This is a genomic window from Streptomyces sp. NPDC001544, from assembly GCF_042894285.1.
GTDB lineage: Bacteria > Actinomycetota > Actinomycetes > Streptomycetales > Streptomycetaceae > Streptomyces.
In genome coordinates this window covers 302129-356819 of the sequence record NZ_JBIAVN010000005.1, presented here as the reverse complement: position 1 = coordinate 356819, position 54691 = coordinate 302129, and the positions used below count along the sequence as shown (strand labels likewise).

The following is a 54691-nucleotide window of genomic DNA, read 5'->3' as shown; positions in this document are numbered from 1 at the left end:
CGCGTCGGTGTCGACGGAGAACAGCACACCCGCCTCGACGGCCTGCCGCAGCAGCCGCCGCGGCGGGTCCAGCCGCTCCGGACGGGAATTGATCTCCAGGGCGGTGCCGGTCTCGGCGCAGGCGGCGAACACCTCCTCCGCGTCGAACTCCGACTCCGGCCGTCCCCGCCCGCTCACCAGCCGGCCGGTGCAGTGACCGAGGATGTCGGAGCGGGGGTCGCGGACGGCGGCCACCATGCGGCGGGTCATCGACCGGGCGTCCATGCGCAGCTTGGAGTGCACCGACACCACCACCACGTCGAGCCGGTCGAGCAGCTCCGGCTCCTGGTCGAGCGAGCCGTCCTCGAGGATGTCGCACTCGATGCCGGTCAGCAGCCGGAACGGGGCCCATGTCTCGTTCAGCTCCGCCACCACCCGCAGCTGCCGGCGCAGCCGCTCGGGTGACAGGCCGCGCGCGACCGTCAGCCGGGGCGAGTGGTCGGTGAGGACCGCCCACTCGTGGCCGAGCCCGGCCGCCGTGCGGCCCATCTCGTCGATCGGGCTGCCGCCGTCGGACCAGTCGGAGTGCAGATGGCAGTCGCCGCGCAAGCGTGCCCGGAGCCGCTCGCCGCCGTGCGCGAGCGGACCGCCCGTCTCGCCCTGTAGCCGCTGCAGATAGCTCGGCACCTGCCCGGTCAGTGCCTCGCGCACGACCTGCGCGGTCTTCGGGCCGACGCCCTTGAGGGACTCCAGGGTGCCCGCGGACGCCCGCTGCGCGACCTCCTGCGCGGGCAGCGCGGCGAGCACCCGGGCGGCCGTGCGGAAGGCGCGTACCCGGTAGGTCGGCGCCATCGACCGCTCCAGCAGGAAGGCGATCCGCTCCAGTGCCTCTACGGGGTCCATGCCACCTCCGATCGCCCCGGTCACAGCACCGGGGTGCCCCTTCAGGGTTCCCCGGCGGCGCGGCCGTCGCACGACGTCCTGCCGGTTTGCCCGGTGCGCTCCCGGGTACTGCGGTGCTCCGTCCGCCCCTGGAGGAGGAGGTCTGTCATGTCCGCTCCCGCTGCATCGCGTTCCCCGGTGGCCGTGATCACCGGCGCCGACTCCGGTATCGGCCGGGCCACCGCCGTCCGCCTGGCCCGGCAGGGCGTGGACATCGGGATCACCTGGCACAGCGACCTCAAGGGCGCCGAGGAGACCGCCGAGGAGGTGCGCGCCGTGGGGCGGCGGGCCGTCGTGACACAGATGGACCTCACCCGGCTGCCCGCCGCCGCGGGCGCGGTCGACGAGCTGTGCGACCGGCTCGGCCGGCTCGACATCCTGGTCAACAACGCCGGTACGGGCACCTCGACGCCCTTCGTCGACCTGGAACCGGACAAGGTGCGCGAGGTCATCGACGTCGACCTGCTCGGCCCCTTCCTGTGCGGCCAGCACGCGGCCCGGCACATGATCCGGCAGGGCGACGGCGGCCGGATCGTCAACGTGACCTCCGTCCACGAACACCAGCCCCGGGTGGGCGCGGCCCCGTACTGCGCGGCCAAGGGCGGGCTCGGCCTGCTCACCCAGGTCATGGCGCTGGAACTCGCCGAGTACGGCATCACCGTCAACGCCGTAGCCCCCGGCGAGATCGCCACGCCCATGACCGGGCAGGAGGACACCGACCCGCACACCGAGAGCCGTCCCGGTGTGCCGCTCGGACGGCCGGGCGACGCCCGGGAGGTCGCCAACGTCATCGCCTTCCTGGCGGGCGAGGAGGCCTCCTACGTCACCGGCGCCTCCTGGGCCGTCGACGGCGGCATGCTCCGGATGGGCCCGATGGCCGGATCCCACCTCAAGAGCGACGACTGGCGGCGTCCCTGAGACCGTGAGGCCGCGCACCAGCTCCTGCGACCGGCCCGGTTTCAGCCGGGTCCGCCGCGGCCGGGGCTTCGGCCGGCGGGACGAGAAGGGCTGGCCCCTCACCGATCCCGCGCAGGTCGCCCGGATCCGGGCCCCGTCCGTCCCGCCGGGCTGGCGGGACGTGTGAATCTGCTCGTGGCCGTCGCGGTGGCCGTCACCCCCGCTGCCTGGGCAACACGCCCGCCCGTGTGCCGGACCTCCCGCATCGACCCCCGGGTGGCGCCCGCGAACGGCCGCGGGGGCGGGTCCCGTCCTAGGCTGGATCACATGACCGAACAAGCAGCTCCCTACATGTCCCACCCGCGGATCCTGGTGCACGCGGTGATGCCGGGGAAGCCGGGCAGCCCGCCCTTCCGCATCGTGGAGATCGACGGTCAAGTGGTCGGTGAGGCGAAGGCCGTCACCGACGTCCTCGAAGCCGCCGCCGCGTACGGCATCACGATCCACGACCTGGACGACCCCGACCAGGTGCGCTGGGTGGGCGGCGACAAGTTCACCTGGGCGACCCACTAGGGGGTGTCTTGTGGATCACGCCGGGGTCGCGGGGTCTGGCACGCACATCTGCGGCGTTGTCGTCGGTCCTCGACGCTCCGCGTCGACTCCCTCCTCCGCCTTGCAGCTGCACGCACCAGACCCCGCTCGGGTCGGCTGGAAGGCGCCGTCGGTCTCAACCGGCCTGATCCACAAGACACCCCCTAGGGCCCCGGGAACCCGACCCGGACAGCCGGTCGGCGCCGCCCACCCCGGCGGTCACTGCTTCCGCACGCGGGCGTGCACGCGGCCGAGCCGGCGCCCCAGCAGCAGGTAACCCACGAGGGCCCCCGTGGTGTTGAGGATGACGTCGTCCACGTCGAAGGCACGCCCGGTCACCAGCAGGCCCTGAGCGGTCTCCACCAGCAGCATCACGATCGCGGTGACCAGCAACACCCTGAAGATGCCGCGCACCCGGGGCACGAGGATCGGCAGCAGCACCCCGAACGGGACGCCCAGCACCAGGTTCCCGCCGATCTGCTTGACGGCGTCACGCAGTTCGGGCTGGTCCAGATACGCTTTCAGAGAGCTGCCCGGGTGCAGATTGGTGTGCGTGAGGGACACCGACGCCGGGGACGGCTCGAGGGTGAGCCGGGCCAGGACGACCGCGAACGCCACCATGAAGGCGAACGCCACCAGCATCGCCAGCAGTCGCACGGGGAGCGGGAGTACATGGTGCCCGGCCCTGTCCGGCGGCGCCTTCCGGTCGGCGCGGCCGTCCCTGGTGGTGTGGCCGGTTCTTGCGGTGTGGCCGCCCCTGAGGCTGCGCAGGCGTGCGGCTGTCATACCCATCCGGTCCTCCAGTCTTCAACCTCCCTGCGTGGTAGCGCGGTTACCCGGGATGCGCCGCAGGATGCCGACCGAGATGGCCAGGACCAGGGACCACCCTCGGTTTCCGGACGCCCTCCCGGGGCACTGGGGGCACAGGCCCGCGCGCCGCCGCTCGCTCCGGCCCGGGCGGTGCTTGGATGCCCGGAGCGGCGAAACCGGCCAAACGGACACAACGCCGTGAAACCGGCTGCCTCAGGCCCGAGGAGGTGTGTGTGAACCGGCGTACGGCCCTCCTCGCCGTCGGCGAGTGGCTTCTGTGGTGGGCCGCGCTCACCCTGCTGTGGCTGGTGCTGATCAGCACCGTGGACACCCTGGAGTGGGCGGTCGGCGCGGCTGCGGCGGCCGTCACGGCGCTCGCCGCCAGGGCCGCGCGACGGGCGGTGAACTGGCGGTGAACGGCTGGATCCTGGCCGCGGCCGTCCTGCTCGCCGGGGGCGCGGGCACGGCCCTGTGGGGTGTGGCCACCGGCCCGCTGCGGCGCCGTGTCATGGCCCAGAACCTGATCACCTCGGCGGTCTGCCCCGCCCTGCTGCTCCTCTCCCAGGGCTATGGCCGCCCCTCGTACGTCGACCTGGCCCTGCTGCTGGCGCTGCTCGGCCCGGTCGGCACCCTCGTCTTCGCCCGGCTGCTCAGCGGCGAACTGGAGGACGACCGGCCGCGGGCCTGGGGACCGACCTGGGCCGCCGCGGGCCTCGGCGCGGCCGTCGTGCTCGTCCTGTGCGCGGTCACCGGACCGAGCCGCGCGACGGTCAAGCTCCTCGTCATCGGCGCCCTGCTGGTCGGCGGCAACCTGGTGGCCTCCCGGGCGCTGTCCGGCGGAGTTCGGGGAGTGCCCGGTGGCTGACGCGGTGATCGTCGTCGCCCTGCTGCTGGTGGCCGCGGCGGCGCCCGCGGCCGTGGTCAACCGTGACCCGGCCCGCCAGGCCCTGGTGCTGTCCGTCCTCGGCGTGCTGCTCGCCGTGCTGTTCACCGTGCTGCAGGCCCCCGACGTCGGCCTGTCCCAGCTGGCCGTCGGCTCCGCGCTGACCCCGCTGCTGGTGATGCTGTCGGTGCGCAAGGTCAGGCGCCGGCCACGGGCCAAGGACGGCGACCGGTGACCCCGCGCGCCCGGCTGTGGCTGCTCGCCCTGGGCGGCGCGGGCCTCGCCGTCCTCCTCGTCGCCGCCTGCCTCGACCTGCCGTCCTTCGGCGGCCGGCGGCACCCCTACGGGGCGCGGGCCGTGCACGCCGCCCTCGCCCGGCACACCGCCAACATGGTCGCCTCCGTCAACTTCGACCAGCGCGCCTACGACACCCTCGGCGAGATGACCATCCTGTTCGCCGCCGTGCTCGGCTGCGTGGTCCTGTTGCGGCAGACCCGCGACGAGCACCGGGCCCGGCCGGAACCCGCCGAGGTGGCGCTGCCGGTACGCCGCTACGCCCTGGTCGTGCTGCCCGTCGCCCTGCTCACCGGCCTCTACGTGATCGCGCACGGCCAGCTCAGCCCCGGCGGCGGCTTCCAGGGCGGCGTGGTCGCCGCCACCGCCCTGCACCTGCTGTACCTCGGCGCCGACTACCGCGCCCTGGAACGCGTCCGCCCGGTCGCCCTGTTCGAGGTCGGCGATTCCCTCGCGGCCTCCGCCTACCTGGTGCTCGGCCTCGCCGGCCTGCTCGCCGGGACCGCGTTCCTGGCCAACACGCTGCTGCCGTACGGCACGTTCAACACCCTCTCGTCCGGCGGCATCGTCCCCCTGCTGAACGCGGCCATCGGCATGGAGGTCGCCTGCGCGGTGGTCGTGCTGCTCGCCAATTTCCTGGACCAGGCCGTCGAGATCGAAGGGGAGAACGGGAGTTGAGACCACTGTGACCACCGTCCTGCACGTCCTTCCGTACCTGGTCGCCGCATGGGTCTTCCTGACCGGCTGCTACGGCCTGGCCACCAGCCGCAACCTGATCCACGCCGTCGGCTGTCTGTCGGTGTGCCAGGCCGCCACCTACGTCCTGCTGCTGGCCGTCGGCTACCGCAGCGGTGGCACGGCCCCGGTGTTCTCCGACATCGAGCCCGGGTCGCGACCCGTCGTCGACCCCCTGGTGCAGGCTCTCGCCCTCACCGACGTCGTCGTCGGCGCCACCGTCACCGCGCTGCTGCTCGCGCTCGTCATCCAGATCGGCAAGCGGCACGGCACCGTCGACCCCGACGAACTCAGGGAGCTGCGCGGCTGATGCACCACCTGCTGCCGCTGCTGGTCGCCGTACCGCTGCTCGGTGCCGCGCTGCTCATCGCGACCGGCCGCCGTCTGCCCCGCGTCGTGGCCGAGGCCGTCGGCTGCGCGGTCTCCGGCAGCACCGCCGCGCTCGCGGTCGTCCTGCTGCTGAACTCCTCACCACCGCTGGTCGAGTGGGCGGGCGGCTGGGTGCCCGTGGGCGGCGAGAGCGTCGGTATCGTGCTCACCGGGGACGGACCGGGGCTGGGCATGGCCGCGCTGGCCTCCCTGCTGACGCTGGCGGCGCTGGTGTACTCCTGGCACTACTTCGACGAACCCCCGCGCCGGCACGCCGGTTCCTTCCCCGCCCTGATGCTGCTCTTCCAGGGCGGCATGTGCGGTTTCGCGATCGCGGGTGACCTGTTCAACGCGTTCGTGTTCTTCGAGCTGATGAGTGTCGTCGCCTACGCGCTGACCGGCTACCGGATCGACGACCCGAAGGCCGTGCAGGGCGCGGTCACCTTCGGTGTCGTCAACTCCCTGGGCGCGTACGCCATGCTGATGGGCATCGGCCTGCTGTACGCCCGCACCGGCGAGCTGGGCATGACGAAGATCGGGCGCGGACTCGACGCCGCCGCCACGCACGGGCGGCCTGACGCGCTGGTCCTCGCCGCCTTCGTGCTGGTCATGACCGGGCTGCTGGTCAAGGCCGCCACCGTGCCCTTCCACTTCTGGCTCCCGGACGCGCACGCCGTGGCGCCCACCCCCGTGTGCATGCTGCTGTCCGGTGTCATGGTCGAGCTCGGCGTCTTCGGCGCGTGGCGGGTCTACGGCACGGTGTTCTCCGGGCCGGGCGGGATTCCGCCCGCCGACGTGGAACGGGCGCTGGTGGTGCTCGGCGCGGTGACGGCGGCCGTCGGCGCCGCGATGTGCTGGTACCAGCGGCACATCAAGCGGATGCTGGCGTTCTCCACCATCGCCCACACCGGGCTGTTCCTCGTCGGCGTCGGCACGCTCACCCCCGAGGCCGACGACGGGGTCGCGCTGTACGTCCTCGGGCACGCGGGGGTGAAGGCGGCGCTGTTCGCCTGTGCGGGCATCCTCCTCGACCGGTACGGCAGCGTCGACGAACACGCCCTGCACGGCAGGGCCCGGCGGCTGCGCGGGGTCGGGGTGATGTTCACCGTCGGCGCGCTGGGCCTGGCCGGGCTGCCGCCGTTCGGCACGGCGCTCGGCAAGTCGGTCGCCGAGGAGGCCGTGGGCGGCCCGCTCACCGTGCTGTACGTCGCCGCCTCCGCGGTGACCGCCGGCGCGGTGCTGCGGGTCGCCGCCCGGGTCTTCCTGGGCCTCGGACCCCGTCCCGAGGACGCCGCCGAGGGCGAGACCACCGGCTCCGAGGAACGGCCGGAGACCCGGGGCAGGCTGCGCCGGGTCCCGGACACGATGACCGCGGTCCCGGCGGTGCTGCTCGCCGCGGCCGTCGCCGTCGGCCTGGTCCCCGGTTTCGCCGGCGCCGTCGCCCGGGCCGTCAACGAGGCCGGGTCGGGCGGTGCCGCGGCCGCCGTGGGGTGGACCCCGGTCGGCATCCTGCTGGGCCTCCTCTCCACACTGCTGGCCGTGGGTCTCGCCGCGCGGGCCGTCACCCGTCCGGGCCGGTCCACCGCCCCGGACTGGGTACGGCCGCTGCGCCGGCTGCAGTCGGGCCACGTCGGCGACTACGTGGCCTGGCTGCTGCTGGGCACCACCCTGCTCGGAGCGCTCGCCCTGCCGGGTGTGCTGGGCGGCTGAGGCGCGGGCAGGCCCGGTGGGCCCTGTCAGGACCCGTAGCTCACGTGCACCTCCTTGAAGCCGAGGGAGCCGAGCAGGCCCTGCAGCATGTCCGTGGTGTTGGTCTCGGCGCGCGTGGTCAGCCCGCTGTCCCTGGCCGCGGTGCCGATGTGCTTCACGGCGAGCTCCTGCACGGCGTGTTCGCTGTTGGGGTTGTCCGAGAAGAGGTCGCCGAGCCGGTCCAGCAGACCGCGCTGCTTGGACACGGCGTACGAGTGGTCGGCGTCGAGCGCCGGCTTGCCGAGCCGCGCGTGCGGCAGCCGGAGCGTGGCCGACGTGCGGTCGTCGTTGACCGTCACGTCGTCCTTGCCGACCTGGCCGAGGTCGACGTAGGCGTCCACGGTGCCCGCGCCGACGTAGAGGGTGCGGGTGCCGCGGATCGCGTCGGGCAGGTACTTGGCGTCCTTCTCCAGGTCCACGACGACCTGGAAGTTGCCGGAAGCGGCGTCGTAACGGCTCATGTCCTGGATGGACTTCAGCAGCGCGGGGCCGGAACGGTCGTGCGTCTGCGTGCCGAACAGGTCCTTGATGCCCGGCAGCACGGCCAGCCGGATCCCGGCGAACAGCACCACGAGCACCAGCACGAACGCGGTCACCACCTTGGCCCAGCCGGGCATGCGCCTGGGCAGGCGCGTGGGGGAAGTCGTCATCGTGACGGGCCCTCCTTCCTACACACCGCATGCCCGTCAAGGGCCGTAACAGACCGGTGCGTTGGGGCAGCTCAGGGAAACGCCCTCACGCGGGATCGCGGCGCCGGACGGCGTGGTCAGGGGAAGCGCTCGATGCCGCGTGGTGGCGCCGTCTTCGCGATGCCGACGGTGAGTTCCTGGTGGCCGTCCTCAGACACCGGATCGGCGGCAACGACTCCTGGTGGACCCGGGTCCGGCACACCGGGAGCGGCATGCCGCAGTTGACCGGCGGCCCCGGGTTCGTGGCGCTCTCCCCCGACGGGCAGGTGCTGCTGGCGGAGGATTCAGCACGTGGAGCTACTGGAGATCCTTATCCCGTTGACCTTGTAGGCGTCGGTGAAGACCGTTTGGCTGTTGGGCTCCAGACAGACCGAGCCACCGCTCTGGAGCCGCAGATACACCACGTCGTCATTGCGCGTGTTGAGGACCCCGTAGTGCGGCCGCGGCGTCACCGCCTGGTAGCCGCTGGTGACGTCCCGGTACTTCGAGATCACAGTGCCCGCGTTCAGGGCGTTGCCGTCCGCGTAGAAGCATACGTACGGGTACGGGCAGCCTTGGGTGGGGGGCTCCGCGTGGGCTGCGGCCGCGCCGGTCAGGGACATGGCCGCAACCGCCACGCTCACTCCCGCGAAGCGTGAAACCTTGACGACGACGGACTGCATCAAACCTCCAAGAACGGATGTCCCGGTGGACGGGCCATTGGTGGGTGCCTTGCCGGACGGCCGGCCGCTTCAGCCGGCGCGACAGCCGTAGCCCCGGTGCCTCGTGGCACTGAGGTGACGGCCGCCACCCCTGGAGGACGACCACGCCGGTGCCGAGGTTGCCTGCCGCTTCGGAGCCGACGCCCCCCGAAGCGACGTCCCCCACGCATCCGTGCCGTGGTGAGAGGGGCAGTAGCATGAGCCGCGACCCGTAATGATCACGCGAGGAGCGGATCGTGCGAGACATCGCCGTCTTCAGTGGCAGTGCCCACCCGGAACTGGCGAAGGAGGTCTGCGCCCACCTCGGCGTGCCGCTCAGCCCGACCCGGGTCAGCCGGTTCGCCAACGACTGTCTGGAGGTGCAGCTCCAGGCCAATTGCCGCGAACGCGACGTCTTCCTCATCCAGCCGCTGGTCAGGCCGGTGCAGGAGCACCTGGTCGAACTGCTGCTGATGAGCGACGCGGCCCGGGGCGCGTCCGCGGGACGGATAACCGTCGTCATGCCGCACTACTCCTACGCCCGCTCCGACAAGAAGGACGCCCCGCGCATCTCGCTCGGCGGCCGGCTGGTCGCTGACCTGATGGTGGCGGCGGGCGCGAGCCGGGTCCTCGCCATGACGCTGCACTCGCCGCAGGTGCACGGCTTCTTCTCGGTCCCGGTGGACCACCTGCACGCCCTGCGTGAACTGGCCGCGCACTTCAAGCGGTACGACCTCACGCGTACCACCGTGGTCTCACCCGACCTCGGCAACGCCAAGGAGGCCGCCGCGTTCGCCCGGCTGATCGGCGCGCAGGTGGCCGCGGGCGCCAAACAGCGGTTCGCCGACGACCGGGTGAGCATCAGCTCGGTCATCGGTGATGTGGCCGGGCGGGACGTGATCGTGCTGGACGACGAGATCGCCAAGGGCAGCACCGTGCTGGAACTGCTGGACCGGCTTCGGGAGTTGGGGCCGCGTTCGATCCGGGTGGCGTGCACGCACGGACTCTTCGCGGCGGGTGCGCTGAAACGGCTGAGCGAGCAGCCGGACGTGCTGGAGATCGTGTGCACCAACACCGTGCCGGTCCCGGTGGACGAGCGCACCGAGAAGCTGCGGGTGCTGTCCATCGCCCCGGCGCTGGCCGAGGCGGTGCGGCGCATCCACAACGGTGAGTCCGTCAGTGCCCTGTTCGACGAGTCGCGCGGCGAGTGACCGCCGCCCGGCCGGCGAAGGCCGTCACAACGTGCCGGACGTCGCCTCGGACCGCCGCAGCGCCTCCTCCAGGGTCGGCCGCGGCGGCAGCAGCCGCGACGTCCCCGTCACCTTCAGCACGCGCAGGGTCAGCGGGTGGGTGCACACGAGGTGCAGCTGCCCGTCGCGCTCCAGCACCCGGCGGCGGGCCCGGTGCAGCAGACGCAGACCCGAACAGTCGAAGAACTCGATCTGCCCGAGGTCGATCACGATCCGCGCGCCGGTCCGGTCCGTCACCCGGTCCAGGTACGGAGTGATCTCCGTGGCCGCCATGATGTCGATCTCGCCGCGGAACTCCAGGACCGTGTGCCCGCGGTCCTGGTGGATGCGCAGGTGCCGGGTGAGTGGTGCGGGTTCCTGATGCATGCCGGCGTCACCTCCCACCCGTGCCGGGCCATCCGCTCCCCGCACTGCAAGTTACCCTCGATAGAGGGAATTTGAGCATGTTCGATTGACATATGTCTTCGACTTTGGCGCGTGTCTTCCTGTGGTCTGCGCGACAGGGTGACGAAGTGTCAGGCTAGGAGAGTGCCTGCCATGTCTTGGCGAGCGCCTGGCGGAACTGTTCCTCCTGGCCGGCGGTGAGACCGGAGACCATCCGCTCCTCCAGTTCCCGCACCGGGTCCGCGAAGCCGGCGAGCAGTTCGCGCCCCGCGTCGGTGAGCAGGATCAGCAGCTCGCGCCGGTTGCGCGGATTGCGCTCCCGCCGCACGAGCCCGCGGCCCTCCAGTGACCGCACGAGGTCGGCCATGGACTGCGCGGTGACGAACGAGTCCCGCGCCAGCTGAGCCGCCGACAGCCCGTCGTGCCGTTCGAGCACGGTCAGGGCCGTGTACTGCAGGGCGGTGATCCCCGCGGGCTTGACGAGCTCGTCCAGACGTGCGCGGACCACCAGCTCCACCTGCTTGACCATGTAGAGCAATGATGGGCGTATGCGTGTACCGGCCATGCGCGAACCCTAGACCATTGACAGGAAACCTGTCTGTAATGAGACTGCGCATCAACAGGAATCCTGTTTGTTGAAGTCTTGGCGATCTACGCTGGGGAGTAGGCAATGACGACCACCATCGACACCGGTCCCGGGCAGCTGTTCATCGGCGGTCAGTGGCGGGAGGCCGCCGACGGTGCCCGTACGGACGTGATCGACCCGTCCACCGGGCAGGTGGTCACCACCGTCGCGGAGGCGGGCGCCACCGACGTCGACGCCGCGGTCCGCGCCGCCCGAGCCGCCTTCGACGCCGGCGAGTGGTCCGGGCTGAGCGGCCGGGAGCGCGGCCGGATCCTGCACCGGGTCGCGGAACTCATCCGGGAGAACGCCGACGAACTCGCCGCCCTGGAGAGCCTCGACGTCGGCAAGCCGATCACGCTCTGCCGCGCGGTCGACATCGCCAACGCCGCCAACGACTACGAGTACTTCGCCGCCCTCGCCCACTCCCTGGACGGCGCCACCCGCGACACCCCCCTCAACGCCCTCGCCTACACCCGGCGCGAACCCCTCGGCGTGGTCGCCGCCATCACCCCGTTCAACTTCCCGCTGATCCTCTCCGGCTCGAAGATCGGCCCCGCCCTCGCGGCCGGCAACACGGTCGTCCACAAGCCCGCCGACGAGACCCCGCTCAGCGCCCTGTACATGGCCGGCCTGCTGCGGAAGGCCGGCGTGCCCGACGGCGTGGTCAACGTCGTCACCGGCACCGGACCGGTGGCCGGCGAGGCCCTGCTGCGCCACCGGGGCGTCGACAAGGTCGCCTTCACCGGCTCCAGCGCGGTCGGCAGGCATGTGGCAGGCGCCGCCGGTGAGGCCCTCAAGCCGGTCACCATGGAACTCGGCGGCAACGCCGCCCACGTCGTCTTCGAGGACGCCGACCTGGAGAAGGCGGTCGGCGCGGTCATCAAGGGCTTCGTCTTCAACACGGGGCAGTTCTGCATGGGCGGCCCCCGCCTGCTGGTCGCGCGCGAGGTGTACGGCACCCTGCTCGGCATCCTCGCCGAGGCCGTGCCCGGCGTGCCGGTCGGTGACCCGCGCGACCCGGCCACCGTCGTCGGCCCGATGGCGGGGGAGAAGCACCTGCGCAAGGTCGAGGAGTACGTCGCCCTGGCCCGCAAGGAGGGCGGCCGCATCGTGTGCGGCGGTGAGCGGATCGACCTGAACGGCGGCTTCTACTACAAGCCGACGGTCATCGCCGACCTGCCCAACGACTCCCGGGTCGTCCAGGACGAGATCTTCGGCCCGGTCCTGACCGTGCAGCCCTTCGACTCCGAGGACGAGGCCGTCGCCCTCGCCAACTCCACCCCGTACGGCCTGGCGGCGGGCGTGCAGACCTCCCACCTGGCCCGCGCCCACCGCATCGCCGACCGCCTCCAGGCGGGCATCGTCTGGATCAACGACTGGGCGATGCTCGACCCCGCGGTGCCCTTCGGCGGCGTCAAGGACTCCGGCTTCGGCCGCGAGTACGGCCCCGAGGCCCTCGCCGCCTACACCAAGGTCAAGTCCGTCGTCGTCTCGCTGGACTGAACGCCCCCCAACCGAACCGAAAGGAGTGCACGCGATGTCCATCACCACACGCGCCGCCGTGGTCGAGTCCGGGGGAGCGCCCTTCACCCTCTCCGACGTCGTACTCGACGAGCCAGGACCGCACGAGGCGGTGGTCCGCATGGTGGCGGCCGGCCTGTGCCACACGGACCTGGGCGTGGCGAGCGGCGGACTGCCCTTCCCCCTGCCCGGAGTGCTGGGCCACGAGGGAGCGGGCGTCGTCGAGGCCGTCGGCTCCGCGGTCACCGGTGTCGCGCCCGGTGACCACGTCATCCTGTCCTTCACCTCCTGCGGTGAGTGCCGCAACTGTCACGGCGGGCACCCCGCGTACTGCACGACATGGCTGCCGCTGAACCTCATCGGCGGCCGCCGGGCCGACGGCAGCGGCACCATCAGCCGGGCCGGCGAGCCGCTCGGCGGCCACTTCTTCGGCCAGTCCTCGTTCGCCGAGCGGGCCCTGGTGGACCGGCGCAGCCTGGTGAAGGTGGACGTGACGGGGGACGACCTGCCGCTGGCGTCCCTCGCCCCGCTGGGCTGCGGAGTGCAGACCGGAGTGGGCGCCGTGTGGAACGTACTGAAGCCGCGGACCGGCAGCACCGTCGTGGTGCTCGGCGCCGGCGCCGTCGGCCTGTCCGCCGTGATGGCCGCAGCCCTCACCCCGGCCACCACGATCATCGCCGTCGACCGGGTCGGCGAACGGCTTCAGCTGGCCCTCGAACTGGGCGCCACGCACACCGTGGACGCGGGGGAGGAGGACCTGGCCGCGGCGCTCGCCGACATCACCGGCGGCCAGGGCGCCGACGGGATCGTGGAGACCACCGGCAACGCCGGCGTGCTGCGCCAGGGCGTGGACGCGCTCGGCGCCCGCGGCACCCTGGTCATCGTCGGCGCCCCGCCGTTCGGCACCGAGGTGGCCCTGGACGTCAACGGGATGCTCGGGGGCAAGCAGGTCGTCGGCCTGACCCTCGGCGACAGCGAGACCCAGACCTTCATCCCCGCCCTGGTCCAGCTGGTACGGGACGGACGGCTCCCACTGCACCGCCTGATCAGCACCTATCCGTTCGCGGACATCGAGCAGGCGGTGCGGGACATGAGGGCGGGCAAGGCCATCAAGCCCGTACTGACGTTCTGACTCAGTCCACCAGCAGGACCAGCTTCCCGGTGGTGCGGCCGGTGTCGCCGAGCGCGTGCGCCTTCGCGGCATCGGCCAGCGGGAAGGTCCCGGCGACGGTGGCGCGCAGGCTGCCCTCCTCCACCAGCCGGGCGATCTCCTTCATGCCGCTGCGCGAGGCGTCGACCAGCATCCGCACCGCCCGCACACCGAGCCGCTCGGCCTCCTCGTAGAAGTCGCCGGAGCCGACCGGGAGGATCGACACCACGACCCCGCCCGGGCGCAGCACGCGCAGCGAACGCAGGGAGTAGTCCCCGCCGATCGTGTCCAGCACCACGTCGACGTCCTTCACGGCCTCGGCGAAGTCCGTCTCCCGGTAGTCGACCGCCTCGTCCACCCCGATCCTGCGCAGGAAGTCGTGCTTGCCCGCGCTCGCGGTGCCGATCACGTACGCGCCGCGCGCCTTGGCGATCTGCACGGCCACATGGCCGACACCACCGGCCGCCGCATGGATCAGCACGCGCTGACCGGGCCGCACGTCCGCCGTCTCGACCAGCGCCTGCCAGGCGGTCAGGGAGACCAGCGGCAGCGCGCCCGCCTGGGCGTGATCCACGGAGGCCGGCTTGTGCGCGAAGGCGCGGGCCGGGCCGGTGACGTACTCGGCGTGCGAGCCGTGACCGAGGGGGTAGGGCAGCATGCCGAAGACCTCGTCACCGGGCGCGAAGGCGGCGACGCCGATGCCGACCGCCTCCACCACGCCCGAGACGTCCCAGCCCAGCACGAAGGGCGGCTCGCCCAGGAAACCGCCGGTGGCGCGGTGCTTCCAGTCGGTGGGATTCATCCCGGCGGCACGCACCCGCACGAGCACCTCGTTCGGCCTGGGCGCGGGCCGCTCCAGCTCCACTTCCTTGAGGACCTCGGGCCCGCCGAGGACGTCCTGACTGATCGCACGCATGGTGTTCGCATCGCTCATGGTGGACCAGCCTGCCGTGGGCCGCCCTCCAAGGAAATGGCATGATTGCCAACCTTCGATACGATCGTGCCATGCAGCGTGTGGAACGGGTCGTGGTCCTGGCCCTCGACGGCGTCTATCCCTTCGAACTCGGCATCCCCAGCCGGATCCTCGGCGCGGCCGACGGCCGGTACGAGGTGCTGACCTGCACGGTCGACGGGAAACCGGTGCGCACCAGTGCGGACTTCTCGATCACCGTCGAGCACGGCCCCGACGTGCTGGAGTCCGCGGACACCGTGGTGATCACGTCCTTCCCGACCGATCGCATCCCCGACGAACTGCCGGACGAGGTCGCGGCGGCGCTCGCGCGGATCCCGGAGCACGCCCGGGTGGTCTCCATCTGCACGGGCGCGTTCGTCCTCGCCTCGGCCGGACTGCTCGACGGGCGCCGGGCCACCACGCACTGGGCCGTCGCCGATCGCTTCAGGCGTGCCTTCCCACGCGTCACCCTCGACCCGGACGTGCTCTTCGTCGAGGACGGCCGGTTCCTCACCTCGGCCGGCGCGGCCTCCGGCGTCGACATCTGCCTGCACCTCGTGCGCGAGGACCACGGCAGCGCCCTGGCGAACTTCGTGGCCCGCTGCTGCGTGGTCCCGCCGTTCCGGGACGGCGGCCAGGCGCAGTACATCATGCAGCCGGTGCCCGAGTACGCCGCCGCGAGCACCGCCGCCACCCGCGCATGGGCCCTGGAGCGCCTCGGTGAACCCCTCACCCTGACCGACCTCGCCGGCCACGCCCGGATGAGCCTGCGCACCTTCGCCCGCCGCTTCGGTGACGAGGTGGGTCTCAGCCCCGGCCGCTGGCTGATCCAGCAGCGTGTCGCCCGCGCCCGGCACCTGCTGGAGTCCAGCGACCTGTCCGTGGACCAGATCGCCGGCGAGGTCGGCTTCGCCACGGGCGCGTCCCTGCGCCAGCACCTGCACGCGGCGATCGGAGTGTCCCCGCAGGCCTACCGGCGGACCTTCCAGGCGACACGCTGAACGCCCCTGTCCTTTCCGGCCGGCCGGTGAGCCGTCACCGGCTGCGGTGCAGCGCGACCAGCAACTGCCAGACATGGTGGGCGATTTCGTCGGAGCTCGCCGTCAGCAGGCCGTGCAGCCAGTCGGCCAGGACGCCGGCGAAGGTCGCGGCCACGGCCGAGGCGACCAGCGGGGCGTCGGCGGCGCCCGCCCGTTCACGCTCGGCCAGGCTGCGGGCCCTCAGGTCGCGGTGCAGGACCTGCCCGAGCGGCCCGCCACCGCCCGGGGTGAGCAAGGCGCGGTAGAGGGAGGCGTGCGGGGCGAGGCCCGCGAAGAACTCGAGCAGCGCGGGCGGGGCGTGCACGGGATCGGGCCGGCCGCGCCAGGCGTGCAGCGCCTGAACCGCCTCCCGCACCACGTCCGCGCAGGCGTCGACGGCCAGCGCCTCCAGCCCGTCGTAGTGCACGTAGAACGTGGCCCGGCCCACCCCGGCCCGGCGTACCAGCGCCGCCACGCCGACCTCCGTCAACGGGCGCTCCGCGCACTCCTGGAGCAGGGCGGCGCGCAGCCGCGCCCGGGTACGGGCGGCCCGTGGGTCCTCGGGCGCGTGCCGGGTCACCAGGCGGCCAGCACAGCCGTCAGCGCCAGCGCACCGGGCAGCGCCTGCGCGAACAGGATGCGGCGGTTGGCCGTGACCGCCCCGAACACGCCCGCGACCACGACGCAGCACAGGAAGAAAACCTGCGCACGCGGCCCCGTCGGATCGGCGGCCACCAGCCCCCACACCAGGCCCGCCGCGAGGAAGCCGTTGTACAGCCCCTGGTTCGCGGCCATCGGCGCGGTCGCGCGTGCCATCTCCCGGTCGAAGCCGTGCAGCCCCCGTCCCGGCTTCTTCTGCCACAGGAACATCTCCAGCACCAGAATGTACGCGTGCAGGGCCGCCACCAGGCCGACCAGTATGTTCGCCACGATCTCCACGACCAGGACTCCCCTTTTCTTGGACAGGTGTCCAGGATAGCGGGACGGCTGTCCAGGAAGTCGAGCAGGTGCGCGGCGTCGGGCAGGGCCTCGCCCTGGGCGTCGTCCGGACGGACGCGACCTCATGCGCGACGGGACGTGGCCGGTGGCCGACTGAATCCACGGGGCCGGGATATCCGCAGGGAAGGGTCTCTCTCATCCCAACGGAGGAAGCAATGGCACTTGTGAAAACGGGCGTTGTGGTGCTCGACTGCGCCGAGCCGGAGAAACTCGCCGAGTTCTACAAGGAGTTGCTGCAGGGGGAGGAGACGGCCGCGTCCGCGAACGTCGTCGAGATCAGGGCGGCCGACGGATTTAGGCTGGCGTTCCGCCGGGACATGAACGCGACCCCGCCGAGCTGGCCGCGCCCCGAGAACTCCCTCCAGGTACACCTCGACTTCCTGGTGGAGGACCTGGACGAGGCCGAACGCCGGGTGATCGGGCTCGGCGGCCGGCCCCTCGACACCAAGGCCCCGGCCGGACCGTACGAGGAACGCGGCTACGCCGACCCGTCCGGGCACTCCTTCACGGTGCGCCTGGTGCCTCCCACCGCACCCAAGCAGGGCTGAGGGGGAGGCACCGGTTCAGTCGTCGGCCGGTCAGTCCCGGCCTCCCTTGTCGGACGCCGGCCACACCCCCGTAGAGCGCTCGATGGCCTTGGCCCCGGTGCGGTCCACGGCGCTGCGCACCACCGCGAAGATGGCGCCCTGGACCGCCGCGGCCAGCAGGATCTCGCCCCAGCCGCGGTCCGGGTCCAGCGCGTCGGGCGCGTCGTCCTCGTGCCGGATGGCCTTCCACGCCTTGCGGAAGGCCATCCCGGCCAGCGCCCCGCTCGCCCAGCTCAGCACGAAGCCGACGGGCTGGTAGGCGAGGGGCAGCTTCTTCTTCTTGGCCACGTGTGGAACTCCTTCGTCGCGATCTGTACGTCTTTCAGGGCCGCCCTGCGGCCGGTACCTCTTCACCCGGACGGACCGGCCCCGGCGGCGTCCCGTCGCCGAACGGCCGGCCGCCGAGCTCCTCCCGGTGGTGCGGCGCGAGCCAGCCGGCGAGATCCGGCCCGAGCGGCACGATCCCGGTCGGGTTGATGCCGCTGTGCACCTGGTAGTAGTGCCGCTTGATGTGGTCGAAGTCGACCGTGTCACCGAAGCCGGGCGTCTGGAACAGGTCACGGGCGTACGCCCACAGCACCGGGTTCTCCGCCAGCTTCCACCGGTTGCACTTGAAGTGACCGTGATAGACGGCATCGAAACGGACCAGTGTGGTGAACAGCCGGATGTCCGCCTCCGTGAGGGTGTCGCCGACCAGGTAGCGCTGCCGGGCCAGGCGCTCCGTCAGCAGCTCCAGCCGCCGGAAGACCGCGGCGCACGCCGCCTCGTACTCCTCCTGGTGGGTGGCGAACCCCGCGCGGTACACACCGTTGTTGACGTCCTCGTAGACGCCCGCCATCACCTCGTCGATCTCGTCGCGCCGGGCGGCCGGATACAGATCCGGTGCGCCCGGGCGGTGCAGCGCCGTCCACTCGGTGGCCAGGTCGAGGGTGAGCTGCTGGTAGTCGTTGGTGACCAGGCGCCCGCCGGCCACCTCCACGACCGCCGGCACACTCACCCCGCCCGGGTACCCGGTCTCCCGCCGGTCGTACGCCTCGGCCAGGAAGCGGATGCCGAGCACGGGGTCGCGGCCGTCGGGGTCCAGGGTGAAGCGCCAGCTCCGGTCGTCCTGCACCGGATCCGCGATCGCCATGGACAGGGCGTCCTCCAGTCCCAGCAGCCGGCGGGAGATCACCGCCCGGCTCGCCCACGGACAGGCGCGGCTGACGACCAGACGGTAGCGGCCCGCCTCCACCGGCCAGCCGTCCCGGCCGTCCGCCGTGATCCGGTCCGCGAAGTGGCTCTTGGACCGGGTGAACGTCTTGTGGCCGTACGAGCGGTTGCCGTCGCCACCCATGTTTCCTCCTTGCCGCAGGGGGCGTCCTGGGGAACGCGTTCCCCGATTTCCGCCGTCGGCACGGTGTGAGCCGTCCCGGCTGGGGGCAACCGGCGGTGGTGAGCGGGACATCTTCGGAAGAGACGACGCGACAGCGGAAACAGACGACCACGGACCGGGACGGCGGCAGGTCCCCCGGGCGGAGCACCGGACAGGAGGCGAACCGGGCCGGGGGCGGCGACCACCAGGCCGACCGGAAGACACGGATCACCGTCTGGGTGGCGCTCGCCGCCAACCTGGTGATCGCGGCCGCCAAGGCCGCCGGAGGACTGCTGGCGGGGTCGCCCGCCCTGATGTCCGAGGCGGCGCACTCGGTCGCCGACAGCCTGAACGAGGTCTTCCTGCTGGCGGCGCTGCGCCGCAGCCGTCGCCCCGCCGACGCACGGCACCCCTTCGGCTACGGCAAGGAGCGGTTCTTCTGGTCCCTGCTGGCCGCCGTCGGCATCTTCGTCATGGGCGGCTGCTTCTCCTTCTTCCAGGGCGCCGAGGCACTCCACAGCGGCGCCGAGGAGAAGTTCAGCGGCTATGTGGCGGGCCTGATCGTGCTGGGTGTCGCGCTGCTCGCCGAGGGCGCCTCCCTGTTCCGGGCGCTCCACCAGGTGCGCCGGCAGGGCGGCAGCCTGAAGGACCCCGCCCTGCGCACCGTGGTCGCCGAGGACGGCACGGCGGTGCTCGGCGTGACCCTCGCCATCGTCGGCATGGCCCTGCACATGGCCACCGGACAGGTCGTCTGGGAGGCGTCCGCCTCGCTGGCGATCGGCGTACTGCTCGTGTACGTCGCCTACCGGCTGGGCCGAGACGCCCGCGACCAGCTCATCGGGGAGGCCGCCGACCCGGAGCTGAGCGGCCGGATCCGGACACTGCTGGAGGAGCAGCCGGAGATCGACAGCGTCGAGGCGCTGTTCACGATGAAGATGGGCCTCGACTCCACGCTCGTGGCCGCCCGGATCGACCTGGTGCCCGGCCTCGACAGCGAGCGGGTCGAGGAGGTCGCCATGCGCATCAAACGGTCGCTCACCGAGGCCGTCCCCGAAGCCGACCAGATCTTCCTCGACGTGACCGACCGGCCGGAGGACGAGGCACGGGAAAGCCCCGCCGCGACGGGGGAACGCGGCGGGGCCTGACCTTCTGGTGCCCGGGCGGGGACGGTCCATGCCTCCCCGAAACAGATTTTTCTGAAGTACGGCGCGGATCACGCGCCGCCGGCCGGCTCCAGGACGAAGACCGGGATCTCCCGGGAGGTCTTCTCCTGGTAGTCGGCGTACGGCGGGTACGCGGCCACGGCGCGCTCCCACCATCGGGCCTTCTCCTCGCCGGTGACCTCACGGGCCGTCATGTCCTGCTTCACCGGGCCGTCCTGCAGTTCCACGTGCGGGTCGGCCTTGATGTTGAAGTACCACACCGGATGTTTCGGCGCGCCGCCCAGCGAGGCGACCACCGCGTACCGCCCTTCGTGCTCCACCCGCATCAGCGGGGTCTTGCGGATCTTGCCGCTCCTGGCGCCCCGGGTCGTCAACAGGATCACGGGCATTCCCGTGTCCATCAGTGTCGTCCCCTTGGTGCCGCCGGAGCTCTCGTACAATTCGACCTGCTCGCGCACCCACTGGGTCGGGCTGGGCTCGTACTCGCCCTCGAGAGGCATGACGTTCGTCCCTTCGACGGTCCTGCCGGTCACTTGCACCGTGTGCCAACGTCGGCCGGTGCTCGAATCATCCGTACCACGGTTCGCCCGGCCGGATCCGGAACACGGCCGTCCCCGCCCGGCACCCGATCGAGCCAGGCGGATGTCACCCGGGTGCCACCGCGGCCCGCACCGCGAGCGCCATGGTCACACCGCTCGACAGCAGCGCCGTCACCAGCCGCCCCCGGTGCCCGGTGAGGGCGCGGCCGAGGAGGGCGCCGCCGCCGGCGATCAGCAGCTGCCAACTGGCGGAGGCGGCGAGGACGGCGAGGACGAAGACACCCTGTTCCAGCGGACGCGCGGCGTCCCCGGCGCGGGTGCCGAGCACCAGGGCGGCGAAGTAGAGCACCGTGGTGGGGTTGAGGAGGGTGACGCCGAGCAGGCCCAGGTAGGCGCGGCCGGGCCCGGGCGGTGGCTGCTGGGACCGGGTGGTGAGCCGGTGCGCGCGGTACTGCCGTACGGCGGTCACCGCGCCCAGCACCGCCAGTGCCGCCAGGACCACGGCCGAGGCCCAGCGCAGCGGCCCGAGCAGCGGCCGCAGCGTCGCCGCGAGGGCGGAGCCGCCCAGCGTGGCGAGGAGCGCGTACAGACCGTCCGCGCTCGCCACGCCGAGCGCGGCACACGCGCCGGTCCGCAGGGACGTACGAGCGGTGAGGGACACCAGGTAGGTCGCGACCGCGCCGACGGGTACGGCGACGCCGTACCCCGCGATCAGGCCCGCGACGAGCGCCGCCGTCACGGGCGCGCGGGATCGGGCCTCCGGGGGCGGCCGGGCCGCTGCTGGACGCGCACCGGAAGGACGGCGGCGGACATCGGCGGCAGGATGGTGTCAGTGGTGAACATGCGGGCGATCCTGCGGCCCGCGAGTCGGCACCCGCAACCGAATATCGGCCCGATCACGACGGCCGCGGGCATGGTGTTCGGCCAGAAGGCGCGGATCACCGATCTGGCCGAACTTGCCGTCGCCTCATAGATGCCCCGGGCATCTAATTGAAGATCGGCACGCACCCTTCGTCTGCGAGGTCCGCCATGACGGAAACGACCGCACCGATGGCTCACTCCGAGCCCGTCGCCTTCCCCCAGGACCGCACCTGCCCCTACCAGCCACCGACCGCCTACGACCCGCTGCGCGCGCAGCACCCCCTGGCCCGTGTCACCCTCTTCGACGGCCGCCCGGCCTGGCTGGTCACCGGTCACACCACCGCCCGCGCGCTGCTGGCCGACCCGCGGCTGTCCTCCGACCGCAACCGCCCCGGCTTCCCGGCGACCACCCCCCGCATCGCGGCCGTCCGCGACCGCAGGGTCGCCCTGCTGGGCGTCGACGACCCCGAACACCGCGCCCAGCGGCGGATGGTGGTCCCGGACTTCACCCTCCGGCGCGCCGCCGAACTGCGGCCCGCCATCCAGCGGATCGTCGACGAGCGGCTGGACGCCATGATCGGCCAGGGGCCGCCCGCCGAACTGGTCGGCGCGTTCGCGCTGCCGGTGCCGTCCATGGTGATCTGCTCCCTGCTGGGCGTCCCGTACGCCGACCACGAGTTCTTCGAGGAACAGTCCCGCCGTCTGCTGCGCGGCCCGGCGCCCTCCGACACCCTGGACGCCCGGGACCGGCTGGAGGCGTATCTGGGCGAGTTGATCGACGGCAAGGCGAAACAGCCGGGGCCCGGTGAGGGCATCCTCGACGACCTCGTCCACCACCAGATGCGCGACGGCACGCTGGACCGTGCGGACGCCGTGTCCCTGGCCGTCATCCTGCTGATCGCCGGCCATGAGACCACCGCGAACATGATCTCGCTCGGCACCTACACGCTCCTCAGGCACCCCCGGCGGCTGGCCGAACTCCGTGCCGAGCCCGCACTGCTGCCCTCCGCCGTCGAGGAACTGCTGCGGCTGCTGTCGATCGCCGACGGGCTGCTGCGGACCGCCCTGGAGGACATCGAGGTGGAGGGGACCCTCATCCGGGCCGGTGACGGCGTGGTCTTCGCGACCTCGGTCATCAACCGCGACGAGTCCGTCTACGCCGAGCCCGACACCCTGGACTGGCACCGCCCCGCCCGTCACCACGTCGGCTTCGGCTTCGGCATCCACCAGTGCCTGGGCCAGAACCTGGCCCGTGCGGAGCTGGAGATCGCCCTGGGGACCCTCTTCGCCCGGCTGCCCGGACTGCGGCTCGCCGCCCGACCGGAGGACATCCCGTTCAAACCGGGCGACACGATCCAGGGGATGCTGGAACTCCCCGTGACCTGGTAGGAGGCTCCTGCCATGCACATCGACATCGACAAGGACGCCTGCATCGGCGCCGGCCAGTGTGCCCTGGCCGCCCCGGGCGTCTTCACCCAGGACGACGACGGCTACAGCGCCCTGATCCCCGGCCGGGAGGACGGGGGCGGCGACCCGATGGTGCGGGAAGCGGCCAGAGCCTGCCCGGTCGGCGCGATCAAGGTGACCGAACCGGCCGGCTGACCCGGGAAGGCGCCTTCACCCGCAGGGTGCCCGCAGGACGGCGCGCGTCCGGGCCCAGGGCCTGTCCGGCGGATCATGCCGCAGACGCGGGGCTTGGCACGCCCGTGCCCTGCGACCTGATCCGCCGGACAGGCCATAGCCCGGGAGCGCGCGCCGGATCAGCGGGCAAGGACCTCAGGACCGGCAGCCGACCGTCGGCCCGGCCAGCGTGCCGCCGGTGTACAGGGCCTGGCCCTGCGGCATCCAGTAGCCCAGTTTGGACACCACCGTGGAGCAGGTGCCGCCGACCGTCACCCGGACGACCACCTTGGCGGGACGGCCCGGCTGGAGGTCGGTGAGCGCGCAGTCCAGGGAGTGGGTCAGCCGGGTCCTCGACGGATAGCGGCCGACCAGCGGGTTGACGCAGCGCCCGTCGGCGGTGGACAACCGCACTCCGCTGCCCTCCTCGCCGATCAGCCCCAACCGTGCACTGCCGTCACCCTGCGCACTGTCACGGTGGACCGTGTACGTCAGCGTCGTCACGGCACCGGCCCGCACCGCGCCCCGGTCCACCTGGATGCGGTGCGTCCGCTCGGGCGGCGGCGCGGTGAGGGTGAGCCTTGCCTGCACGGTGCCCCGCAGGTCGACCCCGGCGGGCGCCGACCGTACACGCACGGTGGCCGAGATGTCGTACGTCCCGGGACCGGGGTACTGGGCCGCCCCGGGCAGCGTCCCGGACAGGGCGGTCCGCTCGCCGTGCCGGGCCGTCCACCGGCCCGAGGTCTGGCAGGTGTAGCGCACCCGTGTTCCCGCCCGCCCGCACGTGGCCGGGGCGGAGACGGACATCGTGGGGGTGCCGTCGTCCGCGCACAGACTGACGGTGGCCCGCTGGCCGTGCTCGCCGCGCAGGACCCCGGCGGTCGCGCACAGCGTGGCCGGCGGCTCGGCCGCGACCGTCCGGGGTGGAGCCGGCCGCCCCCACGCGGGTGAGACGAGGACGAGGGGCAGCAGCGCCGCCCCGGCCAGAATCCTGGGCGTGCTCGGACGTGTCGGCACGGCGGTTCCTCCGTACGGCCGTGACCGGCCTGGCGCCGGTCGCCTGCGCCGAGGATGCGCCACCCCGAGGCACGCCCGGCCGTTCCCACGCCGACCGGTCACCTGCGGGCAGCAACCGCGCGCCCGTCCGTCCCCCGCGGCCCCCCGGGCCGCGGCCTCACCGCGTCCTGCGCACGTACCCGTCACTGCCCGGTGTGGAGACCAGCACGTCCCGGCGCACGATGCTCAGCCGTCCGCCGAAGCCCGCCACCGCCTTGCGCAGGCCCGCGTCGGAGTACTCGACGACGAGGACCCGGTCGTCGAAAGCCTTCGCGTACGTTCCGCACTCGTCGTACTCGGCGCACTCCTCCGCCACCGCGAAGTCCAGCCCGGTCCGTTTCCGGTCCCCGGCCAGCTCCACGGTGTTCTTCTGGCCGATGGCCAGGTGCCGGGCGTGGGCGTGCCGGGCCAGCAGGGTGATGAAGGCGGTCGCGTCGTCCGCGGTGAGCAGATGCCGGGAGCGGGTGTAGCTGTCGTAGTTGTCCGGCTCGACGGCGTCGAAGCCCTTGGCCGCGCAACCGTCGATCCAGCGGTCCACCCGCTCGGCCACGCGCCGGCGTTTGGCGGGCGTCCGGATGTCCAGCAGCGGCTCGTTCCAGTCCCGGTCGACGACCACCTCGCCGTGCGCGTCACGCAGCAGCAGGTCGGCCGGCCAGGAGGCGCGCTCGCCGGGCTGGGCCTGAAAGGCGTTGACGTAGCAGACGTTGTACAGACCGGGCGCGGGGGACGCCGAACGGTCGCGGCTGACGATCCGGACACCCGCGGGCGGGCGGTAGGGGCCGCCGATCTGGTAGTCGAAGCCGGCGGCGCGCGGCGGGAGGCGGACCGCCCCCTTCGCCGGACCGGTCGCGGGCGGCCCCGGCGTGCCACCGGAAGAACCGCATCCCGCGCCCCCGAGGGCCGCGGTGACGGCGAGCACGACGGCGCCTGCGACCGTTCCGAGACGTCCGGCGCGGGAGACATCCTGGGGGGCTGGTGACGGCACGTGGGTGATCAAATCCCCCGCCCGCGGCGGCCGTCAAGTCGGACCCGGCAGGCGGCCCGGGACGACGTACGCTCGACTTCCGGCAACCCACCCGAAGGCAGGAGCGGCAACGATGCAGTACGTGAAGCTCGGTTCGACGGGCCTGGACGTCTCGCGGATCTGTCTGGGCTGCATGACCTACGGCCTGCCCGACCGCGGCGTCCACGAGTGGACCCTCGACGAGGAGGCGTCGCGCCCGCTGATCCGGCAGGCGCTGGAGGCGGGCATCAACTTCTTCGACACGGCCAACGTCTACTCCGACGGCACCAGCGAGGAGATCGTCGGCCGGGTACTGCGCGAGTTCGCCGACCGGGACGAGATCGTCCTCGCCACCAAGGTGCACGGCCGGACCCGGCCCGGACCCAACGGCGCCGGGCTGTCCCGCAAGGCGATCATGACGGAGATCGACCACAGCCTGCGCCGCCTGGGCACCGACTACGTCGACCTCTACCAGATCCACCGCTACGACCGTCACACCCCGGTCGAGGAGACGATGGAGGCGCTGCACGACCTGGTCAAGGCGGGCAAGGTCCGCTACATCGGGGCCAGTTCGATGTACGCGTGGGAGTTCTTCAAGGCGCAGGTCACGGCCGAGCGGCACGGCTGGACGAAGTTCGTGTCCATGCAGAACCACTACAACCTCCTCTACCGCGAGGAGGAGCGGGAGATGCTGCCGCTCTGCGCCGACCTGGGCGTGGGCGTCCTGCCCTGGAGTCCCCTCGCCCGCGGCCGGCTCACCCGCGACTGGGGCGCCGTCACCGAGCGCAGCGCCAACGACGACTTCGGCAGCAGGCTCTACCCGGAGAGCGACCGCTCGATCGTCGAGGCCGTCACCCGTATCGCGGGCGAGAGGGGCGTGCCGCGCGCCCAGGTCGCCCTCGCCTGGCTGCTGCACCAGGACACGGTGGCCGCGCCGGTCGTCGGCGCCTCGAGGCCCGGGCACATCGAGGACGCGGTGGCCGCCGTCGAACTCTCCCTGAGCGACAAGGAGATCGAGGAGCTCGAGGCGCCCTACACCCCGCACGCCATCAGCGGGCACTGACGGTCAGTGGGGTCCGTGCGGTGCGAACTCCGTGCCGCACGGACCGGCTCCCTCGCTGCGGGGCAGCGGGACCCGGTCGCCCGCCATGGACAGCGTCCGGTAGTAGCCGCCGATCCGCTCGGCCGAGCGGCCGACGTAGTGCCCGATGAAGGAGCGGCGGAACCGGTCCGCGCTGCGGTTGGGCGAGGAGCCGTGCACCAGACTGCCGTTGAAGAACAGCACGTCACCGGGCGTCATGTCGACGGCCACCGGGCTCAGACCGGGCGGCGGGGGCACGTACTCCCGCGCGAACGACAGCCGGGCGTCCGCCTCCTCGGGGCAGAACAGGTCCATCCGGTGCGTGCCGGGGACGACCTCCAGCCCGCCGTTGTCCCGGTCGATCACATCGCAGGCCACCCACGCGGCCACACAGGTCCCCGGCTCCACCCGGAGGTAGAAGTTGTCCTGGTGCAGGGCCTGCCCCCGGCCGCCAGGGGGCTTGAAGTAGAACATGCTCTGCGCGGCCAGCACCTCCTCCCCGAGCAACGCCTCCAGGACCGTGCGCAGCCGGGCGTCGAGCAGGACGTCCCGGGCCGGGCCGCTGATCTCGTGCGGATGCATGACCCTCGGGTAGGCGTCCAGCGGGTCGGCCGGACCGTCGCCCGGTGCGGGGGCGCGGGGCTCGAAGTGCCCGGGCACCGGACCGGCCGCGCGCAGTGCCGCGAACTCCGCGCACAGCCGGTCGATCTCGTCGCGCCCGAACAGCCGGCGTACCACCGTGAACCCCGCCTGCTCGAACTCCCCGACCCGCTGACGCAGGGACTCGGAAGCGATGGCCGCGCTGCTCTCCGTGGCTGTCATGGCCTCAACGCTACGGGGCCCCGGCCGGACGCGTAACGGGCGATTACCGTGCCGGGACGGGGGAGAACCACAAAAACCGGGCTGTTGACAATTCGTCAAAATGCTAGGGCCGACGAGCGGAGCGCAAAACCGGGGGATCCCTTGTTGCGGCCCGCTGGCCTGTGCAAAGGTGTGCCCTGTCCACGGGTGGACAATTCCGTGTCGCACTCCGCATGCTCGAGGCCGCTCCCGTACGTCCCGCCGGCGCACCAAAAGAGCCGCCGAAGGTGGGCGTTCGAGACGCCGAAGCCCGTACGGGTGTCCCGATCGTGTCGCAGGGCCGGATACCATACCCCCTGGTATGGACTAAATCCCGTGTGGCGTCTTGGAGGAATGCACCGGTGAATGACGCAGGCCTGTCGAATTCCCCCACTCCGCCTCAGCCGTTCGACGTCCCTGACGAGCAGCTCAGCGCGGAGCTGAAGAAGTGGACAGGAGCGACGCCCGCGCTGCATCCCGTCGGTGAACTCCTCGACCGGCACTGGGAAGCGGCCTTCGCCTACGCCCGGCTGTGCACCGACGGACCGCGTGCGGCCGGCATGCTCACCACCGCTGCCTTCACCCGGCTCTTCGGCGCCACCATCAGGCAGGCGGGGCCGACCTCGGCCTGGAGACCCGAACTCCTGGTGACCGTGCGCCGTATCGCGGCGGAATGGGACAACGACGGCCGGCAGGAACTCCTCCACCCCGAGCTGCGCTCCGGCACCGGCGACGGCGAACGCGCCGCTGTCCGGATGCTGCCCCCCGCCTACCGGCGACTGATCTCCCGCGCGTTCCAGCGGCTGCCCCAGTCCGCCCGCGCCGTGCTGTGGCACACCGAGGTCGAGGCCGAACCCCTCGCGACCCCCGCCGCGCTGCTGGGCCTGGACGAGGAGGGCGCCCGCGTGGAACTCGGGCGTGCCCGTGAGCGGCTGCGCGACGAATGCCTGCAGGCCCACCGCGAACTCGCCGAGGACGACGAGTGCCTGCGCTACATACGGATGCTGGACGTGACCTACCGGCGGGCCGGCGTCGACGTCGACCCCGACCTCCAGCGGCATCTGAACGGCTGCCGGCACTGCCGGCACACCGCCGACCAGCTGGACGGGTTCAACACCGGGCTCGGCCTCTCCCTGGCCGAGGCGGTGCTCGGCTGGGGCGCCGCGGCCTACGTCGAGTCCCGGGCGGCCCGCGCCGAGGCGCCCGCCGGGCAGGAAGGCGGCGCCCCGTCGGCCGGGGACGAGCACGCGGCCGCCATCGCGGCGGGCCTCACCGGCGGCAGTCCCCTCACCGGCGCGGCACCCGGCCTGGCGGGCGGTGAGTCCTTCACCGATCCGGCCCCGGGAGCCTTCACGGGCGCTCCCTTCACCAACCCCGCGGCGGCCCCGCCGCGCGGCGCGTCCCCGGTCGCCCCGGAACCCGTCCTCATGGCGGACGACGGGGCCGCCCCGGCCGCGTCCGGCGGTGAGCCCCGCCGGCCCCGTGGTGCGCGCCGCGCCGAGCGCCCCGGCTCCGGCGGCACCGCGCCCCGGAGCAGGCGCCGGAGCACCTCTCGCGCGTCCGCCCCGGACGGGGAAGCGGCCGCCGACACCTCGAGCCCCGCCTCCCGCCGTTCCGCGCAGCGGGCCGCCCGCCGTGTCCGGCGGCGCAACCTCTCCGTGGCCGTGGCCACCGTGAGCGGGCTGGTCGTGCTGCCGCTGGTGCTGTGGACGGTGCTCGGCTCCGGCGACGGCGCCGCCCCCGCCGCGAGCGGCAAGGACGGCAAGAAGCCCGGTTCCGGCTCCTCGACCACGAACCCGTCCTGGGTCGGGTCCGGCCAGACCGCCAAGGGCACCCTGCGCGGCCGGCTGCACAACCTCGCCTCCGGCCTGTGCGTCGGCGTCGTCGGCAAGAAGGCCGTCGAGGGCGCCGAGACCGAGCTGGCCACCTGTTCCTCGACGGCGAGCCAGCAGTGGACGTACGAGACCGACGGGCAGCTGCGCAGCGCCGCCGATCCCGGCCTGTGCCTCGACTCCCACCTCGGCTACTCGGTCCAGCTCGCCCCGTGCACGGCCGCGTCCGGCGTCAATGTGCGCTACGACTTCACCCTCCAGGGAGCCCTGGTGCCGCGCGGGGAGCAGGACCTGGCGCTGGCCCCCGCGGCCACCGACGGCGCGGGTGCCCTCGTCGTCAAGACCCGTGTGGACAGCGACGTCCAGCGCTGGGTGATCGACACCTCCAAGTCGGACCTGCAGATGCAGAACGTCAACTGGGACGCCGACAGCGCGCCCCTGGCCACGTCCTCGGCCCCGGTCACGCCCAAGTCCGCGAAGACCCCCTCGCCGGCCCCCACCCCGTCGAGCCCCCGGCCTGCCGCCTCGCCGAGTGCGAAGCCGACGCCGTCGAGCACCGCCTCCACCGACATGTGCGCCTACAACCCGTACTACTGCGGCTGGGGCGGCCGGAACGGCGGCCAGTACGGCGACGGACGGGGCGGCCAGTACGGCGGCGGGTGGGGTGGCGGCACCGGCTACGGAGACGGCTCGGGCTTCGGCCACGGGGGCCGCTGACCCTCCAGCCGATCCCCCAGAGGCAGGCGACCCCGTCCTCAGTGGTGCGGCCCAGGGGCGGGCGGCATCGTGGTCAGGGCCGGGGCCGCCTCCGGCCACACCAGCAGTACCGGGCACGGGGCGTGGTCCACGGCGAAGCGCACGGCCGGGCCCAGGCTGTGCGGCCCGAGGCGCGCCCGGTCCCCGTCGCGGGCCAGTACCAGCAGATCGGCGCCCTCGGCGGCGGCCACCACCTCCCGCTCGACCCGCCCGGCCCGCTCCAGCCGGGTGCAGGGCCGCCCCAGCCGCTCGGCCGCCGCCTGAAGGAGCTCCGCGGCCGAGCGGCCGCCGAGGCCCTCCAGCCGGGTGCCCGGATCCCGGTTCGGACGGCCACGGCCCAGCAGCCCCGCGAAGGCGCCGTGCGCGACGCCCGGCACATCCGGTCCGCTGACATGCAGCAGCACCACGTCGGACGCGTTCGGGGCGTGGGTGCCCACGGCGTCCACGCAGGCGGGCCAGGTGCCCTCGACGAGCCACACGATCACACGCATTGCGGTCGGCCTCCCTCGGTCGCACACCTGCTGTCTCACACACCCGCTGTCTCACACCACCTGCAGTGACCCCCACAGTGCCACCACGGCCAGGACGAGCGCCGACGGCACGGCCAGCAGTCCGAGCCGGGTGAACTCCCCGAGGTCCACATCATGGTCGTGCTGGTGCACGATCCGCCGCCACAACAGCGTCGCCAGCGAGCCCGCGTACGTCAGGTTCGGGCCGATGTTCACCCCGAGCAGCACCGCCAGCACGGCACCGGGCCCGGCCGGCGCGGCCAGCGGCAGCAGGACCAGCACGGCGGGCAGGTTGTTGATCAGGTTGGCCAGGACCGCGGCCAGCGCGGCCGTGCCGAGCAGCGCCGGCAGCCCCGTACCGCCGGGCAGCACATGCCCGAGCGCGTCGGCGAGCCCGTTGTCCACCACCGCGCGCACCACGATCCCCAGCGCCAGCACGAACGCCAGGAACCCCGGGGCCGCCGCCCGCACCACCGTCATCGGCGTCGCCCGCCGCCGCAGCAGCGCCCGGCCGGCGAGCACCAGCGCCCCCGCCGCCGCGGCCCACGCCGGATCGACGCCGACCGCGGACGCCACCACGAACCCCGCCAGCGTGCACGCCACGGTCACCAGCGCGAACAGCGGCAGTCCGGGCGGCTCCCCGGCCTCGTCCGAGCCCGGGGCCGCCGCCGACAGGTCACGGGCGAAGAACCGCCGGAACACCGCGTACTCCGCGCCGATCGCCACCAGCCACGGCAGCGCCATCAGCGCGGCGAACCGGGTGAAGCCCAGCCCGCTCGCCGTGAAGGCCAGCAGGTTGGTCAGATTGGACACCGGCAGCAGCAGCGACGCCGTGTTCGACAGATGGGTGCAGGCGTAGACGTGCGGCTTGGGCCGTACCCCCGTACGGGCGGCCGTGGCGAACACCACCGGCGTCAGCAGCACCACAGTCGCGTCCAGACTGAGCACCGCCGTGATCACCGAGGCCAGCGCGAACACCGCCGTCAGCAACCGCACCGGCCGCCCGGCCGCCCGGCGGCCCATCCACGCCCCGCACCACTCGAACAGGCCCTCGACGTCACAGAAGTGCGCCAGCACCAGCACCGCCGCCAGGAACCCGACCACCGGGCCCAGCCGCTCGGCCTCGGCCCGGGCGTGGTCCACGGAGATCGCGCCGGTGGCGACGGCGATCCCGGCCGCGGGAACGGCAAGCACCGCCTCCGGCCAGCCGAAGGGCCGCACCACGGCCCAGGCGAGCACGGCGACGAGCAGAACGATCGACAGGGCCTCGGCGAGCGGGGTGTTCAGGGCTCGGTCCTTCGCTTCGGTGATCGACGAGTGCCCGCCCATGAAAGCAGACGTCGGTAAGAGGTCTACGACGCCCCCGTCCCCGCCGCGCCCAGGAACTCCGCCCAGCCGCCGGCCGGGGACTGCCCCGGGCCGAGCGTGCGCATCCGGCGCAGGACGGCCGGGTCCTGCGCCTCCAGCCACGCCACCAACTGCTTGAAGGAGACGAAGCGCACGTCGTCGTACTCGGCCATCCGGCCGATGGCCTCCTCGACGGCGTCCATGTAGATGCCGCCGTTCCAGCGCTCGAAGTGGTTGCCGACGAAGAAGGGCGCGCGGTTGGTGGTGTAGGCGCGGTGGAAGCCCGCCAGGTACGTGTCGCGGGCCTGCGCGCGCCACGCGTCGTACCGGGAGCGGTCGCCCAGCGGGTTTCCGGCGGACTGGTTGTACATCATGTTGTAGTCCATGGAGAGGACCTGGAAGGAGTGGCCGGAGAAGGGTATCGACTGCAGCGGGAAGTCCCAGATCCGGTTGCCCTGCACCTTGCCAGGCCAGATCTGCAGCCCGCCGGGCGAACTGGCGTCGTACTTCCAGCCCAGCGCGGCCGCCGTCGGCAGCAGCGCGGCCTGGCCCTCCAGGCAGGGGGTGCGGCCGCCGATCAGCTCCTTGCGGTAGTCGAAGGGCAGCGGGTCGAGATCGGTGAAGCCGGTGTTGGTCCGCCACTCGGTGACGAAGCGGACCGCCTGGTCTATCTCGCTGCGCCACTCGGCGCTCGACCAGTTGCGCACCCCGTCCGCGCCGCAGAAGTGCCCGTTGAAGTGCGTCCCGATCTCGTGGCCCTCCAGCCAGGCCGAACGCACCTGCTGGAGCGTGGCGTGGATGTGCCGGTCGGCGAGGTAGCCGATCGCGGACGCGCCGACCGGGTGCTGCGGCGGGTGGTAGAGGTGCTTCTTGGACTCGGGCAGCGTGTAGATGCCGCTGAGGAAGAAGGTCATCTTCGCCCCGTGGTCGGCGGCCACCTTGCGGAACCGGGAGAACAGCCTGTTGCTGAGCTCGCCCGCGCCGTCCCAGGAGAACACCACGAACTGCGGCGGCCGGGTACCCGGCTTCATCCGCGTGGCCTTCGGCTGGTGCGGCTGGGCCCCGGTGTCGGCGGTGGACCCGTCACCGATCTTCTTCAGCGGCCGGGCCTGCGCCGTGCTCCGGCCGCCCTTGGAGCCGCCCCCCAGGGACATTCCCCCGGCCGAGCAGGCCGAGAGCGCGCCCAGGGTGCCCGCCGTGGCTCCCGCGGTCAGCAGACGCCTGCGTGAGATGCCGCTCATGTCTCGTCCCCGATTTCCTCGTCGCGGCCCCGTCGGGGGCCTCATCGCTGTTGCGGTCGACGGGTTCGATGGGCGGCTGCGGCCAAAAGATCGGGGCGGACGGTGCCTGTTCCCGTCCTGTGACAGTCGGGACGCGGCGATGACGAACCCCGCCGCCCGGGGGAGTGGCGGCGGGGTCCGGGTCAGGGCCCGTGCGGGCGGGCCTGCGGGTGGATCAGGCGCCGGTGCCGGGAGCGATGACGGTCAGGAAGACGGACGAGGAGTTGCCGGACACCGGCACCGCACCGGCCGTCCACTTCACCTTGAGCTGGTCCCGCTCGTCCGGCGGGGTGACCAGGAGCGCGGCGGGCGTCGCCGTCCTCGCCTCGCTGATCTCCGGGTTGGAGAAGCTCAGGCCGGCCCACGCGCTCTGTCCCGGCTTCAGCGTGACCGTGGCGGCCTTGCCGGAGGAGCGCTTGGGGTCCGGGCCGAGCTGGGCGCCGGAGGCGTTCACGAAGGCGGCGCCGGGATAGCCGTGCAGGGTGCAGGTGCGGGCGGACTTGTTGGTGAGCACGACGGGGAAGTTCTCCTGACCCGCGCCCGGGTTGTTGCGGCCCACGGCGGCACTCAGCTCCGAGGTGTGGCAGCGGGTGCTCCTGGCCGCGTCCACCGTGCCGTCACCACCCGTGCCCGCCGTGGCGGTGGGCTGCCGCGACGACGGGGTGCCGGCCGGGGACGCGGCGCTCGGCGACGCGGGGGCGCTGCCGCCCGAGGTGTGCGTCGTCGCACCCGTCGGCCCGTCCGACGCGGGGGAGGCGTTGCCCGGCACCTTCTGCGGAGCACCGCCCCCCGTGTCGTCGCCGCATGCGCTCATGAGGCCCAGTACGGCGACCGCACTGCCGAGCACGGCCGCTCCACGCAAGGACCGGGAGGTGTACGCCATGTCTCTCAACACTCCTGCAAGGTCGTGGCACGCGCCCTGTCGGCGGGTGTCCGCGGCGCCCCGTGCGCCGTCATGAGAGTCCGATGCGCCGAGCGGCCGCGAAGTTCGCGGTCCGCGCGGCTTTTTCGCCCGTTCTTCCGTACGGATTCCTTCCGCACGGGTGTTTTCCGTGCGGCGTCTGCGTGGGATGTGTCCCTTGGGTCTTCCCCTCCGGTCGGTGCGTGTCACCCGTCAGGTGACCCGGAGGGAGCGGAGTATGCGCTCCGTCGCGTCGGCGGCCTCCCCGGTCTGGCGTATCTGCACATACGCCTGAGGCTGTGCCGTGCCGTTCGCCGGGCGCAGCGCGGTCTCGCTGATCGAGCCGCCGCCCGGGCAGGCGCTCCAGGTGCGGATCCGGCCCTGCCACGCCGCGGCGGTGTAGGCGCGGCTGCCGTCGTAGTGGCAGCCGCCGTGGGCGAGCGCGTTCACCTTCGCGGTGACGTCGCCGTGTTCGCTCAGGCCGACGAACACCCCGTCCACCCCGGCACCGAGGTCCGGCCACTTCGCGAGGTCGTCGGCGACCGCGAGCCCCGGCTCGTGCCCCGAGGCCAACCCCAGCGCCTTCGGGTCCCAGCCGGCGTCGCGCAGTTGGCGGCCCCAGCCGGAGGGCACCTCGGCCGCGATCCGGCCGGTGGAGTCCTCGACCCGCACCTCGTCGGGCGGCGAAGCGGCCGAGGAGCGCCCGTGGACCAGCGTCACCGTGACGGCCGCGGCCACGGCGGCCAGGACCGCGGCGACCGTGAGGGTGAGGGCGCCGATCCTCCCGCGCACGCCGTCGAGCCGGCGCCGTCGCGGGGCGGCGGGCGCCCGCACGGCCAGCCGGTCCAGTTCGTCCGCGAACGCCGTCGCGTCCGGCCAGCGCCGCTCGCGGTCCGGCTCCAGCGCCCGCATCAGGGCGCGCTGCTCCTCGTCGGCGAGGTCCGGGCGCAGCCGCCGCGGGGGTACGACCCGGCCCGGCGGACCCGGGACCACGCCGGTGACCAGCTCGTAGCCGACCGCGCCCAGAGCGTAGACGTCGGCCCGGGCGTCTATGCCGGTGCCGGGCTCGGCCTGCTCCGGCGGCTGGTACCCGGCCGAACCGGCGGCCAGGGTCAGCCCCGAGGCCTGGGCCAGGCTCTTGGCGAGGCCCAGGTCTGCCAGCAGCACCCGCAGGCTGCCGTCCGGCGCGGTGCGCAGCAGCACATTGCTCGGCTTGACGTCCCGGTGCACGATGCCCGCGTCGTGCAGGGCCGCCGCGCCGCGGGCCGCCAGCGCGGTCAGCCGCAGCGCCTCGGGCACCGGCAGCGGGCCGTCGGCCAGCCGGTCGGCGAGGGTGCCGGCGTCGGCGTACTCCATGACGAAGTACGGCCTGCCGTCGGGGAGTTCACCGATGTCGTAGAGCTGCACCACCCGGCCGGAGTCGGCCTTGCGCAGCAGGCGTGCCTCGGACAGGAACCGGTCGCGGACGTCGAGGCGGTGCGACCAGTTCTCGGCGAGGACCTTCACCGCCACCGGAGCCTCGAGCTGGTCGTCGTGGGCGAGCCACACCGTGCCGAACGCGCCGGAGCCCAGGCGGCGTTGCAGGCGGTAGCGGCCGATCCGCTCGAGGGAGTGCATACGACTATCATGCCTGCTCGGAGATCGGATCCAAGGGGGACCTGCGGTGTACGACGCGGCGCTGACCGAAGACCTCGCCCGGCGTGCCGCCGCGGGTGATCCGGCGGCCCTGGAGCGGTTGCTGGCTCAGGTGCGGCCCGAGGCCGTCCGGCGCTGCGGACGCTTCCTGCCCTGCCGGGAGGACGCGGAGGAGGCCGCACAGGACGTGCTGCTGCAGATCGCCCGGCGGATCTCCACCTTCGAGGGCCGCAGCCGTTTCAGCACCTGGCTGTACACCGTCGTCGCCAACTGCGCCCGGCAGAAGTACCGCGAGCTGAAGCGGTGGGCCGCCGAGCAGCCGGCCGCGATCGAGCCCGCCGCGTACGTCGACCCGCGCACCACCAGTGTCATCGCGGGCTCCCGCATCGACCTGCTGGAGGCGCTGGACCGCCTGGAGCGGGAGCACCCGCACCTGGTCGCGCCGCTGGTCTACCGGGACATCTGCCAGTTGGAGTACGCCGAGGTCGCCGAGCGTATCGGGATCCCGCTGGGCACCCTGAAGTCCCGGCTGCACGAGGCCCGCAAGCAGGTGCGGCCCTGGCTGACCGCGTCCTGACCCACGGCCTACTGCTCTTCCTGGTACAGCTCCAGCTCCGCCCAGATGGTCTTGCCCTCGGCCGTGTGCCGGCTGCCCCAGCGCTGGGTGAGCTGGGCGACCAGCAGCAGCCCGCGGCCCCCCTCGTCGAAGGTCTTGGCGCGGCGCAGGTGCGGGGCGGTGTGGCTGGTGTCGGACACCTCGCAGATCAGCGTCGTCGCGTCCTGGATCAGCCGTAGCCGGATCGGGCGTGCTCCGTACCGGATGGCGTTGGTGACCAGCTCGCTGACCACCAGTTCCGCCGTGAAGGCCAGCTCGCTCAGCGACCAGTGCTCCAGTTGCTCGACGACCTGCTTGCGGATCGGGGCGACCAGCGCCGGGTCGGCCGGGATGTCCCACGTCGCCACCTGGGAGGCGGGGAGGCCCTGGGTGCGGGCGAGCAGCAGCGCCACGTCGTCGGCCGAGCCGCCCTGGGGGAGCAGGGCGCGCAGGATCCGGTCGCAGGTCTCCTCCAGCGAGCCCGCGTGTCCTGCCAGGGCCTCGTTCAGCAGCCGGTGGCCGGTCTCCGCGTCCCGGTCGCGGGATTCGACCAGGCCGTTGGTGTACAGGGAGAGGACGCTGCCCTCGGGCAGCTCCAGCTCGGCGGACTCGAAGGGCAGTCCGCCCAGGCCCAGCGGGGGCCCGGCCGGCAGGTCGATCTGCCGGGGCGCCCTGCCGGGCAGCAGCAGCACGGGCGCGGGGTGCCCCGCGCGGGCCAGTGTGCAGCGGCGCGACACCGGGTCGTAGACGGCGTACAGGCAGGTCGCGCCGACCTCGCCGGTGCCGCTGCCGTCGCCGCCCGACTCCTCGGCCAGCCGCAGCACCAGGTCGTCGAGGTGGGTGAGCAGTTCGTCGGGGGCGAGGTCGATGTCGGCGAGGGTGCGTACCGCGGTGCGCAGCCGGCCCATGGTGGCCGAGGCCTGGATGCCGTGGCCGACGACGTCTCCGACGACCATCGCGACCCGCATCCCGGACAGCGGGATCACGTCGAACCAGTCGCCGCCCACCCCGGCACGCGCCGCGGGCAGGTAGCGGGACGCGGCGAGCAGGGCGGCCGTGCGCGGCAGGGTGCGGGGGAGCAGGCTGCGCTGGAGGGCGAGGGCGGTTTCCCGCTCCCGGGAGTAACGGCGGGCGTTGTCGATGCAGACGCCGGCGCGGGCCGTGATCTCCTCGGCGAGCAGCACGTCGTCCGCGGTGAAGGGGCCCGACCGCCGGTACCGGGTGAGCACCGCGACCCCCAGGGTCAGACCGCGGGCCCGGATCGGCACGGACATCGTGGCGTGGATGCCGAGTTCCCGTACCCGTTCGGCGCGCGTCGGGCTCCAGGCCAGCCACTGTTCCAGGTCGCGGGAGGCCGTGGAGGCGATGATCGTGCGGCCCGCCGTGAGCGAGGCCCCCTGCGGGGACGAGGCCGGATAGAGGTCGGCCTGACCGGGCTGGGCCACGGCCTCCGGGGTGCCCGGCAGCAGGGACCGGTGCGCGACCCGGCGCAGCCGGACCGGGGCGGTGACACCGGCCGGGGGCTCGCCGCCGTACTCCTGGGGATCGAGCAGGTCGACGGTGACGAAGTCGCCGAGCGCCGGCACGCACATGTCGGCCAGTTCCTGGGCGGTGGTGACGACGTCGAGGGTGGTGCCGATGCGCACGCTCGCCTCGTTGACTATCTGGAGCCGCTCCCGGGCCAGGTGCTGCTCGGTGAAGTCGTGGGAGGCGAGGCACACCCCCCGTACCCGGCCGGAGTCGTCGGTGATCGGGGCCATGCGGGCCAGCCAGGCGTATCCGCGGCCGTCGGCGCCGATCGGCACGTGGGAGTGCACGTCGTACCCGCGGCCGGTGATGAGCACCCGGTGCAGGTGCTGCTCGATGTCCACGCTCTGCGGCCGGCCGTTGATCTCGGGCATGCGCAGCCCGCGCAGCCGCTCCTGCGGCAGACCGAGTTCCTCGGCCATGGCGTCGTTCATCCGGCGCAGTCGCAGCCGTTCGTCGTAGATGGCGATCGCGCAGGGTGACTGCAGGAGCTCGACCCGCTCCAGTGGGTCGTCGGGCGAGGGCGGCGCGTCCCCGTCCAACGGGGTGACCACGAGCCAGCGGCCCGGGTGGTCGCCGTTCGGCGGGGTGTGGTGGGCGAGCACCCACACGGACACCGCCGAGCCGTCACGGTGGCAGAGGGTGACCATGCCGTACCAGCGGTCCGCACCGCGGGCGAAGGGCAGGGCCTTGTCCCCGCCGGCCAGCATGGTCACGGCGGAGCGGCCCAGGATGTCGGCGGAGTTCCAGCCCAGCAGCCGCCGGGCGCCGGCGTTCCACTCCAGCAGGGTGCCCCGGTCGTCGATGACAGCCCGCGCCGTCGCGCCGTCGTCGAACGGATACACCGGGCTCATGGTCGCACTCCATCGCGCACACTCACTGTGAACACGGGCGTTACTCGGGGTCCAGCCTAGTGCGTCCCGCTGCAGGCAACCCCCGCGGGGACGCGGGCCGCGTCAAGGGCCGGATCCGGCCGATGTCGCCCGTGGGGCAGGTGTACGGCCCCGCACCCTTGACTGACCCTTGTGGCATCACGTCAGAATCTGTGCGTTCACGATCAGTTGTGAGTACTTCTGGGCCCTGATGAGGGAGAGCCGCCATGACGGTCACTCGCAGATCGGTTTTGGTCGCCGCCACGGCGGCCCCGGCGGCCGGAGCGCTCCTCGGCGCACCGGCCGCCGGGGCCGCCGAGGCGCTCGGCACCGCCGAGGCGTCCGGTGACGCGGGGGGACGCCGCACCGTCCCCCTGCGCGATGGCTGGCGCTTCGCGCTGGTCGACCCGGGCGGCATCACCGACCCGACCGGCGCGTACGCGAACGCCGCCGACCCCGGGTACGACGACTCCGCCTGGCGCGAGGTCGCGGTACCCCATGACTGGAGCATCGAGCAGACCCCGACCACCGAGCACGGCACGACCAGCGGCACCGGGTTCTTCCCTGGCGGCCTCGGCTGGTACCGCCTCGCCTTCACCCTGCCGCCCGCCTGCGCGGGCAAGCGGATCTCCGTGGAGTTCGACGGCGTCTACATGGACTCGTACGTCCACTGCAACGGCACCCAGGTGGGCCGGCACCCCTACGGCTACACCGGCTTCGCCTTCGACCTGACCGACCTGGTGCACACCGACGGCACCACGAAGAACGTCCTCGCGGTCAAGGTCCAGAACCAGTTGCCGAGCAGCCGCTGGTACTCCGGCAGCGGCATCTACCGCGAGGCCCGCCTGGTGGTGACCGACCCCGTGCACGTGGCCCGCTGGGGCACGTACGTCACCACGCCGGACATCACCGCCGAGCGGGCCGTCGTCCGGGTGCGCACCGACGTGGTGAACGAGACCGGCGGCGGCACGGACGTGCGGGTCCTGACCCGGATCCTCGATCCCGGGGGCCGCACGGTCGCCCGTACGTCCTCCACGGTGGCCGTCTCCGGCAGGGCGAGCGAGACCCACGAACTCGCCGTCGCCCGTCCCCGCCTGTGGGACTTCGACGCCCCGCACCGCTACACCGCGGTCACCGAACTCCGGGCCGGCGGCCGGACCACCGACACCTACCGCACCACCTTCGGCATCCGCTCCTACCGCTTCGACCCGGACGAGGGCTTCTCCCTCAACGGCACCCACGCCAAGATCAAGGGCGTCGACCTCCACCACGATCAGGGCGCCCTCGGCGCGGCGATCAGCATCGACGCGGTGCGCCGGCAGATGACCCTCATGAAGTCGATGGGCGTCAACGCCTTCCGCACCTCACACAACCCGCCCTCGCCCCAGATGATCGAGGTCTGCGAGGAACTGGGCATCGTGATGATGGTGGAGGCCTTCGACTGCTGGAAGACCGGCAAGACCAGGTACGACTACGGGCGGTTCTTCGACGAGTGGTGCGAGAAGGACGCCACCGAGATGGTCCTCGCCGCGCGCAACTCGCCCGCCGTCGTGCTGTGGTCGATCGGCAACGAGATCCCCGACTCCACCACCACCGCCGGGCTCGCCATGGCGGACCGGATCATCGGTGCGATCAAGGCGGCGGACGACACCCGGCCGGTCGTCATCGGCTCGAACAAGTACCACGGCGTGCCCGCCACGGGCTCCCCGGCGGACCTCATGCTCGCCAAGCTGGACGGCCTGGGCCTCAACTACAACACCGCCAAGTCGGTCGACGCCCTGCACGCGAAGTACCCGAAGCTGTTCCTCTTCGAGTCGGAGTCCTCCTCCGAGACCTCGACCCGCGGCAGCTACCAGGAGCCCGAGCACCTCAACACCGGCGAGAACCACACACCCGGCAGGCGGGAGGTCTCCTCCTACGACAACAACCTCGCCTCCTGGACGATGAGCGGCGAGTACGGCCACAAGAAGGACCGGGACCGCAAGTGGTTCGCCGGCCAGTTCCTGTGGTCGGGCATCGACTACATCGGCGAGCCGACACCGTACGACGTCTTCCCGGTCAAGGCGTCCTTCTTCGGCGCGGTCGACACCGCCGGTTTCCCCAAGGACATGTACCACCTGTTCCGCAGCCAGTGGGTGAGCGAACCGATGGTGCACCTGGTGCCGATGACCTGGAACCACGAGCCGGGGGACACGGTGGAGGTCTGGGCGTACGCCAACGTCCCGTCCGTGGAGCTGTTCCTCAACGGGAAGTCACTGGGCGTGCGGGAGTTCGACACCAAGCAGACCACCGACGGCCGCACCTACCTGGAGACCACCGAGGCCACCGGCGACGACAAGACCTTCACCGGCGGCCCCTACCCGGGCAGCTACACCAGCCCGAACGGCAGCGCGGGCAAGCTGCATCTGACCTGGAAGGTGCCGTTCGCGCCCGGCGAGCTCAAGGCGGTGGCCCGGCGGGACGGCAAGGTGGTCGCGCGTGATGTGCTGCGCACGGCCGGGGCCCCGCACGCGGTGCGCCTCACCGCCGACCGCGGATCCCTGGCGGCCGACGGCCGTTCCCTGGTCTTCGTGACCGCCGAGATCGTCGACGCGCACGGGGTGGTGGTGCCCGACGCCGAGCACCTCATCGCCTTCGACGTGCGAGGCGGCTCCCTCGCCGGCCTCGACAACGGGCGCGAGGAGAGCGCCGAGCGCTACCAGGCCCGCACCCGCACCGCCTTCCACGGCAAGGCCCTGGCCATCGTGCGCTCCGGCACGAAGCCGGGCACCCTGAAGGTCACGGCGCGGGTGGAGGGGCTGCGGGCGGACACGGTGACCGTCCGCACCAAGCCCGCCCGCTCGGTGGTCCGCACGCCGGCCCCCGACTTCCCGGACGACCACCCGGCGCCGCGCGATCTCCCCTACGCGGACGCCAGTTACTCCGGGCGTCCGGACACCCTGCCCGCCGCCATGCTCGACGGCGACCCCGCGACCGGCTGGTCCAACGCCTTCTCGAAGTCGGCGACGGCGCTGTTGCCCGCGTTCAACGGGGCCCGGGCGGAGGACTGGGTGTCCGTCGACTTCGGCCGCACCCGTACCTTCGACCGGGTGGAGGCCGCCTTCACCGTCGACGCGACGCACACGCTGCCCGCGTCGGTCGACGTCGCCGTGTGGGACGGGACCGAGTACGCGCCGGTGACGGGCTCGCGCGTGGACTGGGCGACCACCTCGGACACCGCCACGGTGATCACCTTCGACGCGGTCCGGGGTTCACGCATCCGGCTCACCCTGACCAGCGCCCACCCGGGGGAGGCCAAGGGGGCGGTACGGATCACCCGGCTCGACGTCTAGGACGGGGCGTCAAGCGTCGGGTGGGTCGGGGGCGTCAAGTGGGTCCGGGCGGGAATCCGTCCCGTCCGGACCGTTGACGGCGTGTCATGTCTGACACAGCATGGCCTGCGACCGTATTTGGGAGCGCTCCCACCTCACTCGAGGAGCCCGCCGTGAAACGACGCAGAACCGCCCTGCTCGCCGTGACCGCCCTCCTCGCCGCGGCATTCACGGCGCTGCCGACCGCACAGGCCGGCGCCGACGAGGTCGAACAGGTGCGGAACGGCACCTTCGACACCACCGCCGACCCGTGGTGGACCAGCAACGTCACCGCGGGCCTGTCCGACGGGCGGCTCTGCGCCGACGTGCCCGGCGGCACGGCCAACCGCTGGGACTCGGCCATCGGACAGAACGACATCACCCTGGTCAAGGGGGAGTCGTACCGGTTCTCCTTCAAGGCGTCCGGTTCGCCCGAGGGACACGTGGTGCGGGCGGTCGTCGGGCTCCAGGTGTCCCCGTACGACACCTGGTACGAGACGAGCCCGCAGCTCACCCCCTCCGGCGACGGCTACTCCTACACCTTCACCTCGCCGGTCGACACCAGTCAGGCACAGGTCGCCTTCCAGGTGGGCGGCGCCGCGGACGCCTGGCGGTTCTGCCTGGACGACGTGTCGCTGCTGGGCGGCGTCCCGCCAGAGGTGTACGAGCCCGACACCGGGCCGCGCGTCCGGGTCAACCAGGCCGGCTACCTGCCGGGCGGGCCGAAGAACGCCACCCTGGTCACCGACGCCACCACGAGGCTGCCCTGGCAGCTGAGGAACGCCGGCGGCAGGACGGTCGCCCACGGCTGGACCGTGCCGCGCGGCACCGACGCCTCCTCCGCGCAGAACGTCCAGTCGATCGACTTCGGCACCTACCGCCGGCGCGGCAAGGACTTCACACTGGTCGCCGACGGGGAGACCAGCCGCCCCTTCGACATCGGTACGGGTACCTACGAGGAACTGCGCCGCGACTCGCTGAAGTACTACTACACACAGCGCAGCGGCATCGCGATCAGCGACGCGCTCCGCCCCGGCTACGGCAGGCCCGCCGGGCACCTGAACACCGCCCCGAACCAGGGCGACGCGCACGTCCCCTGCCAACCGGGCCTGTGCGACTACACCCTCGACGTCACCGGCGGCTGGTACGACGCCGGCGACCACGGCAAGTACGTCGTCAACGGTGGCATCGCCACCTGGGAGCTGCTCAGCACCTACGAACGCTCCCTGCACGCCCGCACCGGCGAACCCGGAAAGCTGGGTGACGGCTCCCTCGCCCTCCCCGAGAGCGGCAACAAGGTGCCCGACGTCCTCGACGAGGCCCGCTGGGAACTGGAGTTCCTGCTGAAGATGCAGGTACCGGACGGACAGCCCCTCGCGGGCATGGCGCACAGCAAGGTCCACGATGCCCAGTGGACCGGTCTACCACTGCTGCCCAGTGAGGACCCGCAGAAACGGGAGCTGCACGCCCCGACCACCCAGGCCACCCTCAACCTGGCGGCGACCGCCGCCCAGGCGGCACGCCTGTACCGCCCCTACGACCGCGCCTTCGCCGCCCGCGCCCTGACGGCCGCGCGCAAGGCCTGGGCGGCCGCCCTCGCCCATCCCACGACGTACCCGGACCCGAACGACGGCACCGGCGGCGGCGCCTACCCCGACGACGACGCCACCGACGAGTTCTACTGGGCGGCGGCCGAGCTGTACCTGACTACGGGTGAGAAGCAGTTCGCCGACCACGTACTCTCCTCGCCGCTGCACACCGCCGACATCTTCGGCAGCCTGGGCTTCGACTGGGGCCGCACCGCGGCGGCGGGACGTCTGGACCTGGCGACCGTACCCAGCAAGCTCCCCGGCCGCGACAAGGTGCGCCGGTCGGTGACCAGGGCGGCCGACACCTACCTGGCGACCGCGAGGTCACAGCCGTACGGCATGCCGTACGCGCCGGACGGCAACCGCTACGACTGGGGCTCCAACGCCCAGGTCCTCAACAACGCCCACGTCATCGCGACCGCCTACGACCTCACCGGCGCCGCGAAGTACCGCGACGGCGCGGTCCAGAGCATGGACTACGTCCTCGGCCGCAACGCGCTCAACATCTCCTACGTCACCGGATACGGCGAGGTCGCCGCCCACAACGAGCACAGTCGCTGGTACGCCCACGAACTCGACCCGGCCCTCCCGAACCCGCCGAAGGGAACCCTCGCCGGCGGCCCCAACTCGGGCATACAGGACCCGTACGCGCAGAGCAGACTGCTCGGCTGCGTCGGCCAGTTCTGCTACATCGACGACATCCAGTCCTGGTCGACCAACGAGACCGCGATCAACTGGAACGCGGCCCTGGCCTGGATGGCTTCGTTCGTGGCGGACCAGAGATAGCACACGCGGCCGCGGGTACCTTTGCAAACGTCGTCTGACCTGGGGGTATTTACGCTTGAGTACCCGCGCGCTATTTTTGGGGCATGCCAGCTCTCAACGTGGAGTTCAGCGAGCGCGAGCTAGAGGACCTGCGGCAGATCGCCAAGGAGCGTGGGACGTCGATGAAGGCCCTGGTGCGCGAGGCGGCCGCGGCCGACATCGCCCGGCACCGCGCCCTGCAGGAAGGCGCCCAGGAGTTCCGCCGCTTCTTCGCCACGCACGCCGACGAGTTCGCGGCCGCGTTCCCGGACGACGAACCCCCCGGCAAGGGCGAGGCCGCCTGACCCATGTCACCAGTCCTCCATATCGACGTGCCGTGGCTGCTCCAGCGCCACGAGGAAGTGCTGCCCGAGCAGCCGACGATCAACGACTTCTCGGCGCTGGTCGCCGCCGTCGCCCGGCACCGGGTGGATCCGCCGCGCCTCGGCGTGGACTCCGACCCGGCCTGGCGCGCCGCGGCCCTGCTGCACACCCTCGCCCTGCTCAGGCCGCTGCCGTCGGCCAACGCGCGGTTCGCCTGTGCGACGGCGGTGTCGTACATGTTCGTCAGCGGGGCCGGCATCGACCCGCCCTACGGGGCCCTCGTCGACCTCGCCCGGGACCTGATGTCCGGCAAGACCGACGTCTACGGCGCGGCCGACCGGCTCCGTTCCTGGCAGATCTGATCACCGGATCCGGCGGCCGGTCCGGCACCCGCCCCCGCCGACAGGGGAAGAAGCCCCGGGCCGGCCGGGGCCGCCGGCCGAGGGCGGGAGGAACACGGCCGGCGGCCGGAATCGCGCAGCAGAGCCGCCGTCCTGCGCGGGGGCCCGCGAACAGGCCGGCTCCCAGTGCACTCCCCGGCGGCGGGCGCGGGGAGCGTGCGCGGCGGTCCGGCGTGTGCGCGCGCTTCACACGGGGCGCACGGACAGGCGAAGCCAGACCGATGACCTGAAGTTCTGTCAGAGGTAAGGATGCGGTCCAACGCCTTGTTGGGCTTTGGTGAGTTGTGCAAGGGTGAGCCACTCGAGCGCACACGCACCAAAGGATTCACCCCGTGCCCACCCCCCACCCCCCTCGTCCTCCGTACCCGCCGTCCGGCGGTGCTCCCGGAGAGTCCGACGAATCACTCGCCGAACGACTGCGCGGCCGGGAGGACGAAGAGGCCACCTCCGCCATCGCCCTGCTCATGGCACGGCACTGGCAGCCGGCCGAGGACTACGCGGCCGTCTGCCTCGCCACCCAGGGCGCCGTCGTCCGCATGGTCACCGCCACCGCCTTCCACCGGGTCCTCGACCGGCTGGCGCTGGGTGAACCGGCCGACGCGCTGCGGCCCCGGCTGCTGGTGACCGTGCGGGACACGGCCGCACACTGGTCGGCCGACGACCGCCTGCCCGAGGTGCTGCCGGACCTGGCGAAACCGGCCGGGGGCCGCGGCTTGCGCACCGTGAAGTCCATGACCCCGGACAACCGCGCCCTCGCCGAGCGCTCCTACCGGGGTCTGATGCCGCTCGCCCAGTGCCTGCTGTGGCACACCGAGGTCGAGGCCGAGCCCCTCACCGTCCCGGCGGGTCTGCTCGGCATGGACGCCGACACCGCGGCGGCCGGGCTGGAGCAGGCCCGGGAAGCCTTCCGGCGGGGCTGCGTCCGCGCCCACCGGGAGCTCGCGCCCAGCAAGGACTGCCGCTTCTACAACCGCCTCCTCGACGTGCCGATCCGGCGCGGCGGCGACCTGCTGCCCGACGTGCAGCAGCACCTGTCCGAATGCCGCTACTGCCGGCACGCCGCCGAGCAACTCGGCCAGATCGAGGCCGGTACCGGCATCCTGCTCGCCGAAGCCGTGCTCGGCTGGGGTGCCCGCCGCTATCTCGACTCCCGCCCGGGACGGGCCGGTTCTGACGCACCGCGCACCCGCGGCGCCTCCTGGCGCACCGGCGGACGGCCCGGCGGGGGAGCGCGCCACCGCATGCTGGGGCGGATGCCCCTGTCGGCACTCCGCGTCCCCCGGACAGCCCCGTCGCCGAGGACCCTGCTCACCTCAGTCGGTCTGGCCTCGGCCGGACTGCTCGCCACCGCCCTGGTGGCCGGCCTGTGGCCGGACGGCGGGGACACCACCGACCCGGTCGCCTCGACGGGTGCCTCCGGTGCCCGGAGCACGCCCGACGCCTCCCCCTCCCCGCCCGGCGCGGCACAATTGCCCGCCACGACCCGGGGCACCCGGCTGCGCAACGCGGCCGCCGGGCTCTGCCTGGACATCGACGGCACCCCCAAGGCCGGGGCGGGCGTCGAGCTGGCGGCGTGTTCGCCGGCCTCCACCCAGCAGTGGACGTACGAGACCGAAGGACTGCTGCGCAGCGCCGCCGATCCCGGCCTCTGCCTCGACTCGCACGCGGACGCCGGGGTGGTCATCCTCGGCACCTGCGCGGACGAGAAGACGGGCCGGACCGGCGACGTGCGCTACGACCTCACCGTGCAGGGCGAGTTGCTGCCCCGCTGGGACGAGACCCTCGCCCTGGCCACCGCGGGGAAGGACACCGGCGCCGACATCGTCGTGAAGGTCCGTGACAGATCGGCCGGCCAGCGCTGGCTCACCGACCCGCCGTCGGCGAGCCCCGGCTCCCTGTCGATCACCGGCACCGAGGCGCCGCCCGCCCGGCCGGCCGGACTGCCGGAGCGGGAGGCGCGCGGCTGACGGCGGCCGGGCAGGGTCAGGCGACGGTGGCCGACTCGTGCAGGATCCGGGCCAGTTCGCGGGGCCGGGAGAACATCGGCCAGTGGCCGGTGTCCAGCTCGGCCAGTTCCCAGCTTTCGCTCCTCAGCAGGTCGGCGACCGCGGGCAGCGGCGTGCGCCCGTCCAGGACGCACTTGACATAGGTCGCCGGGAGGTCGCCCAACGGGCGCTTGAGGACGGCCGGTTCGGTCAGAGTGGCGCCCGGGTGCGGGGTGCCCTCGGCGACGATGCGGTGGATCTGCTCCTGGTCGAGGTCCTGGCCCTCGTAGGCGGCCGGGGGCAGGGGCGGCCAGACGCCGTCGTGCGCGTCGAGGGACTGCCGTATGTGGTCGCTGGGAAAGCCGTCGAGGAACGACTCCCCGTCGACCGGCACGTTGGAGTCCACGAACACCACGCGTCGCAGCCGCCCGCCGATCCGTTCGGCCGCCTGGCCGACGGGCACCCCCGAGTAGCTGTGCCCGACCAGGACGACGTCCCGCGGACCGAGGTGCTCGATCCTGTCCACCTCGTCCAGGACGTCCTGGACGTGCGTCTGCTGTCCTGCGGCCACCGCCTTCTTCTCGGCGAGGCCGGACAGGGTCAGCGCACGGACGTCGTGTCCGGCCGCGCGCAGTTCGGCCGCCACCTCCTCCCACGCCCACGCTCCGAGCCAAGCCCCCGCCACCAGTACGTAGTTGGTCATGCCGACAAGGTAGCCGAGGGGTCCGGCAACGCTCCGGCCGCCGGGACGTCTCACTCCTCGCCGGTGTCCTCCGCGTCAGGTCCCTGCGCCCGCACCCGCCGGACGTGTTCCAGGGATTCGCGCAGTTCGGTGAGCCAGTCGTCGGTGTGCCGCTGCACCAGTCGCACACACCAGGCGAGAGCGTCGCTGCGGCTGCGTGCGACCCCGCCGGCGATCAGCGTGTCGAGGACCTGGCGCTCGGGTTGGCGCAGCCGGGTCATCACGGGTGCCGCCACATGCGTGAACAGGGCGCGCTCGCCGTCGCACTCCACGCCCCAGGAGACCTTCCTGCGGAAGCGGTGCTCGGCCTCGCGGGCCACGGAGACCCGGGCTTCCCGGGTGCGCTCACGGAACTCCTGGACGCGGCCCTGCACGGCAGCCTCCCGCTCGGCGTCCGAGGCGCCCGCGGCGACCCGGGGCCCGGGGATGCGGCCGATCACGGTGATCTCCTCGCGGTCGACGGTCACCTCGACCAGGTCCTGGAAGAGGTCGTCGGGCAAGCGGCCGGTGAACCAGCCGCGCAGCTTCTCCTGCTCTGAAGTAATCATGTAATGACGATTACTCTGCATTCACATGAACGCAAGGGGGCGCCCGGAAGTGCGCCGACGGCAGAACCGGAATGTTTCAGGCCTATTAACGAAGCGGTGAAATCCAGCCACATGGCCGCTAGGGGCGATCAAGAACCGCTCAGTTCCGGCGTTGTAACGTTCGAACTCTGTGACTTCACGCCACTGATTCAACACGCAAGGTTACCGAAACCTATGGGTCCGATGTGAGTTTCGGCGGCGGACTCGGCAGAGTGGCGCACGCCGTTTCCGGCACCCACCGGGCCGGGCCGGCGACCCGTCGAATCGAGCGGAAGGATGCACACAATGCGAACCACCGCGCGCTGGGCAGCGACCATCGGCCTCACGGCCACCGCCGTCTGCGTTCCCCTGACCGGGGCCGCCGTCGCCGCACCGGTCAGCGCCCCGTCGTCGCTCTACGCGCCCTCGGCCCTGGTGCTCACCACCGGCCACGGCCAGAGCGCGGCGACCGCGACACCCGAGCGCGCCGTCACCCTGTCCTGCGCCCCGACGGCCTCCGGCACGCACCCGGCCGCCGCCGAGGCCTGTGCCGAACTGCGCGGCGCGGGTGGCGACCTCGACGCCCTCAAGAGCAACGACGACGTGTTCTGCACCAAGCTGTACGACCCCGTCGTCGTCACGGTCGAGGGCGTCTGGCAGGGCAAGCGTGTCTCCTACGAGCACACCTTCGGCAACGCGTGTGTGAAGGACGCCTACGGCTCCCTCTACGCGTTCTGAGACCGGGATCGCCCGGTCTCCACGACCACCGGAACAGGCCCGCTGCTGGGGAGTGCGGACCAGGGTCCGGGGACCTCGCGATCTCGCACCGGGGGCCGGACGGGCGGAGTGGGGCCGCCCGCCGTCCCCCGGCATCACGGCCGCTTCCCGGACTGCCCGTCCCTGGGCAGTCCGGGAAGCGGCCGGAAAAGACTTCAGGATCCGCTGCCGGCGCGGGTGGCTCTCAGGCCCTGCGCCGGTGACTGGTGTCGCACCAGGGGTAGCGCCGGCTGCGCCGGCAGGTGCACAGGGCGACACGGAACCGGTCCGAGGACACCGTGGTGCCGTCCTCCAGTTCCACCTCCACCGGACCGTCGACGAGGATGGGGCCCCGCCGCTGCATGCGCACGCGCCGGAGCGGGGTGGGGGGCTCTGTGTCAGAGGGCTCGTTCGGCACGGATGACCACCAGCTCTTCCTTCTCGTCGGCGGCCGACAGCAGCCCGCGCTCGCGCAGCCAGACCTGCCGCGCCCGCAGGACGGGCCCGAAGGCGATCCAGCGGCGGCGGGTCACCGCGGCCTTGAGGCCGGCCGCACGCAGCAGCTCCAGGGTGCGGTCGGGGCCGCTCAGCGCGGAGTGGACGATCAGCAGGACCCCGCCGGGGCGCAGCAGCGCGGGGGCGTCCCGGCAGATCCGGTCCAGGACCAGACGGCCGTCCCGGCCCGCGTCCCAGGCCCGCGACCGGCCACGTGGCTCCGGTCGGGCGTCGGGCGCCGGCACGTACGGCGGGTTGGCCAGGATCATGTCGAAGGACCGTCCGTGCACGGGACCGAAGAGGTTACCGCGCCGGATGTGCACCGGAAGCCGGGCCAGCCACGCGTTGAGCCGGGCCGTCCACACGGCCCGCCGGGACACGTCGACCGCCGTCACCCGCGCGCCCCGCCGGGCGGCGACCAGGGCCAGGGCACCACTGCCGGTACCGACGTCGAGCACCCGTGCGCCGGGTTCCAGCGGCTCCCCGGCCAGGGCTTCGGCCAGCAGCTCGGTGTCGTCCTGCGGGGCGTACACACCCGGGAGTACCAGTGAATTCACGGAACGCGAGTACCCCGGCATTCAGGAAATATGGTTCATTTCCTCGGGGAGCGCAGTGCGCAGCGAGGACCGTCCCGCGCGCCAGGGCTCCAGCAGCCGGCGGGCGAGGCGTTCCTCCACGTAACCGGTCGCGTCGATACCGAAGGCGATGTCGGGGGCGAGCTGCGGCTCCTGCTCGAGCAGTCCGCCGATGACCTCGTGGCGCACCACCTGCTCGTGCACCGCGTCGGCCTCCACATGCTCGTCGTAGAACAACTCCGCGGCCGGCCCGGCGCCCGTGCGGCGCATCGCCTCGGCCAGCCGCCGGGAACCGGGGGAGGAGGTGATCTCCACCGCGGCGAAATGGCCCACCAGCGCGCCGCGCAGCTCCCGGTGCAGGCCGAAGAGGGACATGAGGTTCACCGTCGCCAGTACCTCTGCCGGCGCCGCGTCCAGGTAGCGGCCGTACGTGGTGTCCAGTCCGAGGTCCGTCATCAGGTCGGCGAACAGCCGCGCGTGCACCCGCTCGGGACGGCCGCCGCCGTACTCGTCGAACTCCACGGCGGCCATCGCCGCCTTGGCCCGGCCCCACAGGCGCGGCAGCACCCAGGCGTGCGGGTCGGCCTCCTTGAGGTGGTACAGCGAGCGCTGGGCCGCGTATTCGCGCAAGTGCCACAGTTCGCCCTCGTCGCGCAGGTAGTGGCTGACGCCGGAGCCGTCGACGGGCTCCACGAGGATCTCCGCGAGCGCGTCGTCGAGGCTGTCGTGGACCGGTGTGCCGGCGCGCAGCGCGGAGAGGAAGCACCGTTCCATCGCCGCCCGTGCGCGCAGCAGGCCGGGGTCCCACTCGAGGTCCGGGGCGACTCCCGCGAAGCCGCGGTAGTGCAGCTCGTAGCAGAGGTAGAGGGCGAGCTGCAGGTCGTCCCCCCACACGTCCGCCCCTGCGACCGCGTCGTCGGACGGCGCCGGGCCCGTGCCGAGCAGATACTCCTCGACGGCCGCGGAGACCGGTCCGCGGGCGGGGGGCAGCGCGGGTCCCTGGGAGAGCTGTTCCATGCCGCCCGGGTACCCGGACCGCGCCCCGCCATCCCGCCCGGTCACTCGCCCTGCGACTCCTCCTCGGCACGGGTGTTGGGGGTGATGGCCTCTCCCGCCTCACCCCGTCGTTCCTCGGCGCGGGAGGGTTCAGTGGTGCGCTTCTCGGCCCGGGAGGCCTCGTGGAGGACCTCCTCGAGGGCCGTCTTCGGATGCTCGTCCCGGTTCTTGGGCTCGGACATGGCTGTCTCCTCTCTTTGCGTAAGCCGTGAGTACGGCGGCTCTCGGTAGTGCGGCGGATCTCAGTTCGCGGCGCCCGCGACGTGCAGCGGCACCGGCTCGGGGGGCGGGGGCTCCTCCGAGCGGCGGGTGGTCTCCGCCCACCAGGCCGGGCCGTCCTCGATGCGCCGCAGCAGGACGCCCTCGCGGATCGCCCACGGGCAGAGGGTGACCGCGCCCAGGCCGGTCAGCTTCATCACGGTGTGGCCGACCACCGCCCCGGCCAGGCTCTGCGCGGCACGCGGCGCCGAGATCCCGGGCAGCTGGGCGCGCTCGGCGGCGGGCAGGGCCGCCAGCCGGTCCACCGCGTCACGCAGGTTCTCACGGTGCAGCACCCGCTCCACGAAGGGCCCGTGCCGTCCGGGCGGGGCACCGCACAGCCGGCCCAGCTGCTGGAAGGTGCGCGAGGTGGCCACCGCCGAGCGCGGGCCCTCCCAGCGGATCCGGGCGGCGACGTCCCGCAGCTGATGGCGGACCCTGCGTCTGAGGGCGCGCAGCTTCTCGGGCGAGGGCGGGTCCTCGTCGGCGAGGAACTCGCGGGTCAGCCGCCCCGCCCCGAGCGGCAGCGAGGCCACGAAGTCCGGCAGCCGGCCGCGCCCGAAGGCGACCTCCAGCGAGCCGCCGCCGATGTCCAGCACCGCCAGCGGTCCGGCCTGCCAGCCCAGCCAGCGCCGGGCGGCGAGGAAGGTGAGCTCGGCCTCGACCTCGCCGGGCAGGGTGCACAGGTCGACGCCCGTGCCCGTGCGGACGGCCCGCAGGACCTCCGTCCGGTTCGGTGCCGCGCGTACCACGGCGGTCGCGAAGGCCAGCGGCCCCGCCGCGCCCCACTTGGCGGCGGTCCTGCTCGCCCCGGCCACCGCCTCCACCAGTCGCTCCACGGCCTCGTCGGGGATACGCCCCCCGGGCTCGACCAGCTCGGACAGTCGCAGCCGCCATTTGGCGGTGTGCACCGGAAGCGGCACCCCGCCCTCCGCGTCCGCCACCACGAGCCGCACCGTGTTCGAGCCCACGTCCACCACGCTTATCCGCATGGCTGGCAAGTACCCGCCTTCGGCGTAACATGCCCATCGCCCAGGTCGCGGGGCACCGCGAGCCGCCCCGGCGGCACAGCGGGGCCGGGGCGGCTCGGGCCTGACGGAGCGAAGCGGTCGTCACATGTGGACGACCGGTGCGGCGTCCGCGTCCTGCTCCGGCACCCCGCGGCGGAAGAGCGCGAAGGCGATCAGCGCGCCCGCGGTGAAGAGACCGGCGGACCACCAGAAGGCCGTGGTGTAGCTCTCGATGGTCGCCTGCGCCTGGACCAGCTTGCTCCGGGCGTCCCGGCCGGACAGGTAGTCGGTCGCCGCGCCGGCGGCGAGGGTGTTCAGCAGCGCCGTACCGATCGAGCCGCCCACCTGCTGCATCGCGTTGACCGTCGCGGAGGCCACTCCCGCGTCCTCGGCCGCCACCCCGCCGGTGGCGAGCTGCATGGCGGGCGGCATGACCAGGCCGAGGCCGATGCCGGTCACGATCAGCTGCGGCAGCACCGCGCTCATGTAATGGGAGCCGACGCCGATGCCGGTCAGCCAGGCCATGCCGGCCGCGGCGACCGCGAAGCCCAGCGGAACGACCGCCTTGGGTCCCATCCGCGGCACCAGGACGGTCGTGCCGAGCTGCGCCGCCACCATGAGCGCGCCGACCATCGGCAGGAACGCCACGCCGGTCTTGGTGGGGCTGAAGCCCAGGTTCAGCTGGAGGTAGTAGGTCAGGAACAGGAACACGCCGAACATGCCCGCACCGGAGATCAGCACGGCGACGAACGAGGCGGCGCGGTTGCGGTCGGTCAGGATGCGCAGTGGCAGCAGGGGGTGCTCGGCCCGGATCTGCCACCAGGCGAAGGCGGCCAGGAGCACACCGCCCGCGATCAGGAAGCCCCAGGTCAGGGGCGAACCCCAGTCGTGGGTCTCGGCGTTGGAGAATCCGTAGACCAGGGAGAACAGGCCCGCAGCGACCAGGACCGTGCCCGGGACGTCGAGCTTGGAGTTCGCCGCGTCCCGGTGGTTGGCCAGCAGGATCCAGCCGCCGGCGAAGGCGAGGACCGCGATGGCCACGTTGACGTACAGCGTCCAGCGCCAGTCGAGGGCGTCGGTGAGCACGCCGCCGAGCAGCAGGCCCACCGCACCCCCCGCGCCGGCGATGGCGCCGTACACGCTGAACGCCCGCGCCCGCTCCCGCGCGTCGGTGAACGTGGTGTTGAGCAGCGACAGCGCGGCCGGTGCGAGAAGTGCGCCGAAGGCACCCTGCAGGGCGCGCGCGGTGACCAGCATCGGGAAGCCGTTCGCGGCACCGCCGAGCGCCGAGACGGCCGCGAAGCCGACGACGCCGATCAGGAACGCCGTCTTGCGGCCGAACAGGTCGGCTATGCGGCCGCCGAGCAGCAGCAGCGAGGCGAAGGCCAGTGCGTACGCGGTGACGATCCACTGGCGGTTGCCGTCGGAGAAGCCGAGGTCGGCCTGGGCCGAGGGCAGCGCGATGTTCACGATGGTGGCGTCCAGGACCACCATCAGCTGCGCCAGGGCGACGACGGCGAGGATCCACCACCGCTTCTGCGAAGCGCCGGGCGGCGCCTGGACGGTGCCCGGACGGGCCTCGTCCTCCAGGGTCTTGTGTGACATAGGGAACCACTCCGGGGAAGTCGGTCTGGGCAGCGGGCAAACAGAACGTAAACGAAACTGTTTCGTACACCGGCAGGGCGAGATTAGACCACTTTCTGCGAAACGGCAAAGTTTCGATGTGCCCCCGCCCCTACGCCAGCTGCCGCCGCACCAGTTCGTGCAGCCGGCCGCCGGTGTCGGCGAGGAGTTCGGCGGGCGGCCCCTGCTGGGCGACTTTGCCGTCCTCCATCACGATGACCCGGTCCGCGTCCAGAACCGTGGACAGACGGTGGGCGATGACGATGCGGGTGGCGTTCAGTTTGCGGGTGCTGTCGATGACCGTGCGCTGGGTGTCGTTGTCCAGCGCGCTGGTCGCCTCGTCGAAGAACAGGATGCGCGGGCGGCGGATCAGCGCCTGCGCGATCATCAGACGCTGCCGCTGACCGCCGGAGACGGCGCCGCTGCCCGAGACGATGGTGTGCAGGCCCATCGGCATCCGCTGGATGTCCTCGGCGAGTCCCGCCATCTCGGCCGCCGCCATCGCCTCCTCGGGTGTGTACGGCTCGGTGCCGCAGATGACGTCCAGGATCGAACCGGTGAACGGCTGGGCGTGCTGGAGCACCACTCCGCACTGCCGCCGCACCGCCGACCGGTCGAGGGCCGCGAGGTCCTGGCCGTCGTACAGCACGCTCCCGGACACCGGCTTGTCGAAGCCGATGAGCAGCCTCAGCAGGGTGGACTTGCCGCAGCCGCTCGGGCCGACGATCGCCACGAACTCGCCCGGCCGGACCTCGAACGACACGTCGTCCAGGACCAGCGGCCCGTCGTCGGCGTACCGGAAGGACAGCCGCCGGGCCTCCACGGCGCCGGACAGCGGGCCGGGCCGGGTGCTCGCGTCACGCACCTCCGGGGCCGCCTCCAGCACCGGCCTGATCTCCTCGAACAGCGGCAGCGCGGCCACCGCCGAGACGAAGGAGCCGGTCAGCTGGGTGACCGAGGTGAGCAGCATGGTCACCGAGGTGTTGAAGGTGAGGAAGGCCGCCGCCGACATCGTCCCCCTCGCCGGACCCGCCAGCAGCATGAACATCAGCAGGGTGCACACCGGCAGGTACACCGCGCCCAGCACCGTGGTGAGGTTCTTGATGCGCCCCACCTTCTGCTGCAGCTCCCGGCTGCGCGCGAACTCACCCGCCCAGGCCGCGTACGCGTAGTTCTCCGCCGCGGCCACCCGCAGCTTCGGCAGGCCGCGCAGGGTCTGGAACGCCTGGTTGTTCAGCTTGTTGCCGAGCACCACCAGGCGCCGCTGCCAGCGCACCTGCC

General features: G+C 72.7%; 58 protein-coding genes (2 of these 58 cut by a window edge). 27 read left to right on the top strand and 31 right to left on the bottom strand.

Features of this window, described 5'->3' with window-relative positions; all coding sequences use genetic code 11:
• Window positions 1-882 carry the 5' portion of a PHP domain-containing protein gene (locus ACFY0F_RS16730; RefSeq protein WP_388793822.1) on the bottom strand. It extends 156 nt beyond the left edge of the window, so only the first 882 of its 1038 coding nucleotides appear in the window; it begins with the start codon at window positions 880-882; its stop codon lies off the left edge, out of view.
• A gap of 147 nt (window positions 883-1029) precedes the next feature.
• On the opposite strand from ACFY0F_RS16730, the gene ACFY0F_RS16725 reads away from it, so the two are divergent.
• The 3 genes from ACFY0F_RS16725 to ACFY0F_RS16715 all read left to right on the top strand — a co-directional run bounded on the left by ACFY0F_RS16725 (window position 1030) and on the right by ACFY0F_RS16715 (window position 2391).
• Window positions 1030-1839, top strand: coding sequence for an SDR family oxidoreductase (locus ACFY0F_RS16725; protein WP_388793820.1), 810 nt, complete (start codon window positions 1030-1032; stop codon window positions 1837-1839).
• Between the two features lie 4 nt (window positions 1840-1843).
• Window positions 1844-2005 carry a hypothetical protein gene (locus tag ACFY0F_RS16720; protein WP_388793818.1) on the top strand — a complete coding sequence of 54 codons (162 nt, stop codon included), beginning with the start codon at window positions 1844-1846 and terminating at the stop codon, window positions 2003-2005.
• A gap of 140 nt (window positions 2006-2145) precedes the next feature.
• Window positions 2146-2391 (top strand): hypothetical protein, encoded by a 246-nt coding sequence (locus ACFY0F_RS16715; RefSeq protein WP_388793816.1) that lies wholly within the window; start codon window positions 2146-2148, stop codon window positions 2389-2391.
• 237 nt (window positions 2392-2628) lie between these two features.
• Here ACFY0F_RS16715 and ACFY0F_RS16710 read toward each other — a convergent pair whose 3' ends face one another.
• Window positions 2629-3201 (bottom strand): VanZ family protein, encoded by a 573-nt coding sequence (locus tag ACFY0F_RS16710; protein WP_388793814.1) that lies wholly within the window; start codon window positions 3199-3201, stop codon window positions 2629-2631.
• Window positions 3202-3452: 251 nt separating this feature from the next.
• Here ACFY0F_RS16710 and ACFY0F_RS16705 point away from each other — a divergent pair, with 251 nt between their 5' ends.
• The 6 genes from ACFY0F_RS16705 to ACFY0F_RS16680 are packed head-to-tail and all read left to right on the top strand — an operon-like array spanning window position 3453 to window position 7210.
• Window positions 3453-3635, top strand: a complete 183-nt coding sequence (locus ACFY0F_RS16705) for a hypothetical protein (RefSeq protein ID WP_388793813.1) — start codon at window positions 3453-3455, stop codon at window positions 3633-3635.
• Window positions 3632-4084: an MrpF/PhaF family protein gene (locus ACFY0F_RS16700; protein WP_388793811.1), complete on the top strand. Its 453-nt coding sequence runs from the start codon at window positions 3632-3634 to the stop codon at window positions 4082-4084. Before ACFY0F_RS16705 ends, ACFY0F_RS16700 begins: the two co-directional genes overlap by 4 nt.
• The gene (locus ACFY0F_RS16695; protein ID WP_388793809.1) at window positions 4077-4337 is read left to right on the top strand and encodes a Na(+)/H(+) antiporter subunit B; all 261 of its coding nucleotides are present in this window, start codon (window positions 4077-4079) and stop codon (window positions 4335-4337) included. Before ACFY0F_RS16700 ends, ACFY0F_RS16695 begins: the two co-directional genes overlap by 8 nt.
• Window positions 4334-5074: an MnhB domain-containing protein gene (locus ACFY0F_RS16690; RefSeq protein WP_388793807.1), complete on the top strand. Its 741-nt coding sequence runs from the start codon at window positions 4334-4336 to the stop codon at window positions 5072-5074. Before ACFY0F_RS16695 ends, ACFY0F_RS16690 begins: the two co-directional genes overlap by 4 nt.
• Before the next feature lie 19 nt (window positions 5075-5093).
• Complete coding sequence (locus ACFY0F_RS16685) at window positions 5094-5441, top strand: sodium:proton antiporter (RefSeq protein WP_388794092.1); 348 nt, start codon at window positions 5094-5096, stop codon at window positions 5439-5441.
• Window positions 5441-7210, top strand: coding sequence for a complex I subunit 5 family protein (locus tag ACFY0F_RS16680; protein ID WP_388793806.1), 1770 nt, complete (start codon window positions 5441-5443; stop codon window positions 7208-7210). Before ACFY0F_RS16685 ends, ACFY0F_RS16680 begins: the two co-directional genes overlap by 1 nt.
• A gap of 26 nt (window positions 7211-7236) precedes the next feature.
• On the opposite strand, the gene ACFY0F_RS16675 is transcribed toward ACFY0F_RS16680, so the two are convergent.
• Together ACFY0F_RS16675 and ACFY0F_RS16670 are read right to left on the bottom strand one after the other, a co-directional pair.
• Complete coding sequence (locus ACFY0F_RS16675) at window positions 7237-7899, bottom strand: DUF4230 domain-containing protein (RefSeq protein WP_388793804.1); 663 nt, start codon at window positions 7897-7899, stop codon at window positions 7237-7239.
• Window positions 7900-8222: 323 nt separating this feature from the next.
• A complete protein-coding gene (locus ACFY0F_RS16670; protein ID WP_388793802.1) occupies window positions 8223-8600 on the bottom strand; it encodes a hypothetical protein in 378 nt (125 codons plus the stop codon).
• Window positions 8601-8875: 275 nt separating this feature from the next.
• On the opposite strand from ACFY0F_RS16670, the gene ACFY0F_RS16665 reads away from it, so the two are divergent.
• Window positions 8876-9829, top strand: coding sequence for a ribose-phosphate diphosphokinase (locus ACFY0F_RS16665; protein WP_388793801.1), 954 nt, complete (start codon window positions 8876-8878; stop codon window positions 9827-9829).
• 24 nt (window positions 9830-9853) lie between these two features.
• Here ACFY0F_RS16665 and ACFY0F_RS16660 read toward each other — a convergent pair whose 3' ends face one another.
• Together ACFY0F_RS16660 and ACFY0F_RS16655 are read right to left on the bottom strand one after the other, a co-directional pair.
• On the bottom strand, window positions 9854-10234 hold the full coding sequence (locus tag ACFY0F_RS16660) for an anti-sigma factor antagonist (RefSeq protein WP_388793799.1): 381 nt from the start codon (window positions 10232-10234) through the stop codon (window positions 9854-9856).
• Window positions 10235-10388: 154 nt separating this feature from the next.
• Complete coding sequence (locus tag ACFY0F_RS16655; RefSeq protein WP_388793797.1) at window positions 10389-10817, bottom strand: MarR family winged helix-turn-helix transcriptional regulator; 429 nt, start codon at window positions 10815-10817, stop codon at window positions 10389-10391.
• 105 nt (window positions 10818-10922) lie between these two features.
• On the opposite strand from ACFY0F_RS16655, the gene ACFY0F_RS16650 reads away from it, so the two are divergent.
• Both ACFY0F_RS16650 and ACFY0F_RS16645 read left to right on the top strand, forming a co-directional pair.
• Window positions 10923-12380: an aldehyde dehydrogenase family protein gene (locus ACFY0F_RS16650; protein WP_388793796.1), complete on the top strand. Its 1458-nt coding sequence runs from the start codon at window positions 10923-10925 to the stop codon at window positions 12378-12380.
• A 34-nt stretch (window positions 12381-12414) separates the two neighbouring features.
• Window positions 12415-13530 (top strand): NAD(P)-dependent alcohol dehydrogenase, encoded by a 1116-nt coding sequence (locus tag ACFY0F_RS16645; RefSeq protein ID WP_388793794.1) that lies wholly within the window; start codon window positions 12415-12417, stop codon window positions 13528-13530.
• A gap of 1 nt (window position 13531) precedes the next feature.
• Here ACFY0F_RS16645 and ACFY0F_RS16640 read toward each other — a convergent pair whose 3' ends face one another.
• Window positions 13532-14482 (bottom strand): NADP-dependent oxidoreductase, encoded by a 951-nt coding sequence (locus ACFY0F_RS16640; protein ID WP_388793792.1) that lies wholly within the window; start codon window positions 14480-14482, stop codon window positions 13532-13534.
• A gap of 71 nt (window positions 14483-14553) precedes the next feature.
• On the opposite strand from ACFY0F_RS16640, the gene ACFY0F_RS16635 reads away from it, so the two are divergent.
• Window positions 14554-15501: a GlxA family transcriptional regulator gene (locus tag ACFY0F_RS16635; RefSeq protein ID WP_388793790.1), complete on the top strand. Its 948-nt coding sequence runs from the start codon at window positions 14554-14556 to the stop codon at window positions 15499-15501.
• Window positions 15502-15535: 34 nt separating this feature from the next.
• On the opposite strand, the gene ACFY0F_RS16630 is transcribed toward ACFY0F_RS16635, so the two are convergent.
• Window positions 15536-16099, bottom strand: coding sequence for a TetR/AcrR family transcriptional regulator (locus ACFY0F_RS16630; protein WP_388793788.1), 564 nt, complete (start codon window positions 16097-16099; stop codon window positions 15536-15538).
• Window positions 16096-16458 (bottom strand): DUF1304 domain-containing protein, encoded by a 363-nt coding sequence (locus ACFY0F_RS16625; RefSeq protein ID WP_388793786.1) that lies wholly within the window; start codon window positions 16456-16458, stop codon window positions 16096-16098. Before ACFY0F_RS16625 ends, ACFY0F_RS16630 begins: the two co-directional genes overlap by 4 nt.
• Before the next feature lie 215 nt (window positions 16459-16673).
• Here ACFY0F_RS16625 and ACFY0F_RS16620 point away from each other — a divergent pair, with 215 nt between their 5' ends.
• Window positions 16674-17066: a VOC family protein gene (locus ACFY0F_RS16620; RefSeq protein WP_388793784.1), complete on the top strand. Its 393-nt coding sequence runs from the start codon at window positions 16674-16676 to the stop codon at window positions 17064-17066.
• A gap of 30 nt (window positions 17067-17096) precedes the next feature.
• On the opposite strand, the gene ACFY0F_RS16615 is transcribed toward ACFY0F_RS16620, so the two are convergent.
• Both ACFY0F_RS16615 and ACFY0F_RS16610 read right to left on the bottom strand, forming a co-directional pair.
• Window positions 17097-17393 (bottom strand): DUF4235 domain-containing protein, encoded by a 297-nt coding sequence (locus ACFY0F_RS16615; RefSeq protein ID WP_388793782.1) that lies wholly within the window; start codon window positions 17391-17393, stop codon window positions 17097-17099.
• A 34-nt stretch (window positions 17394-17427) separates the two neighbouring features.
• Window positions 17428-18441 carry a glutathione S-transferase family protein gene (locus ACFY0F_RS16610; RefSeq protein WP_388793780.1) on the bottom strand — a complete coding sequence of 338 codons (1014 nt, stop codon included), beginning with the start codon at window positions 18439-18441 and terminating at the stop codon, window positions 17428-17430.
• 245 nt (window positions 18442-18686) lie between these two features.
• Here ACFY0F_RS16610 and ACFY0F_RS16605 point away from each other — a divergent pair, with 245 nt between their 5' ends.
• On the top strand, window positions 18687-19604 hold the full coding sequence (locus tag ACFY0F_RS16605; RefSeq protein ID WP_388794089.1) for a cation diffusion facilitator family transporter: 918 nt from the start codon (window positions 18687-18689) through the stop codon (window positions 19602-19604).
• Window positions 19605-19672: 68 nt separating this feature from the next.
• Here ACFY0F_RS16605 and ACFY0F_RS16600 read toward each other — a convergent pair whose 3' ends face one another.
• Together ACFY0F_RS16600 and ACFY0F_RS16595 are read right to left on the bottom strand one after the other, a co-directional pair.
• Window positions 19673-20122 carry a nitroreductase family deazaflavin-dependent oxidoreductase gene (locus tag ACFY0F_RS16600; protein ID WP_388793779.1) on the bottom strand — a complete coding sequence of 150 codons (450 nt, stop codon included), beginning with the start codon at window positions 20120-20122 and terminating at the stop codon, window positions 19673-19675.
• A 145-nt stretch (window positions 20123-20267) separates the two neighbouring features.
• Window positions 20268-20900, bottom strand: a complete 633-nt coding sequence (locus ACFY0F_RS16595; RefSeq protein ID WP_388793777.1) for a LysE family transporter — start codon at window positions 20898-20900, stop codon at window positions 20268-20270.
• 102 nt (window positions 20901-21002) lie between these two features.
• On the opposite strand from ACFY0F_RS16595, the gene ACFY0F_RS16590 reads away from it, so the two are divergent.
• The 3 genes from ACFY0F_RS16590 to ACFY0F_RS16580 are packed head-to-tail and all read left to right on the top strand — an operon-like array spanning window position 21003 to window position 22624.
• Window positions 21003-21134 carry a hypothetical protein gene (locus ACFY0F_RS16590; RefSeq protein ID WP_388793775.1) on the top strand — a complete coding sequence of 44 codons (132 nt, stop codon included), beginning with the start codon at window positions 21003-21005 and terminating at the stop codon, window positions 21132-21134.
• Between the two features lie 56 nt (window positions 21135-21190).
• Window positions 21191-22411 (top strand): cytochrome P450, encoded by a 1221-nt coding sequence (locus ACFY0F_RS16585; RefSeq protein WP_388793774.1) that lies wholly within the window; start codon window positions 21191-21193, stop codon window positions 22409-22411.
• A gap of 12 nt (window positions 22412-22423) precedes the next feature.
• The gene (locus tag ACFY0F_RS16580; RefSeq protein ID WP_388793772.1) at window positions 22424-22624 is read left to right on the top strand and encodes a ferredoxin; all 201 of its coding nucleotides are present in this window, start codon (window positions 22424-22426) and stop codon (window positions 22622-22624) included.
• Window positions 22625-22798: 174 nt separating this feature from the next.
• Here the strand turns inward: ACFY0F_RS16580 and ACFY0F_RS16575 are convergent, their stop codons facing one another.
• A complete protein-coding gene (locus tag ACFY0F_RS16575; protein WP_388793770.1) occupies window positions 22799-23659 on the bottom strand; it encodes a hypothetical protein in 861 nt (286 codons plus the stop codon).
• A 157-nt stretch (window positions 23660-23816) separates the two neighbouring features.
• Window positions 23817-24683 (bottom strand): endo alpha-1,4 polygalactosaminidase, encoded by an 867-nt coding sequence (locus tag ACFY0F_RS16570; RefSeq protein WP_388793769.1) that lies wholly within the window; start codon window positions 24681-24683, stop codon window positions 23817-23819.
• Between the two features lie 112 nt (window positions 24684-24795).
• Here ACFY0F_RS16570 and ACFY0F_RS16565 point away from each other — a divergent pair, with 112 nt between their 5' ends.
• Window positions 24796-25764, top strand: a complete 969-nt coding sequence (locus ACFY0F_RS16565; protein ID WP_388793767.1) for an aldo/keto reductase — start codon at window positions 24796-24798, stop codon at window positions 25762-25764.
• A 3-nt stretch (window positions 25765-25767) separates the two neighbouring features.
• On the opposite strand, the gene ACFY0F_RS16560 is transcribed toward ACFY0F_RS16565, so the two are convergent.
• Window positions 25768-26604, bottom strand: a complete 837-nt coding sequence (locus ACFY0F_RS16560) for a phytanoyl-CoA dioxygenase family protein (protein WP_388793765.1) — start codon at window positions 26602-26604, stop codon at window positions 25768-25770.
• A 380-nt stretch (window positions 26605-26984) separates the two neighbouring features.
• Between ACFY0F_RS16560 and ACFY0F_RS16555 the strand changes: the two genes are divergently transcribed.
• Window positions 26985-29171, top strand: coding sequence for a ricin-type beta-trefoil lectin domain protein (locus ACFY0F_RS16555; RefSeq protein ID WP_388793763.1), 2187 nt, complete (start codon window positions 26985-26987; stop codon window positions 29169-29171).
• 38 nt (window positions 29172-29209) lie between these two features.
• Here ACFY0F_RS16555 and ACFY0F_RS16550 read toward each other — a convergent pair whose 3' ends face one another.
• From ACFY0F_RS16550 to ACFY0F_RS16530, 5 genes are all read right to left on the bottom strand, one after another.
• Window positions 29210-29701, bottom strand: a complete 492-nt coding sequence (locus tag ACFY0F_RS16550; protein ID WP_388793761.1) for a universal stress protein — start codon at window positions 29699-29701, stop codon at window positions 29210-29212.
• A gap of 51 nt (window positions 29702-29752) precedes the next feature.
• On the bottom strand, window positions 29753-31048 hold the full coding sequence (locus tag ACFY0F_RS16545) for an arsenic transporter (RefSeq protein WP_388793759.1): 1296 nt from the start codon (window positions 31046-31048) through the stop codon (window positions 29753-29755).
• Between the two features lie 23 nt (window positions 31049-31071).
• The gene (locus tag ACFY0F_RS16540; RefSeq protein WP_388793757.1) at window positions 31072-32307 is read right to left on the bottom strand and encodes a hypothetical protein; all 1236 of its coding nucleotides are present in this window, start codon (window positions 32305-32307) and stop codon (window positions 31072-31074) included.
• A 214-nt stretch (window positions 32308-32521) separates the two neighbouring features.
• The gene (locus tag ACFY0F_RS16535; RefSeq protein WP_388793756.1) at window positions 32522-33229 is read right to left on the bottom strand and encodes a DUF4232 domain-containing protein; all 708 of its coding nucleotides are present in this window, start codon (window positions 33227-33229) and stop codon (window positions 32522-32524) included.
• Window positions 33230-33460: 231 nt separating this feature from the next.
• Complete coding sequence (locus ACFY0F_RS16530; RefSeq protein WP_388793754.1) at window positions 33461-34864, bottom strand: serine/threonine-protein kinase; 1404 nt, start codon at window positions 34862-34864, stop codon at window positions 33461-33463.
• Between the two features lie 46 nt (window positions 34865-34910).
• Between ACFY0F_RS16530 and ACFY0F_RS16525 the strand changes: the two genes are divergently transcribed.
• A complete protein-coding gene (locus ACFY0F_RS16525; protein ID WP_388793752.1) occupies window positions 34911-35459 on the top strand; it encodes an RNA polymerase sigma factor in 549 nt (182 codons plus the stop codon).
• An 8-nt stretch (window positions 35460-35467) separates the two neighbouring features.
• On the opposite strand, the gene ACFY0F_RS16520 is transcribed toward ACFY0F_RS16525, so the two are convergent.
• Window positions 35468-37858 (bottom strand): SpoIIE family protein phosphatase, encoded by a 2391-nt coding sequence (locus tag ACFY0F_RS16520; RefSeq protein ID WP_388793750.1) that lies wholly within the window; start codon window positions 37856-37858, stop codon window positions 35468-35470.
• Between the two features lie 245 nt (window positions 37859-38103).
• Between ACFY0F_RS16520 and ACFY0F_RS16515 the strand changes: the two genes are divergently transcribed.
• The 5 genes from ACFY0F_RS16515 to ACFY0F_RS16495 all read left to right on the top strand — a co-directional run bounded on the left by ACFY0F_RS16515 (window position 38104) and on the right by ACFY0F_RS16495 (window position 46311).
• Entirely contained in the window at window positions 38104-41208 is a 3105-nt protein-coding gene (locus ACFY0F_RS16515; RefSeq protein ID WP_388793748.1) for a glycoside hydrolase family 2 TIM barrel-domain containing protein, read from the top strand.
• A 152-nt stretch (window positions 41209-41360) separates the two neighbouring features.
• On the top strand, window positions 41361-43601 hold the full coding sequence (locus ACFY0F_RS16510) for a glycoside hydrolase family 9 protein (protein ID WP_388793746.1): 2241 nt from the start codon (window positions 41361-41363) through the stop codon (window positions 43599-43601).
• Between the two features lie 83 nt (window positions 43602-43684).
• Window positions 43685-43924, top strand: coding sequence for a hypothetical protein (locus ACFY0F_RS16505; RefSeq protein WP_388793744.1), 240 nt, complete (start codon window positions 43685-43687; stop codon window positions 43922-43924).
• A gap of 3 nt (window positions 43925-43927) precedes the next feature.
• A complete protein-coding gene (locus tag ACFY0F_RS16500) occupies window positions 43928-44305 on the top strand; it encodes a toxin Doc (RefSeq protein WP_388793742.1) in 378 nt (125 codons plus the stop codon).
• Window positions 44306-44676: 371 nt separating this feature from the next.
• Complete coding sequence (locus ACFY0F_RS16495) at window positions 44677-46311, top strand: RICIN domain-containing protein (protein WP_388793740.1); 1635 nt, start codon at window positions 44677-44679, stop codon at window positions 46309-46311.
• A 16-nt stretch (window positions 46312-46327) separates the two neighbouring features.
• On the opposite strand, the gene ACFY0F_RS16490 is transcribed toward ACFY0F_RS16495, so the two are convergent.
• Both ACFY0F_RS16490 and ACFY0F_RS16485 read right to left on the bottom strand, forming a co-directional pair.
• Window positions 46328-47032 (bottom strand): alpha/beta fold hydrolase, encoded by a 705-nt coding sequence (locus ACFY0F_RS16490; RefSeq protein ID WP_388793738.1) that lies wholly within the window; start codon window positions 47030-47032, stop codon window positions 46328-46330.
• A gap of 50 nt (window positions 47033-47082) precedes the next feature.
• A complete protein-coding gene (locus ACFY0F_RS16485; RefSeq protein ID WP_388793736.1) occupies window positions 47083-47619 on the bottom strand; it encodes a hypothetical protein in 537 nt (178 codons plus the stop codon).
• Between the two features lie 324 nt (window positions 47620-47943).
• On the opposite strand from ACFY0F_RS16485, the gene ACFY0F_RS16480 reads away from it, so the two are divergent.
• Window positions 47944-48375, top strand: a complete 432-nt coding sequence (locus ACFY0F_RS16480; protein WP_388793734.1) for a protease inhibitor — start codon at window positions 47944-47946, stop codon at window positions 48373-48375.
• A gap of 223 nt (window positions 48376-48598) precedes the next feature.
• On the opposite strand, the gene ACFY0F_RS16475 is transcribed toward ACFY0F_RS16480, so the two are convergent.
• From ACFY0F_RS16475 to ACFY0F_RS16445, 7 genes are all read right to left on the bottom strand, one after another.
• On the bottom strand, window positions 48599-48811 hold the full coding sequence (locus ACFY0F_RS16475; protein WP_388793732.1) for a CDGSH iron-sulfur domain-containing protein: 213 nt from the start codon (window positions 48809-48811) through the stop codon (window positions 48599-48601).
• The gene (locus tag ACFY0F_RS16470; protein WP_388793730.1) at window positions 48792-49466 is read right to left on the bottom strand and encodes a HemK2/MTQ2 family protein methyltransferase; all 675 of its coding nucleotides are present in this window, start codon (window positions 49464-49466) and stop codon (window positions 48792-48794) included. The genes ACFY0F_RS16475 and ACFY0F_RS16470 overlap by 20 nt, the downstream gene beginning before the upstream one ends.
• The gene (locus ACFY0F_RS16465; protein ID WP_388793728.1) at window positions 49467-50480 is read right to left on the bottom strand and encodes an iron-containing redox enzyme family protein; all 1014 of its coding nucleotides are present in this window, start codon (window positions 50478-50480) and stop codon (window positions 49467-49469) included. It abuts the gene before it with no gap.
• Window positions 50481-50521: 41 nt separating this feature from the next.
• Window positions 50522-50701, bottom strand: coding sequence for a hypothetical protein (locus ACFY0F_RS16460; RefSeq protein ID WP_388793726.1), 180 nt, complete (start codon window positions 50699-50701; stop codon window positions 50522-50524).
• A gap of 60 nt (window positions 50702-50761) precedes the next feature.
• Window positions 50762-51769: a Ppx/GppA family phosphatase gene (locus ACFY0F_RS16455; protein WP_388793725.1), complete on the bottom strand. Its 1008-nt coding sequence runs from the start codon at window positions 51767-51769 to the stop codon at window positions 50762-50764.
• Between the two features lie 120 nt (window positions 51770-51889).
• The gene (locus ACFY0F_RS16450) at window positions 51890-53392 is read right to left on the bottom strand and encodes an MFS transporter (RefSeq protein ID WP_388793723.1); all 1503 of its coding nucleotides are present in this window, start codon (window positions 53390-53392) and stop codon (window positions 51890-51892) included.
• Window positions 53393-53522: 130 nt separating this feature from the next.
• On the bottom strand, window positions 53523-54691 hold the final stretch of the coding sequence (locus ACFY0F_RS16445) for an NHLP bacteriocin export ABC transporter permease/ATPase subunit (protein WP_388793721.1). It continues 1684 nt past the right edge of the window; the window shows 1169 of its 2853 coding nt (coding positions 1685-2853); its start codon lies beyond the right edge, outside the window — the gene reads right to left on this strand; the stop codon is at window positions 53523-53525.

What these genes read in the sequence shown, in the direction of transcription:
- ACFY0F_RS16485 (WP_388793736.1), bottom strand. Translation starts at nt 47,619, where the DNA reads ATGATTACTTCAGAGCAGGAGAAGCTGCGCGGCTGGTTCACCGGCCGC.
- ACFY0F_RS16535 (WP_388793756.1), bottom strand. Translation starts at nt 33,229, where the DNA reads ATGGCGTACACCTCCCGGTCCTTGCGTGGAGCGGCCGTGCTCGGCAGT.
- ACFY0F_RS16560 (WP_388793765.1), bottom strand. Translation starts at nt 26,604, where the DNA reads ATGACAGCCACGGAGAGCAGCGCGGCCATCGCTTCCGAGTCCCTGCGT.
- ACFY0F_RS16540 (WP_388793757.1), bottom strand. Translation starts at nt 32,307, where the DNA reads ATGAGCGGCATCTCACGCAGGCGTCTGCTGACCGCGGGAGCCACGGCG.
- ACFY0F_RS16480 (WP_388793734.1), top strand. Translation starts at nt 47,944, where the DNA reads ATGCGAACCACCGCGCGCTGGGCAGCGACCATCGGCCTCACGGCCACC.
- ACFY0F_RS16655 (WP_388793797.1), bottom strand. Translation starts at nt 10,817, where the DNA reads ATGGCCGGTACACGCATACGCCCATCATTGCTCTACATGGTCAAGCAG.
- ACFY0F_RS16670 (WP_388793802.1), bottom strand. Translation starts at nt 8,600, where the DNA reads ATGCAGTCCGTCGTCGTCAAGGTTTCACGCTTCGCGGGAGTGAGCGTG.
- ACFY0F_RS16585 (WP_388793774.1), top strand. Translation starts at nt 21,191, where the DNA reads ATGACGGAAACGACCGCACCGATGGCTCACTCCGAGCCCGTCGCCTTC.
- ACFY0F_RS16710 (WP_388793814.1), bottom strand. Translation starts at nt 3,201, where the DNA reads ATGGGTATGACAGCCGCACGCCTGCGCAGCCTCAGGGGCGGCCACACC.
- ACFY0F_RS16460 (WP_388793726.1), bottom strand. Translation starts at nt 50,701, where the DNA reads ATGTCCGAGCCCAAGAACCGGGACGAGCATCCGAAGACGGCCCTCGAG.
- ACFY0F_RS16610 (WP_388793780.1), bottom strand. Translation starts at nt 18,441, where the DNA reads ATGGGTGGCGACGGCAACCGCTCGTACGGCCACAAGACGTTCACCCGG.
- ACFY0F_RS16675 (WP_388793804.1), bottom strand. Translation starts at nt 7,899, where the DNA reads ATGACGACTTCCCCCACGCGCCTGCCCAGGCGCATGCCCGGCTGGGCC.
- ACFY0F_RS16725 (WP_388793820.1), top strand. Translation starts at nt 1,030, where the DNA reads ATGTCCGCTCCCGCTGCATCGCGTTCCCCGGTGGCCGTGATCACCGGC.
- ACFY0F_RS16470 (WP_388793730.1), bottom strand. Translation starts at nt 49,466, where the DNA reads ATGCCGGGGTACTCGCGTTCCGTGAATTCACTGGTACTCCCGGGTGTG.
- ACFY0F_RS16645 (WP_388793794.1), top strand. Translation starts at nt 12,415, where the DNA reads ATGTCCATCACCACACGCGCCGCCGTGGTCGAGTCCGGGGGAGCGCCC.
- ACFY0F_RS16660 (WP_388793799.1), bottom strand. Translation starts at nt 10,234, where the DNA reads ATGCATCAGGAACCCGCACCACTCACCCGGCACCTGCGCATCCACCAG.
- ACFY0F_RS16580 (WP_388793772.1), top strand. Translation starts at nt 22,424, where the DNA reads ATGCACATCGACATCGACAAGGACGCCTGCATCGGCGCCGGCCAGTGT.
- ACFY0F_RS16530 (WP_388793754.1), bottom strand. Translation starts at nt 34,864, where the DNA reads ATGCACTCCCTCGAGCGGATCGGCCGCTACCGCCTGCAACGCCGCCTG.
- ACFY0F_RS16455 (WP_388793725.1), bottom strand. Translation starts at nt 51,769, where the DNA reads ATGCGGATAAGCGTGGTGGACGTGGGCTCGAACACGGTGCGGCTCGTG.
- ACFY0F_RS16715 (WP_388793816.1), top strand. Translation starts at nt 2,146, where the DNA reads ATGACCGAACAAGCAGCTCCCTACATGTCCCACCCGCGGATCCTGGTG.
- ACFY0F_RS16515 (WP_388793748.1), top strand. Translation starts at nt 38,104, where the DNA reads ATGACGGTCACTCGCAGATCGGTTTTGGTCGCCGCCACGGCGGCCCCG.
- ACFY0F_RS16505 (WP_388793744.1), top strand. Translation starts at nt 43,685, where the DNA reads ATGCCAGCTCTCAACGTGGAGTTCAGCGAGCGCGAGCTAGAGGACCTG.
- ACFY0F_RS16640 (WP_388793792.1), bottom strand. Translation starts at nt 14,482, where the DNA reads ATGAGCGATGCGAACACCATGCGTGCGATCAGTCAGGACGTCCTCGGC.
- ACFY0F_RS16550 (WP_388793761.1), bottom strand. Translation starts at nt 29,701, where the DNA reads ATGCGTGTGATCGTGTGGCTCGTCGAGGGCACCTGGCCCGCCTGCGTG.
- ACFY0F_RS16450 (WP_388793723.1), bottom strand. Translation starts at nt 53,392, where the DNA reads ATGTCACACAAGACCCTGGAGGACGAGGCCCGTCCGGGCACCGTCCAG.
- ACFY0F_RS16620 (WP_388793784.1), top strand. Translation starts at nt 16,674, where the DNA reads ATGGCACTTGTGAAAACGGGCGTTGTGGTGCTCGACTGCGCCGAGCCG.
- ACFY0F_RS16465 (WP_388793728.1), bottom strand. Translation starts at nt 50,480, where the DNA reads ATGGAACAGCTCTCCCAGGGACCCGCGCTGCCCCCCGCCCGCGGACCG.
- ACFY0F_RS16565 (WP_388793767.1), top strand. Translation starts at nt 24,796, where the DNA reads ATGCAGTACGTGAAGCTCGGTTCGACGGGCCTGGACGTCTCGCGGATC.
- ACFY0F_RS16680 (WP_388793806.1), top strand. Translation starts at nt 5,441, where the DNA reads ATGCACCACCTGCTGCCGCTGCTGGTCGCCGTACCGCTGCTCGGTGCC.
- ACFY0F_RS16520 (WP_388793750.1), bottom strand. Translation starts at nt 37,858, where the DNA reads ATGAGCCCGGTGTATCCGTTCGACGACGGCGCGACGGCGCGGGCTGTC.
- ACFY0F_RS16490 (WP_388793738.1), bottom strand. Translation starts at nt 47,032, where the DNA reads ATGACCAACTACGTACTGGTGGCGGGGGCTTGGCTCGGAGCGTGGGCG.
- ACFY0F_RS16650 (WP_388793796.1), top strand. Translation starts at nt 10,923, where the DNA reads ATGACGACCACCATCGACACCGGTCCCGGGCAGCTGTTCATCGGCGGT.
- ACFY0F_RS16590 (WP_388793775.1), top strand. Translation starts at nt 21,003, where the DNA reads ATGCGGGCGATCCTGCGGCCCGCGAGTCGGCACCCGCAACCGAATATC.
- ACFY0F_RS16600 (WP_388793779.1), bottom strand. Translation starts at nt 20,122, where the DNA reads ATGCCTCTCGAGGGCGAGTACGAGCCCAGCCCGACCCAGTGGGTGCGC.
- ACFY0F_RS16500 (WP_388793742.1), top strand. Translation starts at nt 43,928, where the DNA reads ATGTCACCAGTCCTCCATATCGACGTGCCGTGGCTGCTCCAGCGCCAC.
- ACFY0F_RS16545 (WP_388793759.1), bottom strand. Translation starts at nt 31,048, where the DNA reads ATGGGCGGGCACTCGTCGATCACCGAAGCGAAGGACCGAGCCCTGAAC.
- ACFY0F_RS16635 (WP_388793790.1), top strand. Translation starts at nt 14,554, where the DNA reads ATGCAGCGTGTGGAACGGGTCGTGGTCCTGGCCCTCGACGGCGTCTAT.